Raw genomic sequence first — 55,815 nt, forward strand, 5'->3', positions numbered from 1 at the left:
AGGGTCTTCAGCTCCAGCCGCGCCAGGTGCGAACCGAGGCACCGGTGGATCCCGGAGCCGAACCCGAGGTGACGGTTGGGCTGGCGATCGAAGACCAGCTCGTCCGGGTCCGGGAACTCCTCCGGGTCCCGGTTGGCCGCGGGCCACAGCAGCAGGAGCCGGTCGCCCTCGTCCAGCTGCTGCCCGGCGAACTCGCACGGCTGGGCCACGTTCCGCGCCACGCCGGGCTGCGGCGGCATGAACCGGATCAGCTCCTCGACGGCGAGGTCCAGCTTCTCCGGGTCGTCGACGATCTGCTCCAGCCGGTCGCGTACCTCGGGCTTCTCGGCGAACATCAGCAGCAGCCGGCTCAGCACGCTGGCGGTCGTGTCGAAGCCCGCTGGCACCAGCACCAGGCAGAACCCGTAGATCTCGTCGTCGGTGAGCCGTTCCCCGTCCAGCTCGGCCTGGTCGAGATGGCTGATCAGGTCGTCGCCGTAGCCGTTGGTGCGCAGCTGATCGAGCATCTCGGCGAAGTACATGGTGCAGTTGAGGCCCGCCGCCATCGACCGTTCCAGGTTGTCCTCGTCGGTCGACTCGGGATCGGGCTGGAGCATGTACAGGAACTCGTCCTTGAGCTTTTCCCAATCCTTTTCAGGCACGCCGAGGTACAGCTCGAGAATGCCGCGCAACGGAAGGGGGATCGCCACCTCCTTCGCCAGGTCGGCGTCCTTCTTGCCGACCAGGCCGTCGATGATCGTGCGGACCATCTCCCGCATGTGCGGTTCCAGCGCCTCCACCGACTTGGGGCTGAACCGGGCGCCCACCAGGGTCCGGTACTTGCGGTGCATCGGCGGGTCGGACTCGATCGGGATCATCGGGGTCGGATTGCCGAACGGCGGGATGGTGACCGGGAACGAGGAGAACAGCTCCGGTTTGTGCGCGGCCTCGTAAACGTCGCGGTAGCGCGAAACCGCGTAGAAGCCACCGTGTTCGACGCTGTGCGCGACCGGGAATTCGGTGCGCATCTTCGTGAAGATCTCGTCCTGGTGCTTCTGGCAGTCGCGGTCGTGCAGGCTGAAGTGTTCGACCAGCTTCGTGATGACGCCGTCGTCGACAGTCACGATGTTTCCTTTCCGTTGACACGGGGGCGAAAGGGACCGGCTCAGACCAGTCGCAGGACCGGTTTGACGGCCTTGCCCGCCTCGGAATCCGCGCAGGCCGCGTTGATGTCGGCGAAGTCGTAGCTCGTGATCAGCCGGTCGAACGGGAACCGCCCCTGCGCGTGCAGTTCCAGCAGCCGCGGGATGAAGTCGTCGGGCCGGGCGTCGCCCTCGGTCACGCCGGTGATGGTGCGGCCGGTCATCAGCAGTTCCAGCATGTCGACCTGGATCTCGGTGCCCGCCTGGCCGAAACCGAGCACCGCGCAGGTGCCCTTGGGCGCCAGGGCGCTGACCGCCTGACGGACTACCGCAGTGACGGCGGTGGTGTCGACGGTGAAGTCGGCCCCCCGTCCGGTGATCCGCTGGATCTCCTCGACCGGGTCCTTGGCGGACGCGTCGACGCTGTGCGTGGCGCCCAGCTCCTCGGCCAGCGCCAGCCGGTCCGGCACCAGGTCCACGGCGATCACCTTGGTGCACCCGGCCGCGCGGGCGGCCATGACCGCGGCGATGCCGACGGCGCCCGCGCCGAACACGGCGAGGCTGGACCCGGTTTCGGGACGGAGCCGGTTGAGCACCGTGCCGGCACCGGTCTGGATGCCGCAGCCCAGGGGGCCCACGATCGACAGGTCGGCGTCCGGGCCCAGCTTGACGACGTTGCTCTCGACCGCGATCGAGTGCGTAGCGAACGAGGACTGGCTGAAGAAGAAGCCGTGCACGTCGCCCTCGCCGTGCAGCGCGTTGGTGCCGTCCGGGCGGGAGCCCGCGACGTTGCTGACGACGAACTGCTCGCAGTAGGCCGGATCGCCGCGCAGGCACATCCGGCAGCGGTGACACGAGGCGAAGGTCAGCAGGACCTTGTCGCCCGGCTCGACCTTGGTGACGCCCGGGCCGACCGCCTCGACCACCCCGGCGCCCTCGTGGCCCAGCACCAGCGGCAGCGGCACCGGCAGCCACTGGTTGCGGACGCCGATGTCGGTGTGGCAGACACCGGTGGAGTGGATCTTGACCAGGACCTCGCCGGCCCGGGGATCGTCGAGCTCCAGCTCCTCGATCTGGAACGGCTGACCGGCTTCACGCACGACCGCGGCCTTGACACGCATGGGAAATCTCCTTCAGGCAGGCAGGTAGATCGACTTGAGCTGGAGGTAACCGGCCAGGGCTTCCGGGCCGAACTCGCGCCCGATGCCACTGGCCTTGACCCCGCCGAAGGGAGCGTTGAGGTCGAGCACGTACCCGTTCACGCCGATGGTTCCGGTCTGCACGCTGCGCGCGACCGACGTGGCGCGCTCGGAGTCGGCCGACCAGACGCTGCCGCCGAGGCCGTACTCGGAGTCGTTGGCGATGCGCACCGCCTCCTCGTCGCCGTCGTAGGCGATGACCGACAGCACCGGGCCGAAGATCTCCTGCCGCGCGATCGTGGACGCGTTGTCCACGTCGGCGAACAGGGTCGGCTGGACGAACCAGCCCCGGTCGAGCCCGGCGGGACGGCCGCCGCCGACCACCAGCCGCGCGCCTTCCGCGCGCCCCTTGGCGATGTAGCCCTCGACCCGCTCGCGATGCTCGGCCGAAGCCAGCGGGCCGACCTGCGTCGACGGCTCCAGCGGGTCGCCGACCTGCAGGCCCCCGAGCCAGCCGGCCAGCGATTCGACCACCTCGTCGTAACGGCTGCGCGGCGCGAGGATCCGGGTGCACGCCATGCAGGTCTGCCCGTTGTTGGCCAGCGAGGCGAAGAAGAGGCCCTCGGTCACCTTGTCCAGATCGGCGTCGTCGAGGATGACCGCGGCCGATTTTCCGCCCAGTTCCAGCGAAACCGGCCTCAGCAGGGCGCCGCAGCGTTCCCCGATCGTCCGCCCGGCCGCGGTGGAGCCGGTGAAGGCGATCTTGTCGACGCCGGGGTGCGACACCAGGTACGCGCCGAGTTCCCGGCCGCCGGGAACCCAGTTCAGCACGCCCGGCGGCACGCCGGCCTCCTCGGCCGCCTCGGCCAGCAGGAAGCTGTCGAGCACCGTGCCCGGCGACGGCTTGACCACGACGGTGCAGCCCGCGGCCAGCGCCGGGGCGATCTTGGTGACGGCGAGGACAACCGGGTAGTTCCACGGCACGATCGCACCGACCACGCCGACCGGGCTGCGCCGGACCAGGGTGTCGAAACCGAGTGGTGACGGGCGCCGCTCTTCGAACTCGGTCGAAGCGGCCAGCGCGGCGTAGTACCGCAGCAGGGCCACCGCGTAACCGCCTTCGAACTGCTCGCTCAGGCTCAGCGGCATGCCGTTCTGGAGGCTGACCGCCCGGGTCAGTTGCTCGCCGCGCTTTTCCAGCGCGTCCGCGAACCGGTTGAGCACGTCGCCCCGTTCCGCAGGGGACGCGGTGGCCCACGGGGAATCGTCGAACGCCTGCCGAGCGGCGCTGACCGCGCGGTCGACGTCCTGCTCTCCGGCTTCCGGGACGCTGCCGAGCGATTCTTCGGTCGTCGCGTTGACGACCTCGATACGGCGGCCGGACGCGGGTGCTACCCAGCCTCCGCCGATGAACAAGCTGTCATACGCCATAACCATGTTCAGCTCCTTTGCTGTGGCCCTCGTGCACCGCGATTCCGCCGGATGACGCCGCTCGATAACTCAAGCTATGGCGCTGTGACCGGGGCAACAACACGTAGATATACGTGCTTTCCGCGATCCGCGTACCCCGGAAAAGCCGACGGCCGGCGGGCCGGCGGAACCCGCCTGCCCACCGGCCGTCCTCGCTCAACTGGTCGCAGTGTCCGTGGAATGACCAGGGAAAACCGGCTGCCCGGGATCGATGAAATGCGCCGCGTTGTTCACCGCGGTCGCGGCCTCGCCGAAGCCGACGGCGATGAGCCGCACCTTCCCCGGGTAGTCGTTGATGTCGCCCGCGGCGAAGATCCCGGGGACGTTGGTGGCCATCGACGAGCCGACCGGGATGTGCCGCCGGTTCCGGATGTCGACGCCCCACTCCAGCAACGGCCCGAGGTTCGCGGTGAACCCCAGCGCGGCGATGATCCGCTGGCAGGACAGCGTCCACGCCTCGTCGCCCCGCGTGATCTCCACGCGCTCGATCGCCTCGCGCCCCAGCACCTTGGACACCTCGGCGCCGGTGGTGATCTCGACCGGGCTCGCCCGCACCGCGGCGACCGTGGCCGGATGGGCCCGGAAGGTGTCGCGGCGGTGGACGACCGTGACCGACTTCGCCAAGGGGTGCAACGTTTCCGCCCAGTCGAACGCGGAGTCGCCACCGCCGACGATCACCACGTCCGCGCCCGCGTATTCGTCCGGCCTGCGCACGAAATAAGCCAGCCCGGTGCCCTCGAACCGCTGGGCCGCGGGCAACGGGCGTGGGGTGAACGTGCCGATCCCGCCGGTGATGACCACCGCCTTCGCCGTGACCCGCTCACCGCGGTGGGTGGTCACGGCGAACCCGGGTTCGAGCGTCTCGGCCCGGTGCCCGAGCAGGTACCGGGGCCGGAACGGGGCGGCCTGGTCCAGCAGCCGGTCGACCAGCTCCCGGCCGCGGATGGCCGGGAAGCCGGCGATGTCGGAAATCCGTTTCTCCGGGTACATCGCGTTGATCTGGCCGCCGGGCTCGGGCAGCGAGTCCAGCACCACCACGGAGAGCCCGCGGAAACCGGCGTAGTAGGCGGCGAACAGGCCGGCCGGCCCGGCACCGACGATCAGGAGGTCGGCCTCGTGCGTCATCCGGCGTCCCCGAATCCGGCGACCAGCTCGGTGTCCACCCCGATGGCACCGGTGACCGCCGCTCCCCCGGGCGCGCCGATGGCCTCCTCACGGCCCGGCAACGGCTCCTCGAAGAACCTCGCGTTGTCCCCGACGAACTCGGCTTTTCCGCCGGGCACCTTGGTGTCGAGGGAGATCGCGGTGACCGGGCAAGCCGGCTCGCAGGCCCCGCAGTCGATGCACTCGGCGGGGTTGATGTACAGCTTGCGCTTTCCTTCGTAGATGCAGTCGACCGGGCATTCGTCCATGCAGGAACGATCCATCACGTCGATGCAGGAATCAGCGATCACATAGGGCATGACAAGTTCCTCACGCTCGCGGAAAAGGCGCGGCGAACATCGGAGGAATCGCGGAATCGCACAGAGGGTGGACGGAATCCTACCGCCCGAAGCCCACGAAGTCTACACGCTGCCGTACTCAGTTGCGCGTCATGTAGAATCTAGGCCACGGCACGGGCGTCCGGTCACCATCGCCGTGCGACCCGGAGACGAGGAGGCCCCATGCCGACCCCCGAGGCGCTGGACACGCTGTCGCCCGGAACCGCGGACGCGCCCCTCGCGCACGGAAGCGCGAGATCGTTGCTCATCACGATCCTCGGCGAGCTGGTGTGGCCCACCGGGCAGCCCGTGTGGACCTCGACGCTGGTGCACCTCCTCAAAGGACTCGGGTTCGAGGAGCAGACCGCCCGCCAGGCGATCGCCAGGGCCTCGGCGTCCGGGTGGCTCCAGCCGGAGCGCCAGGGACGCGAGGTGTGCTGGACCCTGACCCCGAAACTGGTCCACATCTTCGAAACCGGCTCCAGCCGCGTCTACTCGCTCAGCGACCCGTTCAGCAGCTGGGACGGGACCTGGCTGGCGTTGTGGACGACGATCCCCCAGTCGATGCGCCGGGCCCGGCGCCCGCTCTACGCGGGGCTCACCTGGGCCGGCTTCGGCAACCCGCTTCCCGGGCTGTGGCTGACCCCGCACGTCGAGCGGGCCGCGGAAGTACGGCAGCTGCTGGAGCAGCTCGAACTCGAGCAGCACACCTTCGCCTTCACCGGCAACGTCAGCGCCATCGGGATCCCCGCCGAGGAGATCGTCGAACGCGGCTGGGACCTCGACGACCTGCGGACCCGGTACGAGCAGGCCTGGGCGGCGATGAACGACGTGCGCCCGGACGGGCCGGACGAGACCCTCTTCACGCACATCCGGCTGATGAGCGAATGGCAGGAATTCCCGCGCGTCGATCCGCAGCTGCCGGAGGCGCTGCTGCCGGACTGGGTGGGGCGGCGGGTCGCCCGCCGGATCGAGGCGTTCCGCGCGCAGTGGGCCCCGATCGTGCGCCGGCGGTTCGCCGAGCTCACCAGCACGCCCTGACGTTCCCGATCCCCGCCCCGCACGATGTTCGCCACCGGGAGACCCTTCTTGGACACCACCACCTCGCCCCGGCAGCCGGCCTTCCTGCCCGGCGGGCCCGAGGCGCTGTTCGCCGTCGACGGTTTCGCCTACACCGACGGCGAAGTCCGGGCGCGCATGCTCCTGGGGCCGTGGTCGGACGGGCTGGGCGGCGCCGGGTCGATCGGGGTGCTCGTGGACAACATCCTCGGCTACGCGCTGATCGCGCAGGCGCCCGACGAACGCTGGTCGGTGAGCACCGAGATCTCCGTCGACTTCCTCCGGCCCCTGCCGGGGAACGGAACGTGGCTTTCGGCGCGCGGGCGGACCGTGGACGTGGGGGCGGCGGCCGGGCTGGCCGAAGGCTCCGTCTTCGGCGAAGACGGCCGGCTCATCGCCCGGAGCCGCCAGTGGGGACGGTTCGTCGGCCGCGGGCCTGGGCCGGACGGTGACGTCCTCCCCGGGCACCACAGCCGAGCCACCGCGAGCGTCCTCAACGACCTTCGCCAAGAGGTCGGCGCGGCCGAGGGTCGCGCCCAGCTTCGCTTCGGCGTCGCGGACGAGCTGGTGAACCCCCACGGAACCTTGCACGGCGGGGTGACCCTGTGGGCAGCCGGGCTCGTGGCCGGCGCGGCGCTGTCCACCCTCACCGCGACCCTGAACCCGGCCTCGATCGCCGTCAGCTACCTGCGGCCGTTTCCGCACGGGGACGTCGCCGAGATCCAGGCCGAGGTCGTGAGCCGCGGCCGGAGCCTCGCCCTCACCCGCGTCACGGGGCGCAACCGGGCGGGCAAGCCGTGCATCGTGGCGGCCGTGCACCACCACAGCCTCGGCTGACGCCGGCCGGGTGCAGCGCCTACCGCGCGTAGGTCACGAAAATCGACTCGCCGACCATCGCCGGCCGCTCCTGGCCCTTGATCTCGATCCGCAAGGCGACGCGGTACCGCACGCCGCCGTCGTCCCGCCTGGCCGCCGAGGAGATCACGCCGGCCAGCCGGATCTCGCTCCCCACCGGAACCGGCGACGTGAACCGCACCTGGTCCAAGCCGTAGTTGAGCCCACGGGCGTGGTCCTTGATCACCAGTATCTCCTTGAACATGGCCGGCACCAGCGAAAGCGTGAGGTAGCCGTGGGCGATGGTGCCCCCGAACGGGCCGCCGGCCGCGCGGGCGGGGTCGACGTGGATCCACTGGTGGTCGTCCGTCGCGTCGGCGAACGTGTCGACCCGGGCCTGCGCCACCCGGCGCCAAGCCGAGGCGCCCAGACCCAGGTCCCGGGCCTCGGCGAGTTCCGCCACCGTCAGTTCGAGCACAGGTTCCTCCACTGATGTCCAGGACGTCGACTATCCAGGACGTCGACACGTCTGCTAAAGGTCCAACCTTTCAAACAACCGCAGGATAATCAACGACTCCGAGCACCATCGGTGCCACGACGCCAGGTCACGTCCACGACGACGCCGACTTGTAAACGATCGTTATCACGTCTACAGTCGCAAATGGTCAGGCCGAAAGACAGCGCCTGCGTCGGCAACGGAGCGGAAGGCAGGGTGATGGACAACTTCACCGACATCAAGTACGAGGTCGAGCGCGGTCTGGCCTGGATCACCATCAACCGGCCGGAGCGTTACAACGCGTTCCGCGCCCAGACCGTCGACGAGCTCATCCTGGCGTTCAAGCGGGCCTGGGCCAGCGACGAGGTCGGCGCCCTCTGCCTGACCGGCGCGGGCGAAAAGGCGTTCTGCTCCGGTGGCGACCAGAAGCAGCGCATGGAAACCGGCGACTACGGCCCCTCGCAGAGCGGGCTGTTCGAGGTCGAGTCGCTGCACCGGGTGATGCGTGACGTCCCCAAGCCGGTGATCGCGGCGGTGAACGGCATCGCCATCGGCGGCGGCCACGTCCTGCACGTGCTCGCCGACCTCACGATCGCCGCCGACACCGCGACCTTCGGCCAGAACGGTCCCCGGGTCGGCTCCTTCGACGCCGGCCTCGGCTCCGGCTACCTGGCCCGCGTGGTCGGCGAGAAGCGCGCTCGCGAGATCTGGTTCATGCTGCGCCGGCTCTCCGCCGAAGAGGCGCTGGACTGGGGGCTGGTCAACAAGGTCGTGCCCGCGGAGAAGCTCCGTGACGAAGTCCGGGCCTGGGCCGACCAGATCCTGCAGTACTCGCCCACCGCGTTGAAGGTGCTCAAGCAGTCGTTCAACACCGACACCGAGCACATGGTCAGCATCGGCAACATGGCGTACACGACGCTCAAGCTCTTCGGCGAGACGGACGAGTCGAAGGAGGGCATCCGGGCGTTCAACGAAAAGCGCCAGCCCGACTTCTCCGCCTACCGCGGGAACTGACGGGCACGGCCGATGCGACTGACCGCGGAGCAGACCGAATTCGCCCGGGTGATCCGCGAGTTCTGTGCGCGTGAATGCGGGACACAGGCCCAGCGCGACGCCCTCACCGAGAACGGCACGCTGGCCAACAGCCCGCAGATCCTGGCGAAACTCGCCGCGCACGGCTGGCTCGGCGTGTCCCTTCCCGAGGACTGCGGCGGTGGTGGCGCCGGATTCGTCGACGAATGCGTTTTCCTCGAAGAGACCTCGCGCGGGCTCGCGCCCATCACCGCGTACTCGAGCAGCCTCACCGCGGCACAGACGTATCTGAAGTGGGGCAACGACAACCAGAAGAAGACGGTCGTCGCCAACCTCGTCGCCGGCCGGCTCGAAGCGATCGCCTTGAGCGAGCCGGACGCCGGGTCGGATCTGGGCGGGGTCCGGGTCAAGGCGGTTCGCGACGGCAGTGACTACGTCGTCAACGGCCAGAAGACCTGGATCTCCGCGGCGCACATCTCCGAACACCTGCTGGTGCTCGGGCGAGAGGACGCCACCCGCGGCAAGCACCAGGGTCTGACCTTGCTGATGGTGCCGTGCGCGACGCCCGGCATCGAGATGCGGGAAGTCCGGACGATGGAAGCCCGGACCTGCAACGACGTCTTCTTCACCGACGTCCGCGTGCCGGCGTCCGCCGTGGTGGGCACCGTGGGCAATGGCTGGAAGCAGCTCATGCGCGGGCTGGGGGTCGAGCGGCTGATCATCGCGGCGATGAGTGTGGGCAGCGCCCAGCGCTCGCTGGACGACGCGATCGCGTTCGTCAAGGAGCGGGAGGCGTTCGGGCAGAAGATCGCCACCTTCCAGGCGCTGCGTCACCGGATCGCGGACCTGGCGACCGACATCGCGTTCGCGCGTTCGTTCCTTTACGACGTCGCCGAGCGGATCGACGCCGGGCAGGAGGACCAGCTGGCCCAGGAGAGCGCGATGGCGAAGATGCGGTGCACGGAGATCGCGAAGAACACGGCGCTGGAAGCCATGCAGATGATGGGCGGCTACGGCTACGCCCGCGAGTACGGCATGGAGTTCCAGGTCCGCAAGGCGCTGGCACCGCCGATCTACGGTGGCACCAACGAAATCCAGCGGGAGATCATCGCCAAACGGCTGCTCTCCTGACTCGTTCGCCGGTCCGGTCACCACGCCCAGCCCCGGGATCCAGGAAAGTGAGCCACCGCCATGTCGAACCCCGCTGCCCGCTCGCCGTACCGTACCGATCTCCTGGCGGGTAAGCAGTTCCTCATCACCGGCGGCGGTACCGGCCTCGGCCGTGCCCTGGCCGGGCAGCTCGTGGCCCACGGCGCGGACGTCCATCTCTGGGGGCGGCGGGCAGCAGTGCTGGAAGAGGCCGCCGAGCAGGCCGGCGCGGCGCGGCGCGGCAGCGTGCACATCCAGACGGTGGACGTGCGCCAGTACGACGCCGTCGACGCGGCAATGGCGGCGATCTGGGCCGGGCACGGGCCGCTCAGCGGGGTGGTGAACAACGCGGCCGCCAACTTCATCGCCCAGAGCAAGGATCTGAGCCCGCGCGCGTTCGAAGCAGTGACCGGGACGGTGATGAGCGGCTCGTTCCACACCACCCTGGCCGCGGGCAAGCGCTGGATCGCCGACGGCCTACCGGGCAGCGTGGTGTCCACCCTGACCACCTGGGTCTGGACCGGTTCGGCGTTTGTGCTGCCCTCGGCGATGGCGAAGGCCGCCGTGCACTCCATGACCATGTCGCTCGCCGTCGAGTGGGCCCGCTACGGCATCCGCCTCAACGCGGTCGCGCCCGGCCCGATCCCGACCGAGTACGCGTGGGCGATGCTGAATCCCACGGACAGCAGCGCCCTCGGCGCGACCCAGGTCGACCAGATCCCGGCCGGCCGCGCCGGCACGGTCGAAGAACTGGCCAACCTGACCATGTTCCTGCTGTCGGACGCCTGCGACTACCTGACCGGCCAGACGATCGCCATAGACGGCGGCCAGATGCTCGCAGGCCCGGGAACGTTCGCCGGGCTCACCGCCCTGTCGGACGACGAGTGGGCGGAAGTCAAGCGGAGCAGCATGGCCGCCACCGAGGCCGGCAAGAAGCAGCGGTCGGTCTGAGCCGCCGCTCCTGCTGTCCGGCTGCTGTTGATATGGAGATTTTTGTTCACTCGATTCGGTGACGTTTTTGGTGGGTGGCGTCGGTAAAATTGAAGGGTGAGCAATTATGGGGATTCTTCTTTACAGGACGCTTCCGATGTTTTGTCTCGGATTCATGAACGGGCCATCCGGGTAGCACAACTGGAGGCCGAGCAGGCAGCTGATGTCGCATTGTTCGCGGCGACAGGTGGTTCTGCCCGGTCGGTGGCGGCCGAGCTGGCGTTGGAGTTGTCGGTGACAGAGCGGCGTGCTGGGGCTGATGTCGCGTTGGCGCAAGCCTTGACGACCCGATTGCCGGAGACGTTCGCAGCATTCCGGCGCGGAGAAATCGACGCGTTCAAAGCGCGGATGGTATTCGAGCCGACCATCGTCCTCACTGACGAGCTAGCCCGCCAGGTCGACGCGATTGTCGCGACCCGGTTGGCGGGAAAGAATCCGTCGTCGTTACGGGCCGCCGTGAATCGAGTGGTGCAGAAAGTGGACGCCGAAGGATATGAGCGAAGATCCCGGGCGCGACGGCGCGACCGTAACATCTGCCTCATTCATCAAGACGAGACAATGTCCACCTTGCTGTGTGACCTGCCCGTGGAACACGCCTCGGCGATCTACATCTCCCTCGATCAGGAGGCGCGGAGGCTGCGTCGCGGAGGCGAGTCCCGGACGTTGGAGCAGTTGCGTGCGGATGTCTTGGTTGATCGGTTGCTGAACCGGGCGCCGGGTGACAGTGGCATCAAGCCCGTTGTCTATGTCTATGTGGACCTTTTGACGCTGGCCGGATTGAACGAGGAGCCCGCCGAACTCTCGGGCTGCGGCACGGTTCCGGCGTGGCTGGCACGGACACTCGCCGCAGACCCGAATTCGGTGTGGCGGCGGATCATCACCGAACCCGACACCGGGCAGGTCCTCAGCGTCGGCCGCACCCGCTACCGGCCACCAGCCGCCCTCGCCGACCTGGTGCAGGTGCGGGACCGGGTGTGCCAGCACCCGGGCTGTCGTCGTCCGTCGCAGTTCAGCGATATCGACCACACCCGGGACTTCGCAAAGGGCGGCCAGACCGCCGAAGACAACCTCGGCCCGCGCTGCCGACGACACCACCGCCTCAAAGACGAACCAGGCTGGTCCTGCACCACGGCACCCGGCGGTGAAGGCACCATCACCACACCGACAGGGCGGGTGTATGCGACAAAACCGCCGCCACTGCACGAAAACCGGGCGAGAGACACCGCAACCGGGGCCGGGCATGAGGCAGCCGCCTGACCCCGGCACATAGCGAGGAACCTCCAAAACCGGGCCAACGTCGCGAGATTCCGCTGTCCTTACCTGGTCGCTCCGCGTCCGCCTCGGCCCATCGACCCGGTCAGCTCGTAGCCGCGCAGCAGTCGCCGGTAGCTCGCAGACCGGAACGGGGAGCCTCCATCAGAGTGCACGATCACGCCGAGCGGATTACGCAGTACGATCGCGTTGCGCAGCGCCGCGCACAGATACAGCTTGCCCTCCGCGCTGGGATGCTCGGTGACATCGGTCAGCCACGTCACGTTCGGGCATCGGCGATGAACCGGTACCCGCCAGCCGAATCATCGGCGTGGATCTCGAGCGCGGCGCTGATCAGATGGGCGTCAACCCAGTCCCGCGGCCAGACCAGACCAGGGCCGAACACCACTGGCAATACGTCTGCCGATGCGCCCACCGCACCCAATGTGGCGTTCGGTGCGTCCAACGCAACCAAGGCTGGGGCGGCCGAGCCGCAGATCTCACGGTGACCCGGCAGCGGGACCCCAGCTCCGGAAGCTAGTCCAAAGTAGACCGGTAACGATACGACCCACTACGGCTAAGTGCGAACTCGAGAATCCCAGTCCCCCGCGTACTGCCCCACCGGAAAGCGCACAACCGGTCGGTCAGGGAGGTGTCCAGGGTCCGTGGGCTCACCGACCCATCGAGCCGGTAGACCTCATGGTCCAGAAACCCCCGCCCACGCCGCACACCGTGCCCGCCGCCGTAGCCCGCCCCGGCCATGAATCCGCCACCGGCCGACGCGTCGGCGTCGAGGTGGTAGACGCGCCCGGCGGCAGTCGTCACCATCACCGTGCCGTCGATCAGGTCCAGGTCCGCGAACCTCAGCCGATGGCCCACGTCGACCACGTCGTCCACGGTGCCGTCCTCGTGCAGGACGGCGCCCTCGGCCAGCAGCCGCTCCCCCTGCCGGTTCTCCACCAGCAGGAAGCCGACCGACCGATCGGGGAACTGCGCCTGGCACCACAGATGCAGGCCTTGCCCACCGCCCAGGTTCCGCACCCCACGCGAACGGTCCCGCTGCCCGTACCACCCGTCGACCTGGTGCGTGACGCCGTCGAGAGTCAGCGTGCCCCGGTAGCGTCCGGATTGGACGAGGTGCTCGAACTTCGTCGGCGGCCCGGCGTTGTTGCCGAGTTCCACCTCGCGCAGCCAATACGGAGTCCGCGCCGTCCAGACCACGTCTAGCGCGACGCCGGCCGGGTTGTCCGCCACGCGGATCCGCCAGCAGCGGTTCGGCTCGATAACGTGGAAGAACAGCGGCCCGGCGCCGTCGCCGGTGGTGGCGGACAGCTCGGTGGAGAACCTGACATTGCGTTGTTCCGTGCCGGTGCTGACCACGACGAACCCGTCCACGACGTTCCTCGCCGGGTAGTGGCCGAGGCCGGTGATGACCGACGGCGCCGTCGCGTCCGCGGGGTGCAGGTTGAGCATGAACCGGTCGAAGAACCGGTCGTGGTGGACCGCGTCCGGCCCCGGGACGAGGGCGTCCTCGAATTCGGCGCTCATGGGCTCCTCTCGATCGATCCGAGGCCCGGGCCGGGTTCGGCACCGGCGACGTCATGGGCCTCACGGAGAAACGACCGCACCAGCGATTCGTCCTGGTAATACGGGTCGCCGCCGGCCCGCCGTCGCCCGTATTCGTAGAGCGCGGCCAGTTTCCACAGCGCGAAAACGCGGTACCAGCCGAGCGCCGCCAGGTTCGCGCCGGTCCGGGCGGCGTACCGCTGCTCCAGGTCCTCCCGGCTGGGATAACCCGGTTCGAGCAGAGCGGTCCCGAACTCCTCGGTGGGAGTGCGCGGGACGCCCGGCCGCGGGACCGAAGCCAGGAAGTAACCGAGGTCGAACAACGGATCGCCGATGGCGGCCAGCTCCCAGTCCAGCACCGCCTCGATGCGTCCAGGCTCCTCAGTGGACAGGACGACGTTGCCGATCCGGTAGTCGTTGTGGATGAGGGCCGCACCGGATTCGGCGGGGATGTTCGCCGTCAGCCAGGAATGGACCGGCGCAAAGGTCGCGGGCAGCACGCCGTCCTCGCCCGCGGCCAGGCCGGTGATCCGCCGCAGGTGCCGCTCGGTGAACCCGGTGGGACGCCCCAGGTCGGCGAGCCCGGCCGCGCGCCAGTCCACCGCGTGCAGCGCGGCCAGGGTGTCCACCAGCGCGTAACCGATCGCCGTGCGGACCCTGGGCTGGTCGAGTGGCGGCGGCGTCCGGGTGGTGACCACCGGGCCCGCGGCGAAACCCATGACGTAACAAGGCACATCGAGGAGCTGGCCCGCGTCCGCGGTAGCCAGTAGCCGCGCCACGGGAACCTCGGTCCCGCGCAACGCGCCGATCAGCCGCGCCTCGCGCATCATGTCGTGCGCACCAGGCGGCACCGGAGGCGGCGGCGGACGCCGGAGGACCACCTGCCGCTCGCCGTCCGATACCAGATAGGTCAGGTTCGAGTGCCCATCGCCGATCCGGCGGGTCGTGACCGGACCTCGGGTGAGCCCGCGGGCTTCGAGGAATTCCGTTAGCCCGCGACGAGCCGCCGGCGTCCACTCCCAGCTCACAGGTCACCGCCCGGTGAAGCGCGGTTGGCGCTTCTCGGTGAAGGCCGACAACGCTTCCGGCATGTCCGCCGTACGCGTCAGCAGCGCCTGGCCGCGGTTCTCCAGTTCAAGCGCGGCGGCGTAGGACGTGATCTCCTGGTTGCGCTGGATGGCCCGTTTGGACATCCGCACCCCGCCCGGGGAGTTCGCCGCGATCCGCGCTGCCATCGCGACGGCCTCGTCGAACAGCTGCTCGCCGGGCACCACCCGGTTCGCCAAGCCGATCGCCACGGCCTCCTCCGCCGCCACCAGCCGCCCGGTGTAGCCGATTTCCGCCGCGCGGCCCGGGCCGACGAGCCGGCTCAGCGTGTAGGAGGTGCCCAGCTCGCCGACCGAGAGACCGACCTTCACGAACGCCGCGCTGAACTTCGCCGACGGGGCGACCAGCCGGATGTCGGCGGCGAGCGCCAACGCCATGCCGCCGCCCGTCGCGGGCCCGTGCACCGCGGCGATCACCGGGAACGGAAGGTGCCGCAGGGCCGCGATGCCTCCGGTCGCGGTCTCCTGGAACTTCAGGAACTCCCGCACTCCCATGTGGGTGATGACGTCGATCTCGTCCAGGTCGAACCCGGCGCAGAACGCTCTTTCCCCGGCAGAGGTCAGGATCAGCGCGCGGAGCCCGCTGTCCCGCAGGGCTCGGGCGGCCACGCCGTACTCGTGGAACATCCGCACGGTCTGGGTGTTCATCCGGTCCGGCCGGTTGAGCCGCAGCACGCCGATCTCCCCTTCGAGCACTTCGAAGGCCAGGGTCTCGAGCTCGGGAAAGTCCATGACGACCTCACTGTCGTGTCGTGGAGCGTCAGGTGCCGGTGAACAGGGGCTTGCGCTTCTCTTTGAACGCGGCCAGCGCCTCGGGCATGTCGGAGCTGCGCGTCAGCAACGCCTGGCCGCGGTTCTCCAGCTCAAGTGCGGCGGCGTACGACGAAATCTCCATGTTGGCCTGCAGCGCGCGCTTCGACAGCTGCACACCGCCGGGCGAGTTGGCGGCGATCGTCTCGGCGAGGGCCAGGGCTTCGGGCAGCAACAGGTCGGGAGCGGCCACCCGGTTGACCAAGCCGAGCCGCTCGGCCTCTTCCGCGAGCACCATTCGCCCGGTGAAACAGATCTCGCTCGTGTGGGCGGGACCGATCAGCCGCGTCAGCAGCCAGGAAGCGCCGAGATCGCCCGCGGACAGTCCAATGCGGACGAACGCGGCGTTGAACTTCGCCTCGGTGGACGCGAGCCGGATGTCGGCCGCCAGCGCGAGGGAAAGGCCGCCGCCCGCCGCCGCGCCGTTGACCGCGGCGATCACCGGAACCCGGACCGAACGCACCGCGACCAGGGCTCGCGCCGCCCGTTCCTGCTGGTCCAGCATGCCCAGCGCGCCGAGCTCGGGGAGGTCTTCGGCGTCGGCGAGGTCGTAGCCGGCGCAGAACGCCTTGCCCGCCCCGGTCAGCACCACCGCCCGGCAATGGTCCTCGTCGTCGAGCGCCGTGAACGCCCGTTCCAGGTCGTCGAACATGGTGTTGGTCATCGCGTTGTAACGGCTGGGGCGGTTCAGCTCCACGAGTGCGACATCCGTAGCCGGCTCGCTGAGCCTCAGCGTTTCGTAGTCCTCATCCGGAATCTTCACGACCGGCTCCTTCCGCTGGGGGTGGCACACCCGGACCACGGGTCAGGCGAAGTTCGGCGGTCGCTTCTCGATGAAGGCGGTGATGCCCTCGGCCGCGTCGCCATCGGTGAACAGCGCCTGTTCCTGCGTGGCCTCGTAGGCCATCCCCTCCTCCAGCGGCAGCTCGAACGCGGCATCGACGGTGCGCACCACCGCCAGCTGCGCCGGCAGCGAGGACGGGACGATCTCGGCGGCCAGCGCCAACGCGGCCTCCAATACGTCACCGTCGGCGCGCCGGTCGACCAGTCCGATGGCGAGCGCCTCGTCCGCGCGCACCTGGCGGGCGGTCAGCATGAGGTCCAGCGCCCGTCCCCGGCCGACGAGCCGCGGAAGGCGTTGTGTCCCACCGGCTCCCGGGATCAGCCCGAGCTTGACCTCGGGCAGGCCGAACTTCGCCCGCGGCCCGCACACGCGCAGCGTGCACGCCATCGCGAGCTCCAGGCCGCCCCCGAGCGCGGCCCCGTCGACCGCCGCGATCGAGATCCACGGCGCCGCGGCCAGCCGGTCGTTGACCGACCGCATGCGGTTCCCGTACGCGAGGAACGTCTCGGCGTCGATGGTGGACATGTGCTTGATGTCCGCGCCCGCGGCGAAGAACCCGGGCAGCGCCGACTCGACGACCATCACCTTGACGTCACCGGCCTTCTCCGCGGCATCGAACGCCGAGTGCAGCCCGTCGAGGACCGGCAACCCGAGAGCGTTGGCCGGTGGCCGGTTCACCGTGACAACGGTGATTCCTGGCGACGCACTGCGCCAGGTGACGGCTTCGGCCGGTTCGGGTTCATTCATCGCGCCTCACTTGATTCAGGGTTCGGGTGGTCAAGCTCGCCGGGGAAACCGGCCGAAGCCGGGGACACGTTTTTCCTTGAACGCCTCGCGCCCCTCCTGGGCTTCCGCCGATCCGTAGAACAACAGGTTGGCGTCGTGGGCCAGCTGCTGGATCCCGGCGTAGCCGTCCTCGGCCGCGTGGAAGCTGGCCTTCATCAGCCGCAGGGCGAACGGGGACAGCTCCAGCATTTCCCGGCACCAGCGCACGGTTTCCGCCTCGAGTTCCGCCAGCGGCACGACCGTGTTGACGAGCCCCATCACCTCGGCCTTGGCCGCGTCGTAGCGCCGGCACAGGAACCAGATCTCCTTGGCCTTCTTCGGCCCGACCAGGTCGGTCAGCAGACTCGCCCCGAAGCCGCCGTCGAACGAGCCGACCCGGGGCCCGACCTGGCCGAAAACCGCGTTGTCGGCGGCGATCGTGAGGTCGCAGACCAGGTGCAGCACGTGACCGCCGCCGATCGCGTACCCGGCGACCATGGCGACGATCGGCTTGGGGCACCGCCGCATCTGGACGTGCAGGTCGGTGACGTGGAACCGGCCGGTGCTTCTGCCATCGGACTGGTACCCGCTGTCGCCCCGGACCCGCTGGTCGCCGCCCGAGCAGAACGCCTTCTCGCCCGCGCCGGTCAGCACGATCACGCCGATCGACTCGTCTTCGCGGGCCACAGTGAGCGCCTGCGAGATCTCGATCAGCGTCTCCGGCCGGAACGCGTTGTGCACCTCCGGGCGGTCGATCGTCAGCTTGGCGATGCCGTCGGACGTGCTCTCGTAACGGATGTCGGTGTAGTCGCCGGATCCCGCCCAGGCGACTTCGGTGTCCCCCATCAGGACATCGTGAGCCCGCCGCTGACCGACAGCGTCTGGCCCGTGACGAATCCCGCGCCGTCGGAAGCGAAGAAGGCGACGGCCGGGCCGATGTCCTCCGGCGTGCCGAGGCGCTTCATCGGGACCGCGCGGGTCATCCCGCCGATCACCTTCTCGGCGTCGCCGGAGCCCTCGGCGAACTTCCGCAGCGCCGGGGTGTCGGTGGGGCCGGGGCAGACCGTGTTCGCCGTGACCCCCTTCGTCGCGACCTCGCGGGCGAGCGTCTTGGTGAAGGCGATGATGCCGCCCTTCGCGCCGGAGTACACGGCCTCCAGGGACGAACCGACCCGCCCGGCGTCGGAGCCGATGTTGACGACGCGCCCGAAGCCGCGCTCGATCATCCCGGGCACGACGGTCCTGATGACCCGCAGTGCACCCTTGAAATTGATGTCGAGGATCTTGTCCCAGAACGCCTCGTCGGTCTTCACGAAGGGCATGAAGTCGTCCCAGCCCGCGTTGTTCACGACCACGTCGATGGGCCCGAGCTCCCTTTCGACGGTCGCCACCGCGGTTTCCACCGACTCGGTGCTGGTGACGTCGATCAGCACGGCGATCGCGGTGCCGCCGGCCACGGTGATCTCCTTCGCGGTCTGCTCCGCCGCCTCCTGGTTGAGGTCGGCGACGGCGACCCGGAATCCGTGTGATCCCAGCGTGGTGGCGATGCCCTTGCCGATGCCCTGGGCGCTGCCGGTGACGAGGGCGACGCGGTTGCTCATGTGGTTTACGCTCCTGTGTCGATATCGGGTGATCAGCCGACCGGCCGGGCCCACGTGACCGGGCCCGCGACGATCGAATGGCTGGTGAGCTTGCGGCCCAGCACGGACTGGGCCGCCTGGGCCGCCTCGATCACGGCGGGCAGGTCGGTCCCGGTGTCCACGCCCATCTCGTGGAACATGCTCACGAGGTCCTCGGTGGCGATGTTGCCCGTCGAGCCGGCCGGCACGGGGCACCCGCCCAGTTCGCCGAAGCTGGACTCGAAGCTGCGGCACCCCGCCTCGAAGGCGGCGTAGGCGTTGGCCAGCCCCTGCCCGCGGGTGTTGTGGAAATGGGCGGTGACCTCGATTCCCGGCAGGCGTTCGAGCGCGGCCGCGAAGAACCGCGACGCGTACGCCGGGTTGCCCATGCCGGTGGTGTCACCGAATCCCACCTCGGTCGCGCCGGCTTCGGCGAACTGCTCGGCGAGGTCGAGCACCCGGTCCAGCGGGACCTTGCCCTCGAACGGGCAGCCGAACGAAGTGGCGATCACCGCGCAGAAGCCGAGGTCCTCGCCGACGATGCGCTCGCCCATCTTCTTGACGTCCGCCATGGTTTCGGCCACCGAACGGTTGATGTTGCGCTGGTTGTGAGTCTCCGACGCGCTCACGAACAACGCCACTTCCTCGAAGAGGTCGCGGTGGGCCAGCGCGTTGCCGAGGCCGCGGCTGTTCGGGACGAGCACCATGCGGTCGACGTCCTCGGGCAGGTCGATGCCGGTGAGCACCGCCACCCCGTCCGAGAGCTGGGGGATGACGTCGGGCCGGACGAAGCTGGCGACCTCGATGCGGTTCAGGCCGCTCCGGCCGAGCGCGTTGATCAACCGGATCTTGTCGGCCGTGGGAATGGTTTCGGGCTCGTTCTGGAAACCGTCCCGGGGACCGACCTCCCGGATCTTCACCGTGCGGCGCTCGTCTTCCGCCGCGTTGGGCAGGGTCATGACAACTCCCGGTCTGCGAGGCTGTTTTCCAACGGGCTCCGGTGCCGCGGCGCCGCGACCCGGATGAGCCGCCGGGCCCGTTCGGCGACGGTGCACCCGGTCAGGAGCGCGACGCCGTGCTCGGTGACCACGGCGTCGACGTCGACCCGTGCGGTGGTGACGACACCACCGCGCAGGGCCGGCGAGATCGTCGATTCGCCGGCGGATTCGGCGCGCAGCGCGATGATCGAACGGGCGCCCGTCAGTGAGGCGGCCCGGCTGAAGTCGACCTGGCCGCCGACGGCGCCGATGTGCACGCCCCGGCGGATCTCCGCGCCGACCTGGCCCAGCAGGTCGACCTCGATGGCGGAGTTGATCGAGACCAGCGAGCGCAACCGGGACAGCACCGCCGGCGAGTGCGTGTAACTGGCCGGCCGGAACTCGACGGGAAACTCCTTGAGCCGCCCGTAGAACTCCGCCGTGCCCAAGGCCGCGCCCGTGACGACGATCCCCCGGTCGATTTCCTTGTGCGCCCCGGTGAGCACACCCTTCTCGACGAGGGTCAGCACGCCGTCGGTGATCATGCCGCTGTGGAAGCCGAGATCGCGATGACCGGACAGCGAGTCGAGCACCGCGTTCGGCAGCGGACCGACGCCCATCTGCAGGGTGTCGCCGTCCTCGATCAGCCCGGCGACGTTGTCCGCGATCGCCTGGTCCACCGCGTCGGCGGGACGGGTCGACGCCTCGGCGAGCGGGCGGTCCGTTTCGACCACGGCGGCGAAACGCTCCAGCGGCAACCGGGCGCTGCCGGCGGTGGGCGGCATCCGGTGGTTCACCTCCGCGACCAGCACCCGGCTGTGCGGGATGGCGTCCGCGACGTACTCGACCCCGATGCCGAGCGACACCTCGCCCTTGCCGTCCGGCGGCGAAACCTGCACCAGGCCGACGTCGGTGGGCAGCTGGCCACGCGCGAACATCCGGGGCAGCGCCGAATAGTGGCACGGCACCACGTCGAGCAGCCCGTGCCGGCTCAGCCGGCGCAGCTCGCCCAGCCCGCCGTAGGACAGGACGGTGAGCTCGTCGGGCAGGTCCCCCGCCAGCCGCGGGTTCCACGTCAGGCCACAGAAGGCGCGGACCGCACCGATCTCGCCGACCTGGTCGAGCAGGGCGTTGACCAGCGGTTCGGGTTCCGCGCCGCCCTGGCCCCACCAGACGCCGTCGCCGGCGGAGACGAACGGCCGCAGGTCGATCATCAGCGGACCCGCTGCACGAGCGTGGCCGTCCCCAGACCACCGCCACAGCACATGGTGACGAGCCCGAGCTCCACGTCCCGCCGTTCCATCTCGGCCAGCAGCGTGCCGAACAGCCGCGCGCCCGACGCGCCGACCGGGTGGCCGAGCGCGATCGCGCCGCCGTTGACGTTCACCTTCGCCATGTCCGGCTTGACTTCGCGCTCCCAGGCGAGCGCAACCGAGCTGAACGCTTCGTTGATCTCGATCAGGTCGATGTCGTCGATGGTCAAACCGTTGCGCTCCAAGAGCTTGCGCGTCGCGGGGATCGGGCCGGTGAGCATGATGACCGGGTCGACGCCGACCGTCGTCTGGTCGAGCACGCGCGCCCGGGGCGTCCAGCCGTGGCGCCCGGCCGCCTCGCGGGAGGCGAGCAGCACGCCGGCCGCGCCGTCGCTGAGCGGTGACGAGCTGCCGGCCGTGACCCGGCCGTTCTCGGGGCGGAACGCCGGTTTGAGCGCCGCCAGTCCTTCCATCGAGGTGGCCGGGCGGATGGCCTGGTCACTGACGCGCCGCTCGCCGTCCAGCTCCATCGGGATCATCTCGCGGCGGAACCGGCCGGCGTCCCGCGCCGCGGTGGCGAGCGCGTGCGAGCGCACCGCGAACTCGTCCATCTCGGCCCGGGTGATCCCCCACCGGTCCGCGATCAGCTCGGCGCTTTCGCCCTGGGGCACGAAGTCGTAACGCGCGCGCAGCTCGTCGGGCCACGGATCGCCGTACAGCTCGGAAATCTTCGCCGGAGCGTTCATCGGCACGTGCTGCATGTGCTCGACCCCGCCGGCGATGACGACGTCGTGCGTGCCGGACGCGACCAGCGCGGCGGCCATCTCGACCGCGGTCTGGGCGGAACCACAGCGGCGATCGAGCACCGTCGCGGGCACCTCGGGCGGATAGCCCGCCTGCAGCCAGGCATTGCGGCCCACATTGCGCGATTGCTCCCCGAACGGCGCGGTACAGCCGATCACCAGGTCTTCGACGGTCTCCGGGACGACACCGGCCGACTCCAGCAACGCGGTGTAGACGGCGCCGAGCAGCACGTTGGGGTGAGTGTCGCGGAACCAGCCCTTGTCGGGGTGGGCCTTGCCCATCGGCGTGCGCAGCGCGTCGACGATGAGCGCCTCACGGCCGTTGCGCGTCAAAGGGCTGGTGAAGCCGGGCATCAGATGACCGTCCCTCCGTCGACGGGCAGGACCTGCCCGGTGATGTATCCGGCCGCGTCCGAGGCGAAGAAGACAAACGCCCCGGCGATCTCGCCGGGTTCCGCCCAGCGCCGCAACGGGATGCGTTCGAGCGTCAGCTTGGCCAGCTTTTCGTTGCTGCGGATGTTTTCCGTCATGGCGGTCGCCGCGAGCGGGGCGAGCGCGTTCACCGTGATGTGCTGCCGGGCGAGCTCGCGGGCGAGGGACTTGGTGAGGCCGACGACGCCGGCCTTGGCGGCGCCGTAGTTCGCCTGCCCGATGGTGCCGACGAGCCCGGCGGCGGAGGTGACGTTGATGACGCGGCCGGTGCCGTCCTGCGCGAGGTGCGGCAGCGCGGCCTGGCTGACGGTGAAGGTCCCGCCGACGTGGACGCCGAGCACGAACTGGAACTGCTCCGCCGTCATCTTCGGGAACATGGCCGGTGCGATGGCACCCGCGTTGTTCACGAGGATGTTCAGCGTCCCGCCGCCCAGTCGGGCGGCCTGCTCGGCGACGTCGGCGGCCTGGCCCGCCTCGCGGACGTCCAGGGCCGCCGAATCGGCTCGCCCGCCGGCCGCGGTGATCTCGGCCGCGACCGCCGCGGCCGCGTCCTTGTCGAGGTCCGATACCAGCACCGCGGCCCCGGCCGCGGCGTAGGCCTTGGCGACGGCGGCACCGATGCCGTTGCCCGCGCCGGTGACGAGGGCGGATCGGCCGGATAACGAGAACATCAGTAGCTCCTGGGCAGTCCGAGCACGTGCTCACCGAGGAAGTTCAGGACCATTTCCTGGCTCAGTGGCGCGATCTTGGTCAAGCGGGCTTCCCGGAAGTACCGGGACACGTGGTACTCCTCGGAGTAGCCCATCCCGCCGTGGGTCTGCAGCGCCCGGTCGGCGGCCTCGAAACCGGCGTCCGCGCAGAGGTACTTCGCGGTGTTGGCCTCCCGGGCGCACTTCTTTCCGTTGTCGTACAACCAGGTTGCCTTGCGCAGCACGAGTTCGGCCGCGTCGAGCCGCGCCAGCGAGTCGGCCAGCGGGAACTGCAGGCCCTGGTTCATGCCGATGGGCCGCCCGAACACTTCCCGCTCGTTGGCGTACCGCACGGCGCGGCGCAGCGCCGCGCGGCCGATCCCGAGCGCCTCCGCGGCCACCAGCATCCGCTCCGGGTTGAGGCCGTCCAGGATGTACTTGAACCCCTGGCCTTCCTCGCCGACGCGGTGTGCCTCCGGGATGCGCAGGTCGTCGATGAACAGCTCGTTGGAGGTGACCGCGTTGCGGCCCATCTTCCGGATCGGCCGGATGTCGACGTGGTCGCGGTCGAGGTCGGTCAGGAAGAGCGTGAGCCCGTCGGTCTTCTTCGGCGAGTCTTCGAACTTCGCGGTGCGGGTGAGGAGCAGGACCTTCTCCGACTCCATGGCCTTGGAGATCCACACCTTGCGGCCGTTGACCACGTAGTCGGAGCCGTCACGGCGGGCGAAGGTGGTGATCCGGGTCGTGTCGAGCCCGGCGCCCGGCTCGGTGACCCCGAAGCACACGTGCAGGTCGCCGTTGACGATGCGCGGCAGGCACTCGCGCTTCATCTCCTCGGAGCCGTGCACGATCACCGGGTGCATGCCGAAGATCGACAGGTGCAGCGAGCTGGCGCCGTTCATCCCCGCGCCGGAGGCGGCGATCTCCTCCAGCAGCAAGGAGGCCTCCGTGATCCCGAAGCCGTGCCCGCCGTACTCCTCGGGGGTGGTGATGCCGAGCCAGCCGCCGTCGGCGAACGCCCGGTAGAACTCGTGCGGGAACTCGTGCGCCGCGTCCTTCTCCATCCAGTACTGGTCGTCGAACTTGGCCGCGAGCTCCGCGACCGCCTGGCGAATCGTGAGCTGGTCTTCGGTGAGCTCGAAATCCACGGTGTCCCCTCATCCGGTCGGCACGCTCCGGTCTGATTCTAACAAAAGGACTGACCAAAAGACAGATCCGGTCAGACCAGTGCGTCACACCAGCCGCAAACCGTCCGCGATCCGCTCGTTCCACTGGGCCGGGGTGCCGAACAGGTACTCGTCGAGCTTGGCGCGCTTGGAAAACAGGTGGAGGTCGTGCTCCCAGGTGTAGCCGATCGCGCCGTGCACGGTCAGCGCGCTGTCCGCCGCGCGAGCGCTTTCCGCGGTGATCTGCGCCTTGGCCGCGGCCGCGTGCAGCCCGCAGCCGGGCTCGCCGGCGTCCACCGTCGCCGCCGCGTAGTAGAGCACCGAGCGCCCGGCTTCGGTCCCGACCAGGATGGTCGCCGCCGCGTGTTTGACCGCCTGGAACGACCCGATCGGCACGCCGAACTGGCGGCGCTGCTTGCTGTAGTCGACGGCAAGGGCGAGCATCCGTTCCGCCGCGCCCAGCGAGTCGGCCGCGACCAGCACCGCGGCGCGGGCGGCGTACTCACGCAGGAACGCCTCTCCCTCCACCGGCAGCGGCTCCGACGGAACCGCATCGAGGCGGACGTCGGCCACCGAGCGGCTGCGGTCGAGCAGGCGGCGCGCGGACTTCTCGACGTCCTCGGCCCGCACCAACCGAACTGCGCGGTGGTCACCTTCCCGCACCACGGCCACGAACGAGTCCACTCGCGAGCCGGCCAGCACGCGTGGCACGCTCCCGCTGAGCCGGCCCTCGGAGTCCATCGCGAGCACCGGCCCCGAATCCGGCACTTCGTCCGCGGGCACCAGCAGCGTGACCGCCTTCCCGGCGAACGCCTTTTCGGCCGCGTCCGGCCGGTCCGCCAACGCCGGCACCGCGAGCGCGGTGGCCAGCCAGGCCGCCGACGGGACCGCCGCGCGGGCCAGCTCCTCCGCGGTGAGCGCCAGCTCCACGAGGCCCCCGCCCTGGCCTCCGAGCGCCTCGGGGATCCCCACCCCGGACCAGCCGTCACGGACGAACTGCGCTTCGAAAGTCCGCTCGTCGCCTTCGTCGAGCCAAGCGCGCACGGTGGCGGCCGAAGCCGTGTCGGACAACCAACCGCGCAGCGTCTCCTGATAGGTGATCTGCTCGTCGGAAAGTTTCCACTCCATGAACAATCCTCTCGTCGCCCCGGCGGCTCCGGTGACCGGGACGGGATCACTGGTACTTTAGGTACGACCAATTTCGTGGAACGGGACGTGAGATGGCAGAGCCAGCGAATACGACGAACGGGACGATCCGGAATCCTGTGCGGTTGTCACCGATGCAGGTGCCCAAGGCCTCGGACGTACTCGCGAACGACCTGCGTGAACGCATCCTCCGCGGCGAGTTCACCGAAGGAACCGCGCTGCCACCCGAACGCGAGCTCGTCACCCAGACGGGGATGAGCCGCACCACCGTCCGGGAAGCGCTCCGCATCCTGGAGGTGCAGGGGCTGGTGCGGGTCAAGACCGGCCGCGCCGGTGGCGCCTTCGTCGAGCACCCGGGCGAAGAATCGGTCGCCCAGTCGGTCAACCTCATGATCCGCGGGCGCAAGATCCGCATCCCGGCGCTGCTCGAAACGCGCGAGGCGATCGAGCCCGCGTGCGCGCGCCTGGCCGCGAGCGCTCGCACCGAAGAGGATCTGGACCGCCTCGAGGTCGCGAACGACGACCTCGCCGCCGCCGGGGACCTCGATGCCTTCCTGCAGGCCAACATCGACTGGCATGTGGGCGTCGCGATGGCCAGTCACAACGAGCTGCTGACGGGGTTCATGCTGGCCCTGTCGCGGGCGATCTACGCGTCCACCCGGAACACGCAGTTCGTGGACACGGAGGTCCGGGCCACCACGGTCCGCGCCCACCGCTCGGTCACCGCGGCCATCCGCGCCCAGGACCCCAACGCCGCCGTGCGCAGGATGACCCGGCACGTGCACACCTACGCCGAGGCCGTGCTCAAGGTCGAAGAACGCGCCGACGTCGACGTCCAGGACGGCTGACGCGGCGCTCACCGCAGCCCCTTGAGCTGGGCGGCGATTTCCTCGATCGCCTGCGGGTTCTCGGCGCCGGAGAGGTCCCCGGGGTCCTGGTCCAGCACCGCGGCGCGGATCGCCCGGCGCATGATCTTCGCCGACCGGGTCTTGGGCAGCTGCGCCACCCGGACGATCCGGCTGGGCGCGAAGGGTTTGCCGACCTCTTCCGCAACGCGGGCGCGGAGCCGCCGCGCGACGTCCTCGGGGTCGGTGTCCGCGCCCGGCCTGCCGACCCAGAAGACCCACACCGCCTCACCTTTGGCCGGGTCCGGCACGCCGACCACTGCGGACTCCGCCACGGCGGGGTCCTGGCCGACCACGGACTCGATCTCCGCCGGCGCGACCCGCTTGCCCGCCACGTTCATCACGTCGTCGGATCGGCCGAGGATGAACCAGTCGCCCCGCTCGTCGACCAGCGCGTAGTCCCCGTGCCGCCACATTCCCTCGAAGGTCGACCAATACGCTTCCCGGTACTGCCGGTCGTCGTGCCAGATCCCGCGGGTCATGGCCGGCCACGGCTGCCGGCACACGAGTTCGCCCACCCGGCCGCGCAACGGCCGGGCTTCGTCGTCGACCACGTCGACGTCCATGCCGAGGGCGGGCCCGCCGAGCGAGCAGCTGGTGATCTCCTCGACCGGGTAAGGGCACAGGAACGAGCCCCCCACTTCGGTCCCGCCGGAGAAGTTGATGATCGGCACGCGTGAGCCGAAAACGTCCCGCGCGAGCCATTCGTAGGATTCCGGATCCCACGGCTCGCCCGTCGAACCGAGGATGCGCACGGACGAAAGATCCGCGCTGGGCAGGACATCCGCCGCGCGCAAGGCCCGGATCAGCGTCGGAGACACGCCGAACATGCTCACCCCGTGCGCTTCGGCCAGCCGCCACAACCGTTGCGCGTCCGGGACGTCCGGCGAGCCCTCGTAGAGCAGCAGCGTGCCGCCGCAGGCGTGCGTTCCCAGGATGGACAGCGGGCCCATGATCCAGCCCATGTCGGTGATCCAGCAGAACGTGCGGCCCGGCTTGATGTCGAAGGCGTAGGCGACTTCCATCGCGACCTTCGCGAGAAAGCCGGCGTGCGTGTGCACCGCCCCTTTCGGGCGTCCCGTGGTACCGGAGGTGTACGCGAGCAGCAGTATGTCCGAAGTGGACGTCGGCTCCACCTCGCGGTCGGGCTCGGTGGCCAGCAGCTCCGACCACGCGACCTGGCCGCCGGTGAGTTCGAGGTCACCGGCCACGTTCGGCACCACGATCACGTGCTCCACCCGCGGGCACGATTCCAGCGCGGCGGCCAGTTGCGGCAGCATCCGGACGGTCCGGCCCCGGCGCACCGTCGCGTCGGCCGTGATCACCGCGCGGACCTCCGCGTCCTGCAACCGCGACGCGATCGCCGTTGTCGCGAACCCGCTGAACAACGGGACGGCCACCGCTCCGATGCTCGCGATCGCGTACGTCGCCACCACTGCTTCCGGAGTCATCGGCAGATAGAGCGCGACCGCGTCCCCACGCCCGAGGCCACGGGCGCGCAGACCCGCGCGCACCGCGGCAACCTGCTCGTCGAGCTCGGCGAAGGACAGCCGGCGCACGGTGCCGTCCTCGGCCTCGTGCACCACGGCGGGCGTATCCGGGGTCTCCCGCGCCCAGCGTCCGAGACACGCCTCCGCGACGTTCAGCCCGCCGCCGACGAACCAGTCCGGGTACGCGATGCCGCGGCTGGTGTCCACGACGGCCGAATACGGCGAGTGGAACGGCAGGCCGAGGTCGTCGACCACGGCCCGCCAGAACGTGGCGATGTCGTCGACCGACCGGGCGCGCAGCTCGTCCGCGGTCGTCACGCCGAAGGCCCGCATCAGCCGGGCGACATTGCTGTTTTCGAGGTAGTCCGCGGTCGGGCGCCAGACGTAGGGATGCTCCGTGGTCATGTCAGCTCCTGGGCAGGCCGAGGATGCGCTCGGCCACGATGTTGCGCTGGATGAAGGTCGACCCGCCCGCGATGGCGGTGCCGCGGGCCTGATTGGCCAGCCGGAGCCAGGACCGCGTCTCGTTCAGCTCGTCGTCGAGCCCGAACTGGCCGCCGAACGGCTCGAGCGACAGCCGGAAGTCCGCCAGGTCCTCGACCAGCGGGCAGAAGTAGAGCTTGCCGATGGAGGTGACCGGCCCCGGCGGGCCGTCGGAGGCGGCGCCGCTGACCACGCGCTGGCTGATCGTGCGGTGCACCAGCGCCCTCGACCACAGATCGGCGACCTGCTGCCGCACCAGGGGATCGGCGCCGAGGGGCCGTCCCGCCGCGTCCTTGCGCCCGCGGATGTCCTCGATGATGTCGCCGACGGCCTTGGTGGTGTTCACCCGGCCGGTCGCGATCGCCACGCGCTCGAAACCGAGCGTGCCCATCGCGACTTTCCACCCGCCGTCGACCTCGCCGACGACCGCGGCATCGGGGACGAACACCTCGTCCAGGAAGACCTCGTTGAACTCGGCCTCCCCGAGCATGTGGGCCAGCGGGCGGACGGTGACGCCCTCGCTGTCCATCGGCAGCAGGAAAAACGTGATCCCCCGATGGCGCTCGCCGCCGCCGGTGCGGGCGAGCAGGATGGCGTGGGCCGCGATCTGGGCGCGGCTGGTCCAGATCTTCTGTCCCGAAATGCTCCAGCCGCCTTCGACCTTCGTCGCCCGGGTGCGCAGGGCCGCCAGGTCGGAGCCGGCTTCGGGCTCGGAGAACAGCTGGCACCAGATCTCCTCGCCGGTGAGGATCGGACGCAGGTACCGCGCCTTCTGCTCGTCGGTGCCGAAGTGCACGATGGTCGGCCCGCCAAAGTCCTCACCGATGATGTTGAGCCGCTCCGGCGCCCCGGCGCGGTCGTTCTCCTCGCCGAAAACGGCGCGCAACCGCTCGTCGAGGCCCTGTCCCCCGTACTCCTTCGGCCAGGTGAGCCCGGCATAACCCGCCTCGAAGACCATTCGCTGCCACTGCTGCCAGAACGGGACCCGGTCGGCCAGGTCGTCCGGCTGCGGCCAGCCGAGCCGCGGGAGGCTCTCCTCGAGGAACTTCCGCGCCCCCGCCCGGAATCGGCCCTCCTCGGGAGTATCGCTCAGGTCCATCTCCCCGCCCTTCGCCGATCGCCGCGGCTTCGCCAGTGACACCGCTCCCTCAAAGGCTACAATGGTCAGACCTAATCGACAACCGGGCCGTCGTCCCGAGGCGAAACCGCCAGTTGGAACGCAGACCGGTGAACGAACGTTCCGGAACCTGGTAAGCTGCGCCGGGTGGACAGGGAGCGCAGGATTCTCGAAGCCGCCACCGAAGCCTTCTACGAAAAGGGCTTCCACGGCGTCGGGGTCGATGAGATCGGGAAACGGGCGGGGCTCAGCGGCCCGTCGCTGTACCGGCATTTCTCCGGCAAGGACGAAATCCTCGCCACCTTGCTGAACGAGGCGCTGGACGAGCTCGTCAGCGCGACGGTGCCCGTCCACGGGGATCCCGAGCAGGACCTCGACCGCGCCGTCCGCCACCACATCACCTTCGCCGTCGAGCACCGCGAGCTGGTCAACCTCTACCAGCGCGACGTGCGCTCGCTGGCGGACCCGTGGCGCCGCCCGTTCGACCGCCGCCGGAGCCAGTACACGGCGCGCTGGGAAGAGCTGCTGAGCGGCTGCTACCCGGACGCCGGCCACCGGGTTCCCGTGGCCGCCCAGGCGATCCTCGGCATGGTCTTCTCGGTCTCGAGCTGGCCGCGGCGCACCGCGCAGTCCACCGGAGTCGAGGAGACTCTCCGCGCCCTCACCGCCACCGGCCTGCTCGGGCTGAAGGAGGGCTCCCCCGGCCTCAAGCCGAAGCCCGCTTCTTCCTGATGTCTTCCCGGAGCTCGTGCTTCTTCACTTTTCCCGTGGCCGTCATCGGCAGCTCGGGCACCACTTCGAGCCACTCGGGCAGCTTCTGCGCGGCGACGTGCCGCGCCCGGAGGAAATCGGTGATCTCCCGCAGCGTCGGCCCGGGGCCCGGCCCGGGGCCCGGCCCGGCCGGGGTGACGTAGGCGCACACCTTTTCGCCGAGCCGCTCGTCCGGCATCCCGACGACCGCGACACCGGCGATGCCGGGATGGTCGATGAGGTGGTCCTCGACCTCCCGCGCGCTGATGTTCATGCCACCCCTGATGACGATGTCCTTGAGCCGGCCGGTGACGCGGACGTAGCCCTCGGAGTCCATCCGCCCGAGGTCTCCCGAGCGGGAGAACCCTTCCGGGGTGAACAAGGCTTCGGTCTGGGCTTCGTCGCGGAAGTACTCCAACATGTGGCTCGGCCCGCGGTAGGCGATGTCGCCTTCCTCCCCGCGAGGGACCTCGCGCCCGTCCGGGTCGACGACCTCGACCTGCGCGCCCGCCACCGCGGCGCCGTCCGAATTCGCCGCCCGCCCGGCCGGGTCGGCGGCGGTGCACATCGTGGTCAGCATGTTCTCGGACCGCCCGTAGAGGCTGAGTGTCCGGCATCCCGAGAACAGCTCGCTCGCCTTCGCGATGACCGCGCCCGGAATGGGCGAACCGGCGCACACCCAGAACCGGAGGCTGCTCGCGTCGTGCTTTTCCGGGTCGTAGGCCGACATCAGCATCTGCAGGAACGGGGTCGCGGTCACGGCCGCGGTGCAGCCGTACTGCTCGATCCACCGCAGCGCCGCGTCCGGCTCGAACACCTCCATCAGGCACGAGGTCGCGCCCTTCAGCAGCGGCAGCACCACGCTGGTGACCAGTCCCGTGCTGTGGGTGATCGGCGACGGTCCGAATTGGACGTCCCGCTCGTCGTACCGGAGCCCCTTGGCGATCGCCGCGGCGCTCGCGCGCAGGGTGTTGAACGTGTGAAAGCAGCCTTTGGGCCGCGAGGTCGTTCCCGACGTGTAGACGATCAGGAATCCGTCATCCGGTGAGCTGTCGGGGCCCGCTTCCGCCTCCAGCGCCTCGATGCTCCCCTCGGCGACGAGATCCGACAACGGCGTGGCGGCCGCCGGGTCCAGCTCGCGGTCCGGCCGCACGACGTAGACCTGCCGCAGGCCCGGAACTTCCCGCCGTAGTCCCGCGAACATCCCGAGATGATCGAACTTGCGGAACTCCCCGCAGGTCACGGCCGCGACCGCGCCCGAATGCCGCAGGACGTAAGCGACCTCGTCCGCCCGGTAAATGGGCATGATCGGCACGAGAATCGCGCCGATGCGCGAGAGGGCCGCGGCCAGCACCGGGAATTCGGTCCAGTTCGGCAGCTGCACCGCCACGCGATCGCCGCGACTGAGGCCCGACCGCCGGAAGCCGGCCGCGAGCCGCAGCGCCCGGTCCCGGAACTCGGCGAAGGTCACCGACGACGTCGAATCGACCAGGAACGGCCGGTCGGGGTAAGCCGAGGCCTGCTGGGCCGCCAGCTCCGTGAAGCTCGTCGGCTCCCAGAGCCCCGCGTCGTAGTAGGCGGCGATCTCCGTGGCGCTGTAACGATCGTGGACCGTCGCGAGCTTCGCGTCCATGCGAGCCTACCGCCCTCCAGCCGAGAATACTGGTACGACCATACAATGGTCTGACCGTTGAATCAATGACTCCGGACGGGCAGGGAGGGCCGGCCTCAGCGCAGCTTCCAGGCGGGCTTTCGCTTCTCCCGGAAAGCCGCCACCCCTTCGACGACGTCCTCGGTGGTGAAGGCGAGGGCGAGCTGGGAACGCAACGCCTCCAGGGCGTCCGGCAGGCTCAGGTCCCGGGTGGCGTTGATGGCGTCCTTGCCCATGCGCATGAGCAACGGGGACTTGCCGGCGACCTTGCGCGCCCACGCCCGGACCTCGTCGTCGAAGCGATCGGCCGGGACCACCGCGTTGACGATGTTGAGCCGCAAGGCTTCCGTGGTGTCGATCGGCTCGCCGAGCATCATGAGCTCGTTGGCCTTCAGCCGGTCGACATTGCGGTAGATCAGGCTGGAGATCATGAACGGGAAGACGCCCACGTTGATCTCGGGGCACCCGAACCGCACGCCTTCCCTGGCGATCACCAGGTCGCAGGCGAGGGCCACGCCGAACGCCCCGGCGAGGACGTCACCGCCGGCGGCGCAGATGACCGGCTTCCCCAGGCCCCCGATGGCCTGGTAGAGACGCGGGAACCGGTCCAGGCCCCGGTACTTCGTGATTGTGGCCGTGTCACCGGCGAAGGACTTCAGGTCGCCGCCGGCCGAGAACACCTTGTCGTGCGAGGAAGCCAGGACGACGACGCGAACGCGCTCGTCCTCCTTCGCCGACTCGAGCGCGGCCAGCAACTCGTCGAGCATCGCCTCGCTCAAGGCGTTGCGGGTGGCCGGAGAGTCCAGCGTCAGGTACGCCACGCCGTAGTCGTCGAGTTCCTGACGGACAAGATCCTTCGCCCCCGCCTCGTTCATCACACGATCCCTTCCGCCTCGGTACTGAGCACGATTTTTCCGAAGCCCCGGCCGCTTTCGAGGTATTCGTGCGCGTTCGCCGCCTGGGCCAACGGGAAGACCCGGTCGATCACCGGCGGCGGGACCTCGTGCTCCGCCCGCAACCGCAGCAGGCCTTCGAAATCGCGGGGGCTGCCCATCGTCGTGCCGAGCAGGTCGTACTGCCCGAAGTAGTACGGGCGGACGGCGAGCGTGGCCGCCTCGGCCCGCGAAGCACCGAGCACCACCAGCCGTCCGCCCGGGCGCAGGGCGGCGAGCGCGTCGGCCCAGGAGCCGACCGGGTCGAGGACAACGTCGAACCCCCGCCGTTGGGGTGACAGCGCGATGGCAGCCTCAACCCATCCCGGCTGGTCGTAACGAACCCCGCCCACCGCACCGAGTTCGCACGCGCCGGCGATCTTGGCCTCAGCCGAGGTGGTCACCACGACGCGGGCGCCGGCCGCCGACGCGAGAGAGACCGCCATCGTCGCCACTCCGCCGCCCGCACCGAGCACCAGCAACGACTCACCGGCGCGAAGCCGTCCCCTGGCGAACAGGGCGCGATACGTGGTCAGGCCCACGAGCGGCAACGCGGCCGCTTCGGCCCACGTCAGGGCGGGCGGTTTCGGGAAGACGCAATCGCGCGGCACACGCACTTTCTCCGCGTAGGTGCCGTGCCGCCGGTCCCCGAGGATTTCCCAGTCCGGGCCCGGCGCCGACTCGTCGTCACCCCACCGAAGCGAAGGGAGCACCAGCACCTCGGCGCCGGTCTCGACGTTGATGCCCGCCCCATCGGCACCCGGGACATGGGGCAAGGGAGAGCTGTATTGCCCGCGACGGACCAGGACGTCATGCCAGTTGAGCGCGGCCGCGCGCAGCTCGATCACCGCGTGGTCCCGGTCCGGCCCGGGGTCGGGCACCTCGGCCGTCTCGAGCACGTCCGGCCCGCCGTATCGTCGTTGAACCGCCGCACGCATCGGATTCAGCCCCGTCCACCGGAGGTGTCCAGCCGGCTCCGGACCTCCCCGGCCATCTCGATCCCGTCGTGCACCGACTCGGCGGCGACCACCAGGGTCAAGTGCCGGGCGCCCGCGGCGACGTACGGCTTCAACGCCGCGGCGACCGTGGCGGGCGTCCCGGCCGCGGTGAGGTGCCGGAACTTCTCCGGAGGAAGGTTGTACAGCGACTGCATCCGCTCGCCGAGCAGCCGCCGGGCCGTCAGGTCGTCACGGCCCAGGCCCACCCACATGCTGAGGCCGAACCAGGAAACCTGACGATCCCGTTCCGCCGCGGCCGCCCGGATCTTCTCGACCGTCTCGCCGAATCGCCTGGCCGAGCAGAAGATCCCCATCCAGCCATCACCGTGTTCAGCCGTGCGCCGCACCGCCACGTCACCGGAGCCGCCGATCACGATCGGCACTCGCGGCGCCGGCGCGGGCAGGATCCGCGCGTCCCGCAGGCGGAAGAACTCGCCCTCGTGCTCGATCGGCTCACCGCCGGCCAGGCGCCGCAGCACACCCAGGCTCTCGTCCAGCCGGCGGCCGCGCGTGGCCGGGTCGATCCCTGCGTTCGCGACCTCGCCGCGGTCCTCGCCGCCGACGCCGGCCCCGAGCACCAGACGTCCGGGCGCGATCTGGGACAGCGTGGCCACTTGGCGCGCGGCCACCATGGGATGGCGCAGCGCCAGCTGGTAGACGCCGAGGACGGCGCGCAGCGAATCGTGCCCGGCCAGGATCGACGTCGCGGCGACCATCCCGTCGAACCCCGCACCGCCGTGGAAGCTGATGTGGTCGCCGACCGTGACGTGCCCCAGCCCGGTTTCGGCGATGTGGTTCAGGATCCCGCGGCGCTTCGCCCCGTCGGCGATGAGCAGCTCGTCGTTCAACGCCACGCCGACTTCGAGGGCCGGTTCGTCCTGGCCCGGGCTCGTTGTCATGCTGCTGCCCCTCTCCCCGGCCCCGGCCGGGGAAGCCAGCTCTCCAAATGGCCTGACCAAACATACCATTACACCGTGACGCTCCCGAGCCGCGCCGCCAGGGACCGCAGAATTTCGGCCGCCTCGGCCGCCATCCGGGGGACGAACTCGGCGACGTCCACGAGGTCGTGGATCGCGGCCGCCACCTGCCCGGTCATGACCAGGCTGTCCGTGACATCACCCTCGGTCTGCGCCCGCTGCATCGACTCGATCTTCCACCGGGTCAGCTCGACCTGGTCCACCTCCTCGGCGCCGCTGTGCGGCCCGGCCGCCTCGGTCAGCCGCCGGGACGCCGCGTTCCGCAGGCCGCGGCAAGGGCCGTACACGCCGTCGAACGCGACATCGTCACCCTCTTCCGCGTCCAGCAGTGCCTGGATATACGCGGGATGCCAGTCGGAGTTGGCGGTACTGGTGATGAAACGCGTCCCCATGGCGACCCCCTCGGCGCCGAGCGCGAGGGCGGCGGCGAGCCCGCGGGCGTCCCGGGCCCCGCCGGTCAGCAGCACCGGCACGTCAACCGCTTCGGTGACGTTCGGGAGGAGGACAAACGTGTGCACCGCCTTGCTCGGGGCGTGGCCGCCCATCTCGAACCCCGCCGCGATCACGACGTCCACGCCCGCCGCCGCGGCTTTGACCGCCTGCCGCGTCGAACCCACCTTGTGCTGGTGCACCAGGCCCGCGTCCTTGATCGCGGCGACGTAAGGACCGGGGAAGCCGGCCGAGGTCGTCAGCACGCGCAGCCGCCGCGCGATCGCCGGATCGGCTTCCCTGACTTCGAGCGCCGTCCGGATATACGCGTCAGTGAACGGGAGCACCTTCCCTTTGCTGTCGACTCCGACCGGGATGTTCACCGCGAACGGCCGGTCCGTGAGCGAGGCGCACTCTTCGATGTGGGCGCGGAAGGTGCGCGCGCCTGCCGCGATGTCCTCGGGCATGCCCGGCATCGACACAGTGCCGAGGCCGCCCGCTTCGGACACGGCGGCGGCGAGCTTCGGAGTACGGAACGGCCCCAGTCCCTCCTGGACGATCGGGTGCTCGATACCGACGAGGCGGGTGTAGCGGTTGACGATCGGCGACAAAACGGCCTCCTAGGCGATCCTGCAGACTCACTACGTACATTGTGTCTCAGTTACACGACGCGTAGAGTATCTGACCAAGCCCAGGAGAGGAACCACACTCATGACCGACACGCCTTCCGAGGCCATGGAACGACTGGTCGGCGTGGCCCGCGATCCGCGCGCCTACATCGGGCGATGGCGGGCCGGGCACCCCGGCGGCGCCGTGCTCGCCATCCTGCCGATGAACTTTCCGCGGGAGCTCGCGCACGCGGCCGGCGCGCTGCCGGTGATCGTGCAGGACGACCAGGAGCCGATCACCGAAGGCCGGGCGCTGCTGGCCGAGTTCTACTGCGGGTACACGCGCAACCTGGCCGACCAGGTGGCGACCGGCCGGTTCGACGTCTACGACGCCGTGTTCAGCGCCGACCACTGCATCCAGCTGATCGGCGCCACGGAGATCGCCCGGACCCTCAGGCCGGACACCACCGTTTTCCTCGGCATGCTGAACTCGTCGATGAACGACTCGTGGGCCCCCGCCAAGGTCACGGAGACGATGGCGGAGATCCAGGCCGAAATCGAAAGGTTCACCGGAAACCCGGTCGGACGGGAAGAACTCGGCCGGAGCATCGAAGCCTACAACCGCGACCGACGCCTGATCCGGCAGCTGCTCGACACCCGCAGCGCGGGCGAGGCCGCGCTCAGCCCGGTCCAGCTGCAGGACATCATCGTCTCCAGCATGGTGATGGATCCCGTTGAGCACCATGCACTCCTGCTCGAAGCACTGGCCGGACTCCACGGCACCGAGCGCGACGACCGCGTGCGCGTGCACCTCTCCGGCCACCTCTGCCACGCACCACGACGCGAGCTGCTCGAGGTGATCGAAGACAGCGGGGCGATCGTGGTCGACGACGATCTGTACCACGGAAAGCGTTACCTCTCCACGGATGTCGCGGAAGAGGGCGATCCGATCGCCGCGCTGGCCGGGTGGTACGCGCGGCGCAACGTCACCATCCCGTGCCCGACCCGGGTGCAGCAGGATGCCGACTGGGACACCTACCTGCTCGACGCCGTCCGGCACAGCGGCGCCGAAGCGGTCATCCACCTCGTGCCGAAGTTCTGCGAGCCGCACATGCTCTACTACCCCGAACTTCGCAAAGCCCTTGATGCGGCGGACATTCCGCAGTTGCAACTCGAGACCGAGCACGAGGGCATGCCGCTGGAATCCTTCCGCACCCGTATCGAAGCGCTGGTCGAGCGCACCCTCCGCCGCCGGCCCGTCCACGTCTGAGCCATCAACCACGGGAGACGACCGAAATGCTGGGAAGTATCGAAAAGCCCGTCGAGGACAAGAGCAACCGGCTCGGCATGACGCGGGTCGGCGGCCAGATGATCGCCGACTACTGGGAAGACCTGTTCACCGCGCGTGAGCGAGGCAAGCAGATCGTCTGGTACAACGGCGGCGCGCTCAACCCGATGTTCCAGGCCGCCGGACTGGCCTGGTGCCACGGCGAGGCGTTCGCGGCCCGCCTCGCGGCGCAGCGGCTCGAAGGACCGGCTCAGCTGGCCGGCGCGGAATACGGCTACAACGCCGAGCTGTGCTCGTATTCCCGCACACACCTCGGCTGCTCCGTACTGACGCTGCAAGGCACCGAAGGCGACCAGACCGGCGTTGTCGGCGTGCACGACCAGGAGGTGCTCGCGGCGAAACTGCCCGCGCCGGACTTCTTCGTCAACAACTACGCGGGCTGCAGCACGGGCCAGCAATGGGACGGGATCTCCTATCGCGTCTTCGGCAAGCAGCTCCCGATCTTCAACATCTCCCACCCCTTCCTCTGGGGCAACAAGCCGGATTCCGGTTACCTGCGGGGCGCGGAGTGGGAGCAGGCCTCCCAGTTCGTCGCGAGCCAGCTGCGCGAACTCATCGGATTCCTCGAGCACCAGACCGGCCGCCCGTTCGACTACGACGCGCTGAGCGAAAGCATGACCTACATCAAACGGGCCGCCGAGCTTCGCCGGGAAGGCCTTGACCTGTGCAAGGCCAAGCCCGCCCCGGCCACCTTCTGGGACTGGATCGCCAGCGTCGCGCCGATCAACTTCCTCCCGGGAAGCCAGGCCCTGGTCGACTACTTCGCCGACGTGCGCGACGAAATCCAGGGCCGGATCGACCACGGGGTCTCCGCGGTCAAGGACGAGAAGTACCGCCTTTACTTCGACGGCATCATGAACTGGAACAAGCTCGGCTACCTGTCCCGCAAGTTCGCCGAGCACGGCGTCGCGGTGCTGGCCGGACGCTACATCCAGAACGCGTTCTGGCAGGAGCCGCACCTGATCGACACCAGCGACCCGATCCTGGGCATGGCCCAGCACTACCTCCTCTGCCCCACCAACCACGGCGTGAAAACGCTGGAGCACCTGGCTTTGCGCGACTGCGAGGACTACGACCTCGACGGCCTCGTGTTCCATTCCACGCGCACGTGCCGCGCCTTCACCGGACCACAGCGGCTGCTGGCCAAGGCCGCGCAGGACAAGCTCGGCCTCCCGTCCATCTTCTTCGAGGGCGACGTCGCGGACGCGTCGTTCTACAAGGACGGCATCCTGGAGAGCCGGCTCGTGGCCATGCTGGAAGCGATCGACGTGCGCCGCGAGCGCGGAGCGCTGCCCGACGGGTTCAGCGCGTTCGCATGACCGGCTACCACCTCGGCGTCGACCTGGGCTCGACCACCGCGAAGGCCGTGGTCGTCGACGACCGCGGCGCGATGCTCGGCACGAGCGTCGTCCAGATGGGCGCGGTCAGCCGGCCGGGCATGCAGCGGGCCGTCGACTCGGCGCTGGCGGAGGCCGGGATCGGCGAAGCGGAGCTCTCGGGAACGGTGTCGACCGGGTACGGGCGCAAGCTCGTGCCCGGCGTGCACCGCACCTTCACCGAGATCACCTGTCACGCCAGGGGTACTGCGGCGATGTGCCCCGGCGTCAAGCTGATCATCGACATCGGCGGCCAGGACAGCAAGGCGATCACCGTCGACGAGAGCGGCTTGGTCAACGACTTCGCCATGAACGACCGATGCGCGAGCGGCACCGGCCGCTTCTACGAGGTGCTCGCGCGAGCGCTCGAATGCGACATCGAGCGCCTGGGCGAGCTGGCGTTGCAGGGCACGGCCGACCTCGAAGTCAGCAGCATGTGCGCGACCTTCGCCGAGACCGAGATCGTCTCGATGCTCGCGCAGGGGCTGCCCACCGCGGACATCGCGGCCTCGGTGCACCGCGCGGTCGCCGGGCGGACGCTGGCTCTGGTGTCCCAGGTCGGGCGGCACGCTCCGGTGGTCATGACCGGTGGTGTGGCCCGGAATCCCGCCGCGGTGGACTTCCTGGCGAGCGCGCTCCGGCTGGAGGTCCGGGTGCCCGCGCATCCGCAGATCACCGGGGCCTACGGGGCGGCGTTGCTGGCCCTCGAATCAGCCGGCCGGCCGAGCACCCCCAGCCTGCCCGGGGACGCGGACACCGAGATCCCGTTGTTCCCGGACGCCCATTCCGCCGCCGGCCACTCCTGCGCCGGCTGCGACGGCACCGCCGGCGGAGCGGTACACCTCGGAGCGTCGATCGCGATTCGCCGGCCCTGAGCGGCGGCCACGTCCTGATACAGGACAAAGCGGTGGGGCCCCACGGCGTGGGCCCCACCGCTTTGTCCTGTGCTCAGTTCTTGGGCAGCAGGCCCAGGATCGGATCCGTGATCGCGCTCAGCGGGGGAGGCGAGACCGGGAAGGGCGGGACAAGCCGCGACAGCTCCGGAAGGTTGTCGAAGACGTCCGGGCCCTTGGTCGCACAGACCGATCGGTACCGGGCGGTGTTTTCGCCGTGCACACCCATGGCCTGGTCGGCGAAGAATTCAACCTGCCGCTGGAACTGCCGGGCGTTCTGGTGCAGCGCCACGTTATGTGCAGCGTCCGGGATGACCGCTCCTCGGAAGCAGGACTGCGAGTTCATCGCAGGGGACTGCCAATCGGTGTAACGAGCGGACTTCTGCTCGATCGTGGCCGGTCCATCGGATTCCGTGGCGTCGGTCGAGCATTCCCCGGCATTGTCACCACAGGTCATGATGTCGTACTCGCCCTGAATCGAGAACGTCGGGATCTTGATGTTCTTGTGCGTGCCATCGTATTCCCGGGGCACGAACGTCGCCGCCTCGCCCACGGTCACCGTATTGGCCAGCCGCCGGTCCGTGTCTATGACACCCTGGTCCGCGTTCGCGCTGTAGTAGAGCTGCGGGAGTCCTCGCGCCGTGTCGAGCGGCTGGAGGTACCCCGGGTCGACTGCCCACGGCTGCGACCGCTGCAGCCCGGAGGCCAGCGCCGGGGTCGCCATGCCGATGAACGTTCCGGCGGCGACCGGGTTGACGCGGTCGCTGTAACCGGTCCCGATGTTGACATCGGTATCGTTGTACATGGCCGATTCGATCCAGTTGATCACCGTGCCGTAGGAGTGCCCCACCAGCCCGACGTGATCGAATTTGACTCCGCCGAGCTGTCCGCCCTTCAGTTTCCGCACCAGCTGGTGCACGATCTCGGCCTGCGCGGGCGCATTGACGAGAGGACTCAGCGGGTGGTCGCTCCGCCCGTCGCCGACCCGGTCCAGGTTCAGCGTCGCGTAGCCATGGCCGACCAGGTCATCGACCGTCGAATAGGTCTCCGGCCGGTAAGGGAAGTCCCAGTAGTAAGTACCGTAAGTGATGCCGTGCACCAGCACGAGGATCGCGGGCGGACGCCCGTTCCGGGCGGCGGCCAGCGTCGACTCGTTCATGCACAGCTCGCCATACACATTCGTCGGCACGGCCGGCTCGGCGAGATCGAGTCCGGCCAGACCGGGAATCGACGTGCCCACCGGCGAGGTCACCACAGGAAGCGAAACCGGAACCTTTCCCGTAAACGGGCAAGTTTTTCCTGGCGCTTTCGTCGGAGTGCCATAGTCGCGCAACGGACCGTTCGGCAACCCATCAGGAACCGACAGCAAATCAGCCGGGATCAATGATCCGGCCGCATTACCGCCTGAAGCTTGTGCGCCGGCCGCAGCCGGACTTGCCAGCACCACGAGTACAACACTGGCCAGCACAAGCATACAACGTATGCGCCGTTGCATACACATCTCCATCTCTGACTCTGGGATATAAGAGACCACGCAGGGTCGCAAGGTGAATTGCCCTCCGGAGCGTCAGGACAACTCAGCAAACGACGCGCAGTCTGACGCAGGAAAGCAGCAGGCCCTGGTCCTCTTCGCTCGGCGAAGGTGTTTTCATTATGGTCTAACCATATGAATAAGCAACCAAAGTAGGGCAACCTCGGCAGCTTCCCCCCATTCGGGTGACACCTGCGTGCCCCTTTCGAGACGGCTAACCCTGCGCTCCCACATTGTCCGCACGCGTGGATCGCACGAAGTCGAACCGGAGTTCGCCCGCCTCGGCCTGCCGGCGCAGGACGAATTTCTGGATCTTGCCACTCGGCGTGGTCGGCATCGCCTCCACGAAGGCCCAGTAGACCGGCGTCTTGTGCGGGGCGATCTCCGCCCTCAGATAGGCGGTGAGCTCTTCCACCGAGGGCCGTCCGGCGCCGCGGCGCACCTTGACCACGGCGCCGATCTGCTCTCCCCACTTGTCGTCGGGCACGCCGATGACGGCGGCGTACTCCACGGCCGGGTGATCCCCGAGCGCGGCCTCGATTTCGGCGGGGTAGATGTTCATCCCGCCCCTGATGATCATGTCCTTGATCCGGCCGCGGATCGTGACGAAACCGCGCTGGTCCATCGACCCGAGATCGCCGAGGTGCAGCCAGCCGTCCGCGTCGATCGCCGCGCGCGTCTCCGCTTCCATCCGGTAGTACCCGAGCATGTTCTGGTATCCCCGGCAGCAGATCTCCCCCGTTTCGTTCAGTGGCACGGGTTCGCCGGACTCCGGGTCCGCGATCTTCACTTCCAGCTGCGGGAGCGGCTGCCCCACCGTCTCCGCCTGGTCGTCCGCCGAGTCGGTCACCCGGGTCTGGCTGACGACACCGTGGGCCTCGGTCTGTCCGAAAAGGATGCTGAACTGACAGCTCAGCCTCTGCTGTGTCTTGCGCACCAACGACGCAGGCACGGACGCGGCTCCGCTCAGGATGGTCTGCAGGCTCGCCAGGTCCCGCCGGGCGCAGTCCGGGTGGTCCAGCATCGCGATCAGCATGGTGGGGACGACCAGGGTGTGCGTGCCCCGGTAGGCCTCGAACGCTTCAAGCAGGAGCGCGGGTTCGAAGCCGGGGAGGATCACGAAGGTGCCGCGCTTGGCCCACGCCCCGAAGGAAGTCACCGCGCCGCCGCCGATGTGGTACATCGGCATCGCGTTGACATACACGCCACCGTCGGCCATGCCCGCGCGCTCGGCCACGTGACGGGCCTCGTTCAAGAGTCCTTTGTGGTGCAACATCGCACCCTTCGGGAAGCCAGTGGTCCCGGACGTGTACTGGATCTGGATGACGTCCTCCGGGCGCACCGCCGGCAGCGACTGGTCCGGATCGCCGCTCGAGGCGAAGGACTCCCACTCGTCGAAGGTGACGATCTCCCGAAGGCCCGGTACTTCCGACCGGACGCCTTCGAGCATGCCCACCATGTCGAACTCCCGGTAGGTCCTCGGGCAGAACAAGCCGGCCGCCCCGGACTGGTCGAGCACGAAGGTCACTTCCCTGGCCCGGTACGCGGGATTGAGGGCCACCAGCACCATTCCGGCCATGGCGATCCCCTGCTGGAGCACGATCCACCGGGCGCTGTTCGGCGCCCAGATGGCGATGCGGTCTCCCGGCGAGAACCGCTTCAGCAACGCACGGGCGACACGTTCCGCGTCGGCGACGAATTCGGCGTAGGTCCAGGTTTCCCTGGCCTCGCTGTCCGGCACGCAGTCGACCAGCGCCAGGCGGTCCGGCACCGCCGTGGCGGCGGCGCGAAGCGTCTCACAGACGGTGACGTCGGAAACGTCCCCTGGCTCCGCGGGCCAATAGGACGTCTCCAGAACCTGCACGCCGACCATCCGCTACTCCCTTGTATCGAGGTGAGCCAGGCCGCTCGAGTGTACCTCTTCGGTCCAACCATGCAAATGGTCTGGCCTATATGGCACACTGGCCGGACGGTTCGCGTTGGCGGTAAGAGTGGAAACCGAACCGTCCTGTACCCAACGACCCCCGGAGGTCCCTGTGCCGGCACATGTGCCCGTTGTCCGCGACTACCCCGAGTCCGCGGTGCTCATCGCCGGCGGCACCTCCGGAGTGGGGCTGGCCAGCGCCTTCGGGTTCATGGCGGCCGGCGTCCGCCGCATCGCGCTCCTCGCCAGGAACGCCGAACGCGGCAGCACGGCGTGCAAGGCGCTCCAGGACCGGCACCCGGACGCCGAGGTGGTGTTCGTCCCGGCCGACGCCGGCGACATCGACCAGGTGAACGCCGCGGTCGGCGAGGTGCGGTCGGCCCTCGGCGCGATCGACGTGCTCGTGAACTCGATGACCGCGACCTACCGGCCCGAACTCCTGCACCGGACGCCGCCGGCCGACGTCGCCCAGATCCTGAGCCGGCAGGCGCTGCCACCGATGCACTTGACCCGGGCGGTGCTGCCGGTCATGCGGGAGCAGGGCGGCGGCAGCATCGTCAACATCGCTTCCGACGCCGCGAAAGTTCCGACCCCGGGCGAAGCGGTGCTGGGCGCCGCCATGGCGGCCATCGTGATGTTCTCCCGCGTCACCGCGATCGAGGCCAAGCGCGACGGGGTGCGGGTGAACGCCGTGACGCCGTCCTTGATCGCCGGCACACCGACCGCCGAAAACGTGCTACGGGACGGATTCAGCAAGGCACTGTTCGAAAAGGCCGCCGCGCAAGCACACCTGGGCGTCGCCGAACCGGACGATCTGGCGTCGCTGATCGTTTTCCTCGGCGGCCCGGGCGCGGCCAAACTGACGGGCCAGGCCATCAGCGTCAACGGCGGCATTTCCGCCGGTTGACCCGATCGCCAGCGTTCAGCAGCAGTCCTTGGCCGTCTGCAGTGACCGGTCAAGGAGCTGTTGCAAAAGCGCCTGCTCGCCCGCGCCAAGGTCGCCGAACACCGCCGCACGAACGCGCTTGACCGCCTTCTCCGCGTCGCCGAGGACTTGTTGGCCGGATTCCGTGATGGCCAGTGGCTGGCTGCGGCCGCTCGTCGCCGTGGTGCGGACCAGGTGGCCGGCCGCTTCCAGCCGGCTGATCATCAGGCTGACGGCCTGCGGGCTCAGCAGCAGGTGGCGGGCGAGGTCCGCCGAGGACATCCCGGGCTCCTCCTCCAGCCGGGCCAGTGCGGACGCCTGCGCCAGCGTGACCCGGAACTCGCTCATCTCGCGTTCCAGCATCCGCTGGATCCGGTGCTGGAGCTGCCAGACCGTGTAGCCGAGGCCATGGTTCACGTCACGCATCCGCCGACTATATCAAGTACTTGACTTGACACCAGTCCACGAGTTACATGTCAGGCACTTGACATAGAGGAGAGCCGAGAATGGGAAACCACCAAGTCGCCGTAGTCACGGGCGCCGGGCGCGGGATCGGCGCGTCGACCGCGGTCGAGCTGGGCAAGCGCGGCTACCGGGTCGTGGTCAACTACTTCTCCCGGGCAGCCGACGCGCACCAGGTCGTCGACGCCGTGCGCGCGGCGGGCGGAGACGGCGTCGCCGTTCCCGGTGACGTCCGCGACCCGGACCAGGCCGCAAGTCTGATCAGCACGGCGATGGAGCAGTTCGGGCAGCTCGACGCGCTGGTGTGCAACGCGGCCACGCCGGTGCGGTTCACGCCGTTCGGCGAACTGGCCTGGAACGATTTCGCGACGAAGGTGACCGACGAACTCGCCGCGGCCTTCCACGTCACCGCCGCCGCGCTGAAGATCATGACCGCGCAGGGGCACGGCCGGCTGGTGTTCGTGTCCAGCGACATGGCGACCCACTCCGCCGTGCCGTCGGGCATCGCGCACGGCACGGCCAAGGCCGCGCTCAACACCTTCGCGCGCTACCTCGCCGTCGAGTACGGCCCCTCCGGCATCACCGCGAACGTCGTGTCCCCCGGCTACATCCGCACCGGCAACTCCGCCGCCAACGCCCCCGCCGACGTCACCGAGACCCTCGCGGCACAGACACCGCTGCGACGAGTGGGCGTCCCCGACGACGTCGGGCGGGTTATCGCCGCGATCGCCGACGACGCCGGGAGCTTCGTCACCGGAACCATCATCCCGGTCACCGGCGGGCTGCACGCGGCCCGCTGACCTCCCACCGGCACGGGCACGTTCCACCACCGCAACTCCCGGCACGAGATCTCCGTGACGCCGACGACCCACGGCGCCGGCGCGAGGCGATCCAATTCCTCTGCGAAAACTGTGACAACCTGCCAAAGACACCGCGATCGCGCAGATGTCAGGCTCCGGACAGCTCGAATTCCGCTACAGCAACGTCCTGCGCCCGATTCGCCGCGGACGCCGGACTCCGCACCTGCCCACGATCAAGTTGCGTCGGAGTGTGGCGGGACTAGGCTTCACCCATGGTCCCGGCCGGCTGGCCGCCACCAACTTGCTCAGGCGCGTTCTGTACGCCCTAGATCCGAGGGTTTTTCCGCATGGAGACCACCTGGGCATTCGACGGCAAGCGATACCGGATGTACCGCTTTGCCGATGACATCAACACCGAAATGAAAAAGCTGAACCGCAGCGACAATTGGCACAGCGGCGTCGCCTGGCTGATCGACATCGCCTGGATGGCGTTGTGCGCCTGGCTGTGCCTGGCGGTGTCCTGGTGGTTCTATCCGCTGGCAGTACTGGTGATCGGCGCCCGGCAGCGCGGCCTGTCCACCATTCTGCACGACTGTGCGCACGGTTCCGGCGCGGCGAACCGCCGGCTGCAGATGCTGATCGGCACGGTGCTCACCGCCTATCCCATCTTCCAGCAGCACTACGCGTACAAGCTCTCGCACGTCTTCACCCACCATCCCGCGCTGGGCAATCCGGAGCGCGACCCGGATCTGCGATTCTTCATCCAGCAGAAGGCCTACGAGGTCGCTTCGCCGCGTGCCTACGTCCGCCGGATCGTGCTCATGCCCCTGTTCGGCACACAGACCTGGGCCTACCTCAAGTACCTGGTGACCAACCGGTACCGCATGCACAAGGGCCGGGAAACCCAGTCCTCCAGCGGAACGCGGACGTTGCGACGCCACAAGCGGGTACTCGACCGCCTCGGATTCTGGGCCTTCTGGCTCGTCGTCGCCGGGGTGTGCTGGTGGCAGGGGTGGCTTCCGGGCCTGCTGCTGTTCTGGGTGGTGCCGTACCTGACCAGTTTCCAGCTCCTGGGCTGGTACATCGAGCTGTCCGAGCACACGCCCCTCGTCCGTGACTCCAATGTGGACCTTTACATGACCCGAAACCGCAAGAGCCGCGACTGGGAGAAGTTCCTCACCGGGATCCACAACGACAATTACCACCTCGAGCACCACCTCGACCCGCGCACCCCGTTCTGGAATCTCGGCAAGGCCAGGAAGGCCCGGCTGGCCGATCCCGGCTACGTCGCCGTCGACGCCGTGCTCGGCGGGCTGTTCACCCGTGGACCGCAGGGGCAGCCCAGCGCGATGAGCGCCATCGTCTCGTCCATGACCGAACCGAGGGAGCAGTCGCGTGCCGTCACACCAGGGAAAGACCTACCGGCAGGCCGAGTCCGGCGTCATGCACGCGGGCGCCGAACTGCGCCTGGGGCCGACCGGGCCGGTGAGCACGCCGATCTTCCAGACCGTCGCCTATGAGCTGCCCAGCACCGCCGCGGCGGCGGGGATCTTCGACCTGCAAGTCAACGGGCACGCCTACACCCGGCTGAACAACCCCACCTGTGACGTGCTGGAAGCCAGGATCGCCGCCGTGGACGGCGCGCCGGCGGCACTGGCGGTGTCCTCCGGCCAGGCCGCGATCACCCTGGCCCTGCTCAACCTCTGCCAGCACGGCGACAACATCGTCAGCTCCAACGAGCTCTACGGCGGGACCTGGAACCTGCTGGCCCACACCTTCAGCCGGTTCGGCATCGAGACCCGGTTCGTCAGCCCGGACGACCCGAAGGACTTCGCCAGGGCCACCGACGAGCGCACCCGCTGCTACTTCGGCGAAACACTGCCCAACCCCAAACTTCAGATCTTCCCCATCGAAGAGGTCGCCGAACTCGCCGAACTGGCCGGGGTGCCCCTGGTACTGGACAACACCCTGCTGCCGATGGTCTGCAACCCGCTGTCGTTCGGCGCGCACATCCTGGTCTACTCGGCGACGAAGTACATCGGCGGGCACGGCAGCGCGCTCGGCGGGCTCATTGTGGACTCGAACACGTTCGACTGGACGCGGCACGCCGACCGGCATCCGTTGCTGACCGAGCCCGACCCCGCGCACGGCGGCGTGGTGTGGACCAGCGCCGGTTCCACTCTGGACAGTTCACTGGGGTCCAGCCCGTATCTGCTCAAGGCGCGGGAGACCCTGCTGCGCGATCTGGGACCGTGCCTGAGCCCGTTCAACGCGTTCCTGCTGATCCAGGGCATCGAGACGCTGCCGTTGCGGATGCGGGCGCACGGGGAGAACGCGCGCGCGGTTGCGCATTTCCTCGCCGGGCACCCCTCGGTGGCCGCGGTCCGGCACCCGAGCCTGAGCGACGGTTACCAGGCGGACCTGCTGCGGCGGTACCTCCACGGCAACGGCGGGCCGCTGGTGCACTTCGAGCTCAACGGCGGCCAGGAGGCGGGCAGCCGGTTCATCGAGTCGCTCCGGATGATCGCCCACGTCACCAACATCGGCGACGTGCGGTCGATGGCGACCCACCCGGCGTCCACGACACACGCCCAGCTGCCGGTGGCGGACCAGCTGGCCGCGGGCGTCACGCAGGGCTCGATCCGGCTGTCCGTCGGCCTGGAGCACATCGACGACCTGATCGCCGACCTCACGGCCGCGCTGGCGGCGTCCGGATGACCAGCCCCGCCGACCGTCCGCTGATCGCGCTCGCCGGCGCGGCCGAAGAGCTGGACGACGTGGCGCACGTCGCGGTCCGCGAGGTGTATGTGCAGGCGCTGGAACAGGTGTCGGGCTGCGCGGTGGCCGTGCTCGGCGGGCGTTACGCGCTGGGCCAGCTCGACCGGTTCGACGGCGTGGTGTTCGGCGGCCACCAGACCGACGTGCTGCCGATCTGGTACCACGGCGAGCCGAACTCGAAGCCGGGCGACCCGGAACGCGACCTGATGTCGCTGGTGGCGCTGCCGGCCGCGCTGAAGGCGGGGCTGCCGGTGCTGGGGATCTGCCGGGGCCTGCAGGAGCTCAACGTCGCGCTCGGCGGCACCCTGCGCGACCTTCCGAACGACGACCACCGCGAGGACGTGTCGCGGCCGAGGGACCAGCAGTACCTCCCGGCCCACGAAATCCGGCTCACCGAGGGCGGGGTGCTGCACCGGCTGCTCGGCACACCGACGGTGTCGGTCAACTCGCTGCACCACCAGGCCATCGATCGTCTCGGCACCGGTCTGCGGGTGGAGGCGGTGTCCCGTGACGGAGTGATCGAGGCGGTGTCCCTGATCGGCGAGATCCCGACGAGCCCGTTCTGCCTTGCCGTGCAATGGCATCCGGAATGGTACGCCGCGTCGGACCCGGTCTCGGCGGCGATCTTCGGCGAGTTCGGCGCGGCCGCCAGGGCCACCACCGAACGGCGCGCCTCACTGGCGGGCTGAAGACCGCTTCCGGCGGTCCATGTCCAGCAGGGGGATGAAGAAGTTGACCAGCGGCCCGATGCCGAACGCGTAGAGCAGCGTCCCGATCCCGATCGTGGCACTGAGCAGGAAGCCGATCGCCAGCACGGTCAGCTCGATGCCCCAGCGCACCGCCCAGAGCCGATGGCCCCGCGACGCCAGGCCGGTCATCAGGCCGTCCCGCGGCCCGGGGCCGGCCTGGGCCCCGAGGTAACACCCGGTCGCGAACCCGTTGAGCACGATCCCGGCGATCAGCAGGGTCCACCGCAGCCACAGCGCGTCCGGGCCCGCGACCAGCGCCAGGGTGACGTCCATCGAGGTGCCCACGATCAGGACGTTGCAGAGTGTGCCGAGGCCGGGCTTCTGCCGCAGCGGAATCCACAGCAGCAGCACGGCGGCGCCGATCAGGTTGGTCCAGATCCCGATGGTCAGGCCGACCGTGCGCGACAAGCCCTGCGACAGCGCGTCCCAGGGCTCGACTCCCAGTCCCGACACCACGACCATGGCGTCGCTGACGCCGTAGAGGACCAGCCCGACGAGCAGCTGGCTGACGCGCCACAGCGGCCGGCCGGGCGGCAGCAGGGGCGACTGCAGCAGACCGGCCAGCGCCGGCCGCCGGCCGGTCGGCCGCAGCCGGGTCACACCGGTTCCCGCACCGACTCCCGCAGCGCGGCGGCGAGCAACTCCGGCAGCTGAGGGGAAGGCAGGAACGCGGCGTTCCACACCGCGACGTAACGCAAGCCCTCCGCCAGCGACAGGTCCTGGGTCCGGTCCAGCACGTCCCGCACGCCGGCGACGACCTGGGGCGGATGGGCGGCGATCTGCGCGGCGACCGCCCGCGCGTCGCGCCACAGCGTCTCCGGATCCGGCTGCACCCTGGTCAGCAGGCCCAGCTGGGCCGCCTCGCGCGCCGGCACGTCCCGGCCGGTCAGGGCCAGCTCCCGGGTGCTCGCCGCCCCGATGATCCGCGGAAGCCGTTGCAACGAGCCGAGATCGGCGACCACCCCGATCCGGATCTCCCGCAGCGAGAAGAAAGCGTCCGCCGAAGCGAGCCGGATGTCGCACGCGGACACCAGGTCCAGTCCGGCACCGACGCAGCCGCCGTGCACGGCGGCGACAAAAGGCAGGCGGCCACGGGAAACCGAGGTTATCGCCTGCTGCATGGTGGCGGCTTCCGCGAGCAGCCCGGCCCGCAGCGCACCGTCGCCACCGCGAGCCAGCCGCCGGTAGTGCGTCAGGTACCACCGCAGGTCGAGCCCGACGCTGAAACCGTCCTCGGACCCGCGCAACACGACGGCCCGCACGGACTGGTCCGATTCCAGGTCGGCGACCAGCTGCGGCAGCTCGGAGAAGAACGCGCCACCAAAGGCGTTTCCCTCGCCGGTGCCGCGCAGCACGACCTCCGCGACACCGTCCTCGCCGGGGCCCAGCACGCTGAGCGTTTGGTAGTCCATGGTCAGTCCACCTTGTGATAGCCGCGCTGGTGCAGGACCAGTGGCGTGCGGTCGTGCGCGATGGACTCCCATTCCGGCGCGCCGATGAGCAGCACGTGGTCGGCGTAGGGAAGTTCGTCCTGCACGCGGCAGACCATCGACGCCGACGCGCCGGCGAGCAACGGCAGCGAACCGACCAGCTCGGTCTCGACCCCCAGGAACCGGTCGCCCTGTGGCTGACCGGCGAACCGCTGGCACAGCAGCTGTTGCCGGGCCGACAGCACGTTCAGGCCGAACGACCCGGTCACCTGGATCGCGGCGAGCGTCTCGCTGTCCGTGGCCAGCGAGACGACCAGCAGCGGCGGCCGCACCGACAGCGACATGATCGAGTTCACCGTGCACCCCACCGGAACGCCGCCGTCCAGGCTGGTCACCACCGTGACGCCGGTCGGCCAGTGGGTCATGAACTCACGGAACCCGGCCGTGCTGTCCGTGCTCACGCTCATAACGGTCTCCTCCACGTCAGGTCACGGCAAGATCCGGCTGGCGGGGCAACTGAGCCAGGGATCGTTCGATCAGTTCGTCCGGGACCTCGATGTCGCTGTCCATCTCGCCCGCCAGGTACGCCTGGTAGGCCGCCATGTCGAACAGGCCGTGCCCGCTCAGCGAGAGCAGGATCGCCGGCCGGGTCCCGTCCCGGTCGGCCCTGGCCGCCTCGACCACCGCGCCGTGCACGGAGTGCGCGCTCTCCGGCGCGGGCACGATGCCCTCGCACGAGCCGAACAGGGTGGCCGAAGCGAAGATCTCCCGTTGCTGGTAGGCCACCGCCTCGATCAGGCCCCGGTCGTAGAGCGCGCTGATGATCTTGGCCGTGGCGTGGTAGCGCAGGCCGCCCGCGTGCATGAGCGGCGGCGCGAACCGCGAGCCGAGTGTGTACATCTTCTGCATCGGGTTCTTTTCCGAGCTGTCCGTGTAGTCGTAGGCGTAGCGGCCACGGGTCAGCTTCGGGCAGGCCGCGGGTTCGACCGAGACGCACCGCACGCCGCCGCCCGAGGGCAGGCTGTCACGCAGGAACGGGAAGGCGAGCCCGCCGAAGTTGCTGCCCGCGCCGAGCCCGGCGATGACGATGTCCGGCCGATCGTCCATTTCGGACATCTGCTCGCCTGCTTCCAGGCCCATCACCGTGTTGTGCAGCAGCGCGTAGGTTTCACCGCTGCCCGCGCAGAACCGGGTGCCCGGGTCGTGCGTGGACTCCATCGCCTCGGCGAGCGCGATCGACAGCGTGCCACCGTGCTGGCCCTCCGCGGCGAACCGCCGGCCCACCTCGGTCTCGTCGCTCGGGCTGGCCACCACGGTGGCGCCGAGCAGTTCCATCATCGTCTTGCGGTAGGGCTTGTTCTCCAGGCTGGTCCGCACCATGTACACGTGGCATTCCAGGCCGAACATCTGGCAGGCCGCGGCCACGGCGGTGCCCCACTGCCCGGCGCCGGTGGCCACCGCGAGCCGCTTGGCCCCGGCCGCCTTGTAGTAGTAGGCCTGCGCGATGGCGGTGTTCAGCTTGTGGCTTCCGGACAGGTTCGCGCCTTCGTACTTGTAGTAGATCCGGGCCTGGGTGCCCAGCGCCTTCTCGAACCCGGTCGCCCGGACCAGCGGCGTCGGCCGCCACTGCCGGTAACGCCGCTGGATCTCTTCGGGAATGGGAATCCACCGCTCGCGCGACATCTCCTGCCGGATCAGGCTCAGCGGGACCTGCGGATCGAGGGACCCGCTGCCGCTGTCAGTTTCCGGCGGCCGGTCCGGCGGCAGGGTGAAGTCCAGATCGGGCAGGATGTTGTACCAGGACTGCGAGGTCTGCAACGCTCCTCCTTGGAGTTTCCTGTACGGCCACGGCGAGTACGCACGGCAGGCCGGTGTCCATTAGTTCCCACCGCACCCCGCGCCACCGGCCGCGCCGGGCGCCGGGATCGACGGGGATGCGCCACGGCAGGCCGCCGAGACCGAGCCCGACCGCCTTGACACACGCTTCCTGCACGGCCCACACCCGCGCGAAGCCGGCGGCCGCGCCCGGCTCCGCCAGCATCCGCTCGGCTCGCTCGCCGCAGCAGCGCCGGACCAACCGCGCGTCCAGCTCGTCCGGCGGCTCCATCACGTCGACCCCGACCGCACCGTCCGGCCAGACGGCCGCCGCGGTGTGCCGGTCGGTGTGCGACACCGAAACCCCGGCCGGGTGACCGCGCAGCCGGGGCCGTCCGCCCGGTTCCACCCGGAAGCCGACCGCCTCCGGTGCCAGGTGCAGCACTTCGGCCGTCAGGCCGCGGAGCAGTCCCCGGCCACGGAGGAACTCCGCGGCCCGCCACGGCGCCATCCCGGCCGCCGATCGCCGTTCCGCGTCGTCGACCGGGCCGGTCTCCCCGGCCGCGGGAACCACCGCCAAACCGATCGGCGCGGTGCCCGGCGGCCCGGGCAAGCGGAGCCGGCCGTCCATGGTGCTCACCGTTTTCCCGGGGTCAGTAGGTCAGCGTGACGGCCCGGTCGAGCAACGCGAGCGTCCCGTTCGCCTGCAGCAGCCGGTCGTTGGCATAGTTGAGGCTGGCCGAGCGCAGGTCCCGGAACAGCCGCTCCAGCGGCATCGCCGTGCCCCGCATGTAGCCGAACCGCAGGCCCACGATCTCGATCAGCAGGTCGATCACCGCCAGGGACCGCTCGGCCGTGTGCACCTTGAGCCCGTTCAGGCGCAGCTGCACCGGGACGTCCTCCGGGTCGCCGCCCTGGTCGATGTCCCGGATCACCTGAGCCAGCAACGCGGCCATCGTGTCCAGGTCGAGGCGGGCGCGGGCGAGCCGGGCCCGCAACAGCTCCGAGTCCAGGTCGAACTGCTTGCGCCCGGCCGGGCTGCGCACCAGCTCCAGCACCGACCTCAGGGCCGCTTGCGCCCCGCCGATCCAGCAGCCGGCCCACGCGACGTGCCCGACCGGGACGAACCCGGACACCGCCACCGTCCGGAAAGCACCCGGCTCCCCGACGATGCTCGACTCGTCCACCTCGCCGGTCAGCTTGACCGGCCCGCTGTGCGTCCCGCGCATGCCCATCGGGTTCCACGACCCGTCGCCGGGCGTCACCGTCAGCTCGGCCCGGTCGGCGTACACCAGCGTGACCGAGTTGTACCCGGCGGATTCGCTGTCCCGCATGGTGATCAGGAACCCGTCGGCGTGGTGGCCGCCGGTGACGATCGGCGCGTCCCGCTCCAGCAGTACCCGCCCGCCTCGGCGCCGCAACGGGGCCTCCGCGGTGAACAGGTGCCCGCCCTTGCCTCGCTCACTGGTCACCGACGCGACGTACACCTCGCCCGCGGCGATCCGCGGCAACAGCCGCTCACGCAACTGCGGGCTGCCGTGCTGAACGAGCGCGACCACCTGCTGGCAGTGCATCGCCCAGATCATCGCGGTGGACATGCATTCGCCGGCCAGCGCTCCGGCCACGGAGACGAGCGCCCGCAGGTCCCCGCCGAGGCCACCGTAACCGGTGGGCACGAGCAGGCCCATCAGCCCGCTCTCCCGCAAGGCGGCCACCGAGCGCTCCGGGAAAGCGGCCGCCGTGTCCACCGCGTCGGCCTGCTCCCGCAACACGGGCAGCACTGTGTCGAGCCGGCCGGACAGGTCGGCCGCGGTGGTCATCGTCGCGGTCATGAGACGGCCGCCGCATCCAGCAGGACTTGCTTGAGGCTCGCCGGCGTGGCGAACGTCTCGCGCGTCATCGCGTTGTCGGGCAAGGCGATCCCCAGCTCGTCCTCCAGGTCGAACAGCAGCTCGACCGCCTTCATCGAGTCGAGCCCCAGCTCCTTGAGCGAAGCCTCGGGGGCCAGCTCCTGGTCCTCGGGCAGGTTCTTGAGGTGCCGGCGGATCACTTTCTCCAGTACGGCGTCGTCCATCTCATACTCCTTGCGTGCTCAGTGGGTCGAAGAACCGGTCCGGGTCCAGATCGGATCGCTTGACTTGCAGCTGGGACACCACCAGGACCTCGTTCCCCCTGGTGACCACCTCCATCGGCGCGCGATGGCCCAGGAACGCCAGCAGGCTGGCGGTCAGGCCGTAGGCGCCCACATTCGGGACGGTCACCAGGTCTCCGGTGGCCATGGGCGGCATCGCCATGTCGTGCCCCAGCGTGTCCAGCGGGGTGCACAGCGGGCCGACCACCGAGGTCTGCACGGCGTCCTCGGGCTCGTGGGGGATGCCGCTGGCGGGGATCACGCTCGGGCCGGAGCGGGGAATCCGGCGCAGCCCGGACATTCCGCCGAGGTGGTTCACCCCGGTGTCCAGCACGACGAACAGCTCGTCCTTGGACCGCTTGGCATCCAGCACCTCGCAGACCAGCACCCCCGACTCCGCGACCAGATAACGCCCGGACTCGAAGGAGATCCTCGGTTCGCCGGTGCGCCAGCCCTTCAACCGGTCGTCGAGCATCTCCTCGACCCGGGCGGCGAGGTTCGGGAACTGCGGCCGGGACCCGGTCTTCGCGTACGGTGCGCCGAACCCGCCGCCGAGGTCGACCTCACGGAGGTGCTCAAGCTGCTCGCTGAGGCGCACGACCAGGTCGATGGCGATGCCGAACTGGCTGACCAGGGTGTCCTCGTCGAGCAGGTTCGAGCCCATGTAGAGGTGCAGGCCGGTGACGGTCGCGATGCCGTGCGCCTTGAACCGTTGCGGCTCCTCGAGAATCCAGGCCGCGTCCGCGCCGAACTGGGAGGCGGTGCCGGTCATCGTGAGGCCGGAGCCACCGGTCATCGCGCTGTCCGCGTTCACGCGCAGCAGGCATTCCACCTCCACCCCGTAACTGAACGCCCGCTCGCCGACCCGGTCCAGGTCGACCGGCGAGTCGACGGAGAAGTGCCGGATACCGTGGCCCAGCGCGTAGTCGATGGTCTCCTCGGCCTTGCCGGGCCCGGTCAGCAGCATGTGCTCACCGGGCACGCCGGCTTCGACGGCGGAGTCGATCTCCCCCTTGGAGCTGATCTCGGCATGGCAGCCCAGCTCCGCCAGCGCGGCGACGATCCGCGGGTGCGGGTTGGCCTTGAGCGAGTAGTACAAAGTGGACGGATGGGGTAGCGACTTGGTCAGATCGGCGTGTGCGTCCGTGATCGTCCCCAGGTCGTACACGTAGCAAGGGGTGCCGACCTGTTCGGCCACCAGCAACGGGTTCATCGGATACCTTCGGTTTGCAGTCGGGCGTCCAACAGGTCCGTCAGCGCCCGTTTGTCGATCTTCCCGTTCACACTGAGCGGCAGCTCGGGCAGCACGCGGCAGTCGTCGGGGATCTTGTGCTCTTCCAGCCGTACCGCCAGTTCCGTGGCCAGCGAGCCGGCGGAAATCGTCCCGGTGGCCACCAGCCTCGCGCCGTTACCGTTGTCCGGGGGCAGAACCGCGGCCAGCTCGACGCCGGGCACGTCCATCGCGGCCGCCTCGACCTCGATGGAGCTGACCCGGAATCCGCTCTGCTTGTAGATGTCGTCCGTGCGGCCGACGAAGTAGACGTTGCCGTCCTCGTCGAGCCGGCAGCGGTCCCCCGTGTGGAGGACGGGCTGGCCGAACTCGTCGTGGCGATAGCGGTTCGCGGTCATCTCGGGCGCCCGCCAGTACCCGCCCATCACGTTCGGCCCGCGGACCACCAGCTCGCCGACCTGCCCGGCGGGCAGCCGGGCGCCGTTGTCGTCGATGATGTACGCCTCGGTGTCCGGCAGCGGCTGCCCCGTGGACCCCGGCCGGGACAGGTCGGAGTTGGGTTCGGCGATCGACACCCGCTTGCATTCGGTCAGGCCGAACATCGACACCACGTCCAGGTTCGGGATCATTTCCCGGAGCCGGGTGGACGACGTCACCGGCAGCGCGGCGCCGGTGTTGGTGACCATCCGCAGCCGGGGCGGGAACTGGTGCGACCGGGCGATCAGCCGCGCCAGGGTGACGGCCAGGCTCGGCACCAGCGGGAACACCGAGATGTCGTGGTCGACGAGCCGGCTGAGCAGGAGCGGCCCGGCGTCCTCGTCGTCGCCGAGGACCAGGCAGGCGCCGGACACGCAGCAGAGGAACACCTGGTACAGGCCGTAGTC

54 protein-coding genes and 1 pseudogene (2 of these 55 only partly in view) are annotated in these 55,815 nt (G+C 69.6%); 16 read left to right on the forward strand and 39 right to left on the reverse strand.

The genetic code is table 11. The annotated features are described in order from the left end of the window. The 5 genes from OG943_RS19265 to fdxA all read right to left on the reverse strand — a co-directional run. Nucleotides 1–1,103 carry the 5' portion of a cytochrome P450 gene (locus OG943_RS19265; protein WP_328611172.1) on the reverse strand. Its footprint begins 130 nt before the window's first position, so 1,103 of the gene's 1,233 nt are visible here — the first part of the coding sequence; its start codon is at nt 1,101–1,103; its stop codon lies beyond the left edge, outside the window. A gap of 41 nt (nt 1,104–1,144) precedes the next feature. Beyond that, entirely contained in the window at nt 1,145–2,242 is a 1,098-nt protein-coding gene (locus OG943_RS19270) for an NAD(P)-dependent alcohol dehydrogenase (RefSeq protein WP_328611173.1), read from the reverse strand. 12 nt (nt 2,243–2,254) lie between these two features. Further along, entirely contained in the window at nt 2,255–3,697 is a 1,443-nt protein-coding gene (locus tag OG943_RS19275) for an aldehyde dehydrogenase (protein ID WP_442874746.1), read from the reverse strand. Between the two features lie 189 nt (nt 3,698–3,886). Next, nucleotides 3,887–4,855, reverse strand: a complete 969-nt coding sequence (locus tag OG943_RS19280; protein ID WP_328611174.1) for an NAD(P)/FAD-dependent oxidoreductase — start codon at nt 4,853–4,855, stop codon at nt 3,887–3,889. Next, nucleotides 4,852–5,193 (reverse strand): ferredoxin, encoded by a 342-nt coding sequence (gene fdxA / locus OG943_RS19285; protein WP_328611175.1) that lies wholly within the window; start codon nt 5,191–5,193, stop codon nt 4,852–4,854. Before fdxA ends, OG943_RS19280 begins: the two co-directional genes overlap by 4 nt. A 201-nt stretch (nt 5,194–5,394) precedes the next feature. On the opposite strand from fdxA, the gene OG943_RS19290 reads away from it, so the two are divergent. Together OG943_RS19290 and OG943_RS19295 are read left to right on the forward strand one after the other, a co-directional pair. Continuing rightward, nucleotides 5,395–6,252: a PaaX family transcriptional regulator gene (locus OG943_RS19290; protein WP_328611176.1), complete on the forward strand. Its 858-nt coding sequence runs from the start codon at nt 5,395–5,397 to the stop codon at nt 6,250–6,252. 48 nt (nt 6,253–6,300) lie between these two features. Continuing rightward, nucleotides 6,301–7,107, forward strand: a complete 807-nt coding sequence (locus tag OG943_RS19295; RefSeq protein ID WP_328611177.1) for a PaaI family thioesterase — start codon at nt 6,301–6,303, stop codon at nt 7,105–7,107. A 19-nt stretch (nt 7,108–7,126) separates the two neighbouring features. Here the strand turns inward: OG943_RS19295 and OG943_RS19300 are convergent, their stop codons facing one another. Further along, the gene (locus OG943_RS19300) at nt 7,127–7,582 is read right to left on the reverse strand and encodes a MaoC family dehydratase (protein WP_328611178.1); all 456 of its coding nucleotides are present in this window, start codon (nt 7,580–7,582) and stop codon (nt 7,127–7,129) included. A gap of 183 nt (nt 7,583–7,765) precedes the next feature. On the opposite strand from OG943_RS19300, the gene OG943_RS19305 reads away from it, so the two are divergent. The 4 genes from OG943_RS19305 (at nt 7,766) to OG943_RS19320 (ending at nt 12,028) form a co-directional block, all read left to right on the forward strand. After that, nucleotides 7,766–8,614 carry an enoyl-CoA hydratase-related protein gene (locus OG943_RS19305; RefSeq protein ID WP_442874747.1) on the forward strand — a complete coding sequence of 283 codons (849 nt, stop codon included), beginning with the start codon at nt 7,766–7,768 and terminating at the stop codon, nt 8,612–8,614. Nucleotides 8,615–8,626: 12 nt separating this feature from the next. Next, nucleotides 8,627–9,763, forward strand: a complete 1,137-nt coding sequence (locus OG943_RS19310) for an acyl-CoA dehydrogenase family protein (protein WP_328611179.1) — start codon at nt 8,627–8,629, stop codon at nt 9,761–9,763. A gap of 60 nt (nt 9,764–9,823) precedes the next feature. After that, a complete protein-coding gene (locus tag OG943_RS19315; protein WP_328611180.1) occupies nt 9,824–10,732 on the forward strand; it encodes an SDR family oxidoreductase in 909 nt (302 codons plus the stop codon). 96 nt (nt 10,733–10,828) lie between these two features. Next, a complete protein-coding gene (locus OG943_RS19320) occupies nt 10,829–12,028 on the forward strand; it encodes an HNH endonuclease signature motif containing protein (protein ID WP_328611181.1) in 1,200 nt (399 codons plus the stop codon). A gap of 77 nt (nt 12,029–12,105) precedes the next feature. Here the strand turns inward: OG943_RS19320 and OG943_RS19325 are convergent. The 14 genes and pseudogenes from OG943_RS19325 to OG943_RS19390 form a co-directional block, all read right to left on the reverse strand. After that, nucleotides 12,106–12,410 (reverse strand): annotated as a pseudogene (locus OG943_RS19325) (hypothetical protein); the annotation flags it as partial. A 149-nt stretch (nt 12,411–12,559) separates the two neighbouring features. After that, nucleotides 12,560–13,570 carry a DUF7064 domain-containing protein gene (locus OG943_RS19330; protein ID WP_328611182.1) on the reverse strand — a complete coding sequence of 337 codons (1,011 nt, stop codon included), beginning with the start codon at nt 13,568–13,570 and terminating at the stop codon, nt 12,560–12,562. Then, entirely contained in the window at nt 13,567–14,616 is a 1,050-nt protein-coding gene (locus OG943_RS19335; RefSeq protein ID WP_328611183.1) for a phosphotransferase family protein, read from the reverse strand. Before OG943_RS19335 ends, OG943_RS19330 begins: the two co-directional genes overlap by 4 nt. 3 nt (nt 14,617–14,619) lie before the next feature. After that, complete coding sequence (locus OG943_RS19340; protein WP_328611184.1) at nt 14,620–15,426, reverse strand: enoyl-CoA hydratase/isomerase family protein; 807 nt, start codon at nt 15,424–15,426, stop codon at nt 14,620–14,622. Between the two features lie 28 nt (nt 15,427–15,454). After that, nucleotides 15,455–16,267, reverse strand: coding sequence for an enoyl-CoA hydratase/isomerase family protein (locus tag OG943_RS19345; protein WP_328611185.1), 813 nt, complete (start codon nt 16,265–16,267; stop codon nt 15,455–15,457). A gap of 42 nt (nt 16,268–16,309) precedes the next feature. Further along, complete coding sequence (locus OG943_RS19350; RefSeq protein WP_328611186.1) at nt 16,310–17,095, reverse strand: enoyl-CoA hydratase-related protein; 786 nt, start codon at nt 17,093–17,095, stop codon at nt 16,310–16,312. Nucleotides 17,096–17,125: 30 nt separating this feature from the next. Then, nucleotides 17,126–17,959: a 1,4-dihydroxy-2-naphthoyl-CoA synthase gene (gene menB / locus OG943_RS19355; protein WP_328611187.1), complete on the reverse strand. Its 834-nt coding sequence runs from the start codon at nt 17,957–17,959 to the stop codon at nt 17,126–17,128. Beyond that, on the reverse strand, nt 17,959–18,714 hold the full coding sequence (locus tag OG943_RS19360) for an SDR family NAD(P)-dependent oxidoreductase (protein WP_328611188.1): 756 nt from the start codon (nt 18,712–18,714) through the stop codon (nt 17,959–17,961). Before OG943_RS19360 ends, menB begins: the two co-directional genes overlap by 1 nt. Nucleotides 18,715–18,746: 32 nt before the next feature. Then, on the reverse strand, nt 18,747–19,691 hold the full coding sequence (locus OG943_RS19365) for a hydroxymethylglutaryl-CoA lyase (RefSeq protein ID WP_328611189.1): 945 nt from the start codon (nt 19,689–19,691) through the stop codon (nt 18,747–18,749). Next, the gene (locus tag OG943_RS19370) at nt 19,688–20,923 is read right to left on the reverse strand and encodes an acetyl-CoA hydrolase/transferase family protein (protein WP_328611190.1); all 1,236 of its coding nucleotides are present in this window, start codon (nt 20,921–20,923) and stop codon (nt 19,688–19,690) included. The genes OG943_RS19365 and OG943_RS19370 overlap by 4 nt, the downstream gene beginning before the upstream one ends. After that, complete coding sequence (locus OG943_RS19375) at nt 20,923–22,119, reverse strand: thiolase family protein (protein WP_328611191.1); 1,197 nt, start codon at nt 22,117–22,119, stop codon at nt 20,923–20,925. Before OG943_RS19375 ends, OG943_RS19370 begins: the two co-directional genes overlap by 1 nt. After that, nucleotides 22,119–22,868 carry an SDR family NAD(P)-dependent oxidoreductase gene (locus OG943_RS19380; RefSeq protein WP_328611192.1) on the reverse strand — a complete coding sequence of 250 codons (750 nt, stop codon included), beginning with the start codon at nt 22,866–22,868 and terminating at the stop codon, nt 22,119–22,121. The genes OG943_RS19375 and OG943_RS19380 overlap by 1 nt, the downstream gene beginning before the upstream one ends. Continuing rightward, complete coding sequence (locus tag OG943_RS19385) at nt 22,868–24,034, reverse strand: acyl-CoA dehydrogenase family protein (protein WP_328611193.1); 1,167 nt, start codon at nt 24,032–24,034, stop codon at nt 22,868–22,870. The genes OG943_RS19380 and OG943_RS19385 overlap by 1 nt, the downstream gene beginning before the upstream one ends. 84 nt (nt 24,035–24,118) lie before the next feature. Beyond that, nucleotides 24,119–25,180 (reverse strand): acyl-CoA dehydrogenase family protein, encoded by a 1,062-nt coding sequence (locus tag OG943_RS19390; protein WP_328611194.1) that lies wholly within the window; start codon nt 25,178–25,180, stop codon nt 24,119–24,121. 152 nt (nt 25,181–25,332) lie between these two features. On the opposite strand from OG943_RS19390, the gene OG943_RS19395 reads away from it, so the two are divergent. After that, on the forward strand, nt 25,333–26,046 hold the full coding sequence (locus OG943_RS19395; protein ID WP_328611195.1) for a FadR/GntR family transcriptional regulator: 714 nt from the start codon (nt 25,333–25,335) through the stop codon (nt 26,044–26,046). A gap of 8 nt (nt 26,047–26,054) precedes the next feature. Here OG943_RS19395 and OG943_RS19400 read toward each other — a convergent pair whose 3' ends face one another. Both OG943_RS19400 and OG943_RS19405 read right to left on the reverse strand, forming a co-directional pair. After that, nucleotides 26,055–27,998, reverse strand: coding sequence for an AMP-binding protein (locus tag OG943_RS19400; protein ID WP_328611196.1), 1,944 nt, complete (start codon nt 27,996–27,998; stop codon nt 26,055–26,057). Nucleotide 27,999: 1 nt separating this feature from the next. Further along, the gene (locus OG943_RS19405) at nt 28,000–29,217 is read right to left on the reverse strand and encodes an acyl-CoA dehydrogenase family protein (RefSeq protein ID WP_328611197.1); all 1,218 of its coding nucleotides are present in this window, start codon (nt 29,215–29,217) and stop codon (nt 28,000–28,002) included. 123 nt (nt 29,218–29,340) lie between these two features. On the opposite strand from OG943_RS19405, the gene OG943_RS19410 reads away from it, so the two are divergent. Then, nucleotides 29,341–29,925 carry a TetR/AcrR family transcriptional regulator gene (locus OG943_RS19410; RefSeq protein ID WP_328611198.1) on the forward strand — a complete coding sequence of 195 codons (585 nt, stop codon included), beginning with the start codon at nt 29,341–29,343 and terminating at the stop codon, nt 29,923–29,925. Here the strand turns inward: OG943_RS19410 and OG943_RS19415 are convergent. The 5 genes from OG943_RS19415 to OG943_RS19435 all read right to left on the reverse strand — a co-directional run bounded on the left by OG943_RS19415 (nt 29,900) and on the right by OG943_RS19435 (nt 35,541). Beyond that, a complete protein-coding gene (locus OG943_RS19415; protein WP_328611199.1) occupies nt 29,900–31,576 on the reverse strand; it encodes an AMP-binding protein in 1,677 nt (558 codons plus the stop codon). The genes OG943_RS19410 and OG943_RS19415 overlap by 26 nt on opposite strands. 95 nt (nt 31,577–31,671) lie before the next feature. Continuing rightward, nucleotides 31,672–32,469, reverse strand: coding sequence for an enoyl-CoA hydratase/isomerase family protein (locus OG943_RS19420; RefSeq protein ID WP_328611200.1), 798 nt, complete (start codon nt 32,467–32,469; stop codon nt 31,672–31,674). Further along, on the reverse strand, nt 32,469–33,464 hold the full coding sequence (locus OG943_RS19425) for a zinc-binding dehydrogenase (RefSeq protein WP_328611201.1): 996 nt from the start codon (nt 33,462–33,464) through the stop codon (nt 32,469–32,471). Before OG943_RS19425 ends, OG943_RS19420 begins: the two co-directional genes overlap by 1 nt. Before the next feature lie 5 nt (nt 33,465–33,469). Next, nucleotides 33,470–34,423 (reverse strand): LLM class flavin-dependent oxidoreductase, encoded by a 954-nt coding sequence (locus OG943_RS19430; RefSeq protein WP_328611202.1) that lies wholly within the window; start codon nt 34,421–34,423, stop codon nt 33,470–33,472. A gap of 68 nt (nt 34,424–34,491) precedes the next feature. Beyond that, on the reverse strand, nt 34,492–35,541 hold the full coding sequence (locus OG943_RS19435; RefSeq protein ID WP_328611203.1) for an NAD(P)H-dependent flavin oxidoreductase: 1,050 nt from the start codon (nt 35,539–35,541) through the stop codon (nt 34,492–34,494). 100 nt (nt 35,542–35,641) lie between these two features. On the opposite strand from OG943_RS19435, the gene OG943_RS19440 reads away from it, so the two are divergent. Genes OG943_RS19440 through OG943_RS19450 form a run of 3 tightly spaced genes read left to right on the forward strand, consistent with a single transcriptional unit; the run spans nt 35,642 to nt 39,137 of the window. After that, nucleotides 35,642–36,808, forward strand: a complete 1,167-nt coding sequence (locus OG943_RS19440; RefSeq protein WP_328611204.1) for a 2-hydroxyacyl-CoA dehydratase subunit D — start codon at nt 35,642–35,644, stop codon at nt 36,806–36,808. Nucleotides 36,809–36,834: 26 nt separating this feature from the next. Beyond that, nucleotides 36,835–38,205, forward strand: a complete 1,371-nt coding sequence (locus OG943_RS19445; RefSeq protein WP_328611205.1) for a 2-hydroxyacyl-CoA dehydratase subunit D — start codon at nt 36,835–36,837, stop codon at nt 38,203–38,205. After that, complete coding sequence (locus tag OG943_RS19450) at nt 38,202–39,137, forward strand: acyl-CoA dehydratase activase (RefSeq protein ID WP_328611206.1); 936 nt, start codon at nt 38,202–38,204, stop codon at nt 39,135–39,137. Before OG943_RS19445 ends, OG943_RS19450 begins: the two co-directional genes overlap by 4 nt. A gap of 73 nt (nt 39,138–39,210) precedes the next feature. Here the strand turns inward: OG943_RS19450 and OG943_RS19455 are convergent, their stop codons facing one another. Together OG943_RS19455 and OG943_RS19460 are read right to left on the reverse strand one after the other, a co-directional pair. Beyond that, entirely contained in the window at nt 39,211–40,629 is a 1,419-nt protein-coding gene (locus OG943_RS19455) for an alpha/beta hydrolase (RefSeq protein ID WP_328611207.1), read from the reverse strand. A gap of 271 nt (nt 40,630–40,900) precedes the next feature. Next, nucleotides 40,901–42,559 (reverse strand): AMP-binding protein, encoded by a 1,659-nt coding sequence (locus OG943_RS19460; RefSeq protein WP_328611208.1) that lies wholly within the window; start codon nt 42,557–42,559, stop codon nt 40,901–40,903. 163 nt (nt 42,560–42,722) lie between these two features. Between OG943_RS19460 and OG943_RS19465 the strand changes: the two genes are divergently transcribed. Then, nucleotides 42,723–43,517, forward strand: a complete 795-nt coding sequence (locus OG943_RS19465; protein ID WP_328611209.1) for an SDR family NAD(P)-dependent oxidoreductase — start codon at nt 42,723–42,725, stop codon at nt 43,515–43,517. A 15-nt stretch (nt 43,518–43,532) separates the two neighbouring features. On the opposite strand, the gene OG943_RS19470 is transcribed toward OG943_RS19465, so the two are convergent. After that, on the reverse strand, nt 43,533–43,961 hold the full coding sequence (locus tag OG943_RS19470) for a MarR family winged helix-turn-helix transcriptional regulator (protein ID WP_328611210.1): 429 nt from the start codon (nt 43,959–43,961) through the stop codon (nt 43,533–43,535). 80 nt (nt 43,962–44,041) lie between these two features. On the opposite strand from OG943_RS19470, the gene OG943_RS19475 reads away from it, so the two are divergent. The 4 genes from OG943_RS19475 (at nt 44,042) to OG943_RS19490 (ending at nt 48,264) form a co-directional block, all read left to right on the forward strand. Continuing rightward, nucleotides 44,042–44,797, forward strand: a complete 756-nt coding sequence (locus OG943_RS19475; RefSeq protein WP_328611211.1) for an SDR family NAD(P)-dependent oxidoreductase — start codon at nt 44,042–44,044, stop codon at nt 44,795–44,797. A 347-nt stretch (nt 44,798–45,144) separates the two neighbouring features. Beyond that, nucleotides 45,145–46,317 carry a fatty acid desaturase family protein gene (locus tag OG943_RS19480; RefSeq protein WP_328611212.1) on the forward strand — a complete coding sequence of 391 codons (1,173 nt, stop codon included), beginning with the start codon at nt 45,145–45,147 and terminating at the stop codon, nt 46,315–46,317. Next, on the forward strand, nt 46,241–47,515 hold the full coding sequence (locus tag OG943_RS19485) for an O-acetylhomoserine aminocarboxypropyltransferase/cysteine synthase family protein (protein ID WP_328612102.1): 1,275 nt from the start codon (nt 46,241–46,243) through the stop codon (nt 47,513–47,515). The genes OG943_RS19480 and OG943_RS19485 overlap by 77 nt, the downstream gene beginning before the upstream one ends. Beyond that, a complete protein-coding gene (locus OG943_RS19490) occupies nt 47,512–48,264 on the forward strand; it encodes a gamma-glutamyl-gamma-aminobutyrate hydrolase family protein (protein ID WP_328611213.1) in 753 nt (250 codons plus the stop codon). Before OG943_RS19485 ends, OG943_RS19490 begins: the two co-directional genes overlap by 4 nt. Here OG943_RS19490 and yczE read toward each other — a convergent pair. The 9 genes in view from yczE to OG943_RS19535 are tightly spaced (at most 22 nt apart) and all read right to left on the reverse strand, a layout consistent with a single transcriptional unit that may run on beyond the window. Then, nucleotides 48,250–48,924, reverse strand: a complete 675-nt coding sequence (yczE, locus tag OG943_RS19495) for a membrane protein YczE (RefSeq protein WP_328611214.1) — start codon at nt 48,922–48,924, stop codon at nt 48,250–48,252. The genes OG943_RS19490 and yczE overlap by 15 nt on opposite strands. After that, complete coding sequence (locus OG943_RS19500) at nt 48,921–49,736, reverse strand: enoyl-CoA hydratase-related protein (protein WP_328611215.1); 816 nt, start codon at nt 49,734–49,736, stop codon at nt 48,921–48,923. Before OG943_RS19500 ends, yczE begins: the two co-directional genes overlap by 4 nt. Nucleotides 49,737–49,738: 2 nt before the next feature. Then, nucleotides 49,739–50,221 carry a flavin reductase family protein gene (locus tag OG943_RS19505; protein WP_328611216.1) on the reverse strand — a complete coding sequence of 161 codons (483 nt, stop codon included), beginning with the start codon at nt 50,219–50,221 and terminating at the stop codon, nt 49,739–49,741. A 16-nt stretch (nt 50,222–50,237) separates the two neighbouring features. Then, on the reverse strand, nt 50,238–51,572 hold the full coding sequence (locus OG943_RS19510; RefSeq protein WP_328611217.1) for a TrpB-like pyridoxal phosphate-dependent enzyme: 1,335 nt from the start codon (nt 51,570–51,572) through the stop codon (nt 50,238–50,240). Beyond that, on the reverse strand, nt 51,493–52,200 hold the full coding sequence (locus OG943_RS19515) for a 4'-phosphopantetheinyl transferase family protein (protein ID WP_328611218.1): 708 nt from the start codon (nt 52,198–52,200) through the stop codon (nt 51,493–51,495). Before OG943_RS19515 ends, OG943_RS19510 begins: the two co-directional genes overlap by 80 nt. A gap of 22 nt (nt 52,201–52,222) precedes the next feature. After that, complete coding sequence (locus OG943_RS19520) at nt 52,223–53,401, reverse strand: acyl-CoA dehydrogenase family protein (protein ID WP_328611219.1); 1,179 nt, start codon at nt 53,399–53,401, stop codon at nt 52,223–52,225. After that, nucleotides 53,398–53,643, reverse strand: coding sequence for a phosphopantetheine-binding protein (locus OG943_RS19525; RefSeq protein WP_328611220.1), 246 nt, complete (start codon nt 53,641–53,643; stop codon nt 53,398–53,400). Before OG943_RS19525 ends, OG943_RS19520 begins: the two co-directional genes overlap by 4 nt. A gap of 1 nt (nt 53,644) precedes the next feature. Further along, the gene (locus OG943_RS19530) at nt 53,645–54,913 is read right to left on the reverse strand and encodes a type III PLP-dependent enzyme (RefSeq protein ID WP_328611221.1); all 1,269 of its coding nucleotides are present in this window, start codon (nt 54,911–54,913) and stop codon (nt 53,645–53,647) included. After that, nucleotides 54,910–55,815 carry the 3' portion of a class I adenylate-forming enzyme family protein gene (locus tag OG943_RS19535; RefSeq protein ID WP_328611222.1) on the reverse strand. Its footprint extends 597 nt past the window's final position, so only the last 906 of its 1,503 coding nucleotides appear in the window; its start codon lies off the right edge, out of view — the gene reads right to left on this strand; the stop codon is at nt 54,910–54,912. Before OG943_RS19535 ends, OG943_RS19530 begins: the two co-directional genes overlap by 4 nt.

This window comes from Amycolatopsis sp. NBC_00345, assembly GCF_036116635.1.
Lineage (GTDB): Bacteria > Actinomycetota > Actinomycetes > Mycobacteriales > Pseudonocardiaceae > Amycolatopsis.

What these genes read in the sequence shown, in the direction of transcription:
- OG943_RS19375 (WP_328611191.1), bottom strand. Translation starts at nt 22,119, where the DNA reads ATGCCCGGCTTCACCAGCCCTTTGACGCGCAACGGCCGTGAGGCGCTC.
- OG943_RS19275 (WP_442874746.1), bottom strand. Translation starts at nt 3,697, where the DNA reads ATGGTTATGGCGTATGACAGCTTGTTCATCGGCGGAGGCTGGGTAGCA.
- fdxA (WP_328611175.1), bottom strand. Translation starts at nt 5,193, where the DNA reads ATGCCCTATGTGATCGCTGATTCCTGCATCGACGTGATGGATCGTTCC.
- OG943_RS19430 (WP_328611202.1), bottom strand. Translation starts at nt 34,423, where the DNA reads ATGACAACGAGCCCGGGCCAGGACGAACCGGCCCTCGAAGTCGGCGTG.
- OG943_RS19305 (WP_442874747.1), top strand. Translation starts at nt 7,766, where the DNA reads ATGGTCAGGCCGAAAGACAGCGCCTGCGTCGGCAACGGAGCGGAAGGC.
- OG943_RS19290 (WP_328611176.1), top strand. Translation starts at nt 5,395, where the DNA reads ATGCCGACCCCCGAGGCGCTGGACACGCTGTCGCCCGGAACCGCGGAC.
- OG943_RS19390 (WP_328611194.1), bottom strand. Translation starts at nt 25,180, where the DNA reads ATGGAGTGGAAACTTTCCGACGAGCAGATCACCTATCAGGAGACGCTG.
- OG943_RS19505 (WP_328611216.1), bottom strand. Translation starts at nt 50,221, where the DNA reads ATGAGCGTGAGCACGGACAGCACGGCCGGGTTCCGTGAGTTCATGACC.
- OG943_RS19490 (WP_328611213.1), top strand. Translation starts at nt 47,512, where the DNA reads ATGACCAGCCCCGCCGACCGTCCGCTGATCGCGCTCGCCGGCGCGGCC.
- OG943_RS19330 (WP_328611182.1), bottom strand. Translation starts at nt 13,570, where the DNA reads ATGAGCGCCGAATTCGAGGACGCCCTCGTCCCGGGGCCGGACGCGGTC.
- OG943_RS19455 (WP_328611207.1), bottom strand. Translation starts at nt 40,629, where the DNA reads ATGCTTGTGCTGGCCAGTGTTGTACTCGTGGTGCTGGCAAGTCCGGCT.
- OG943_RS19360 (WP_328611188.1), bottom strand. Translation starts at nt 18,714, where the DNA reads ATGAGCAACCGCGTCGCCCTCGTCACCGGCAGCGCCCAGGGCATCGGC.
- OG943_RS19440 (WP_328611204.1), top strand. Translation starts at nt 35,642, where the DNA reads ATGACCGACACGCCTTCCGAGGCCATGGAACGACTGGTCGGCGTGGCC.
- menB (WP_328611187.1), bottom strand. Translation starts at nt 17,959, where the DNA reads ATGGGGGACACCGAAGTCGCCTGGGCGGGATCCGGCGACTACACCGAC.
- OG943_RS19370 (WP_328611190.1), bottom strand. Translation starts at nt 20,923, where the DNA reads ATGATCGACCTGCGGCCGTTCGTCTCCGCCGGCGACGGCGTCTGGTGG.
- OG943_RS19365 (WP_328611189.1), bottom strand. Translation starts at nt 19,691, where the DNA reads ATGACCCTGCCCAACGCGGCGGAAGACGAGCGCCGCACGGTGAAGATC.
- OG943_RS19525 (WP_328611220.1), bottom strand. Translation starts at nt 53,643, where the DNA reads ATGGACGACGCCGTACTGGAGAAAGTGATCCGCCGGCACCTCAAGAAC.
- OG943_RS19475 (WP_328611211.1), top strand. Translation starts at nt 44,042, where the DNA reads ATGGGAAACCACCAAGTCGCCGTAGTCACGGGCGCCGGGCGCGGGATC.
- OG943_RS19520 (WP_328611219.1), bottom strand. Translation starts at nt 53,401, where the DNA reads ATGACCGCGACGATGACCACCGCGGCCGACCTGTCCGGCCGGCTCGAC.
- OG943_RS19350 (WP_328611186.1), bottom strand. Translation starts at nt 17,095, where the DNA reads ATGAATGAACCCGAACCGGCCGAAGCCGTCACCTGGCGCAGTGCGTCG.
- OG943_RS19500 (WP_328611215.1), bottom strand. Translation starts at nt 49,736, where the DNA reads ATGGACTACCAAACGCTCAGCGTGCTGGGCCCCGGCGAGGACGGTGTC.
- OG943_RS19515 (WP_328611218.1), bottom strand. Translation starts at nt 52,200, where the DNA reads ATGGACGGCCGGCTCCGCTTGCCCGGGCCGCCGGGCACCGCGCCGATC.
- OG943_RS19420 (WP_328611200.1), bottom strand. Translation starts at nt 32,469, where the DNA reads ATGAACGAGGCGGGGGCGAAGGATCTTGTCCGTCAGGAACTCGACGAC.
- OG943_RS19400 (WP_328611196.1), bottom strand. Translation starts at nt 27,998, where the DNA reads ATGACCACGGAGCATCCCTACGTCTGGCGCCCGACCGCGGACTACCTC.
- OG943_RS19315 (WP_328611180.1), top strand. Translation starts at nt 9,824, where the DNA reads ATGTCGAACCCCGCTGCCCGCTCGCCGTACCGTACCGATCTCCTGGCG.
- OG943_RS19395 (WP_328611195.1), top strand. Translation starts at nt 25,333, where the DNA reads ATGCAGGTGCCCAAGGCCTCGGACGTACTCGCGAACGACCTGCGTGAA.
- OG943_RS19280 (WP_328611174.1), bottom strand. Translation starts at nt 4,855, where the DNA reads ATGACGCACGAGGCCGACCTCCTGATCGTCGGTGCCGGGCCGGCCGGC.
- OG943_RS19340 (WP_328611184.1), bottom strand. Translation starts at nt 15,426, where the DNA reads ATGGACTTTCCCGAGCTCGAGACCCTGGCCTTCGAAGTGCTCGAAGGG.
- OG943_RS19480 (WP_328611212.1), top strand. Translation starts at nt 45,145, where the DNA reads ATGGAGACCACCTGGGCATTCGACGGCAAGCGATACCGGATGTACCGC.
- OG943_RS19450 (WP_328611206.1), top strand. Translation starts at nt 38,202, where the DNA reads ATGACCGGCTACCACCTCGGCGTCGACCTGGGCTCGACCACCGCGAAG.
- OG943_RS19425 (WP_328611201.1), bottom strand. Translation starts at nt 33,464, where the DNA reads ATGCGTGCGGCGGTTCAACGACGATACGGCGGGCCGGACGTGCTCGAG.
- OG943_RS19470 (WP_328611210.1), bottom strand. Translation starts at nt 43,961, where the DNA reads ATGCGTGACGTGAACCATGGCCTCGGCTACACGGTCTGGCAGCTCCAG.
- OG943_RS19415 (WP_328611199.1), bottom strand. Translation starts at nt 31,576, where the DNA reads ATGGACGCGAAGCTCGCGACGGTCCACGATCGTTACAGCGCCACGGAG.
- OG943_RS19485 (WP_328612102.1), top strand. Translation starts at nt 46,241, where the DNA reads ATGCACGCGGGCGCCGAACTGCGCCTGGGGCCGACCGGGCCGGTGAGC.
- OG943_RS19460 (WP_328611208.1), bottom strand. Translation starts at nt 42,559, where the DNA reads ATGGTCGGCGTGCAGGTTCTGGAGACGTCCTATTGGCCCGCGGAGCCA.
- OG943_RS19310 (WP_328611179.1), top strand. Translation starts at nt 8,627, where the DNA reads ATGCGACTGACCGCGGAGCAGACCGAATTCGCCCGGGTGATCCGCGAG.
- OG943_RS19445 (WP_328611205.1), top strand. Translation starts at nt 36,835, where the DNA reads ATGCTGGGAAGTATCGAAAAGCCCGTCGAGGACAAGAGCAACCGGCTC.
- OG943_RS19270 (WP_328611173.1), bottom strand. Translation starts at nt 2,242, where the DNA reads ATGCGTGTCAAGGCCGCGGTCGTGCGTGAAGCCGGTCAGCCGTTCCAG.
- OG943_RS19380 (WP_328611192.1), bottom strand. Translation starts at nt 22,868, where the DNA reads ATGTTCTCGTTATCCGGCCGATCCGCCCTCGTCACCGGCGCGGGCAAC.
- OG943_RS19530 (WP_328611221.1), bottom strand. Translation starts at nt 54,913, where the DNA reads ATGAACCCGTTGCTGGTGGCCGAACAGGTCGGCACCCCTTGCTACGTG.